General features: G+C 41.5%; 45 protein-coding genes and 2 riboswitches. Of the genes, 35 read left to right on the plus strand and 10 right to left on the minus strand.

Translation table 11 applies throughout. The features are described from left to right. Window positions 1–649 precede the first annotated feature (649 nt). From BUF11_RS13655 to BUF11_RS13690, 8 genes are all read left to right on the plus strand, one after another. Complete coding sequence (locus BUF11_RS13655; RefSeq protein ID WP_073589424.1) at window positions 650–2005, plus strand: ABC transporter substrate-binding protein; 1356 nt, start codon at window positions 650–652, stop codon at window positions 2003–2005. Between the two features lie 82 nt (window positions 2006–2087). Beyond that, window positions 2088–2966 carry a carbohydrate ABC transporter permease gene (locus tag BUF11_RS13660; protein WP_073589425.1) on the plus strand — a complete coding sequence of 293 codons (879 nt, stop codon included), beginning with the start codon at window positions 2088–2090 and terminating at the stop codon, window positions 2964–2966. A gap of 10 nt (window positions 2967–2976) precedes the next feature. Beyond that, complete coding sequence (locus tag BUF11_RS13665; protein ID WP_073589426.1) at window positions 2977–3819, plus strand: carbohydrate ABC transporter permease; 843 nt, start codon at window positions 2977–2979, stop codon at window positions 3817–3819. 50 nt (window positions 3820–3869) lie between these two features. Then, entirely contained in the window at window positions 3870–5915 is a 2046-nt protein-coding gene (locus BUF11_RS13670; RefSeq protein WP_073589427.1) for a beta-galactosidase, read from the plus strand. Next, window positions 5902–6582: a hypothetical protein gene (locus tag BUF11_RS13675; RefSeq protein WP_073589428.1), complete on the plus strand. Its 681-nt coding sequence runs from the start codon at window positions 5902–5904 to the stop codon at window positions 6580–6582. The genes BUF11_RS13670 and BUF11_RS13675 overlap by 14 nt, the downstream gene beginning before the upstream one ends. Before the next feature lie 24 nt (window positions 6583–6606). After that, entirely contained in the window at window positions 6607–8412 is a 1806-nt protein-coding gene (locus BUF11_RS13680; protein ID WP_242952375.1) for a cache domain-containing sensor histidine kinase, read from the plus strand. Then, the gene (locus tag BUF11_RS13685; RefSeq protein WP_073589429.1) at window positions 8390–9676 is read left to right on the plus strand and encodes a response regulator; all 1287 of its coding nucleotides are present in this window, start codon (window positions 8390–8392) and stop codon (window positions 9674–9676) included. Before BUF11_RS13680 ends, BUF11_RS13685 begins: the two co-directional genes overlap by 23 nt. Continuing rightward, window positions 9673–11016, plus strand: coding sequence for a glycoside hydrolase family 30 protein (locus BUF11_RS13690; RefSeq protein ID WP_073589430.1), 1344 nt, complete (start codon window positions 9673–9675; stop codon window positions 11014–11016). The genes BUF11_RS13685 and BUF11_RS13690 overlap by 4 nt, the downstream gene beginning before the upstream one ends. A 78-nt stretch (window positions 11017–11094) precedes the next feature. On the opposite strand, the gene BUF11_RS24940 is transcribed toward BUF11_RS13690, so the two are convergent. Both BUF11_RS24940 and BUF11_RS13700 read right to left on the minus strand, forming a co-directional pair. Further along, on the minus strand, window positions 11095–15294 hold the full coding sequence (locus tag BUF11_RS24940; RefSeq protein ID WP_073589431.1) for a S8 family serine peptidase: 4200 nt from the start codon (window positions 15292–15294) through the stop codon (window positions 11095–11097). Window positions 15295–15637: 343 nt separating this feature from the next. After that, window positions 15638–16180, minus strand: coding sequence for an ECF transporter S component (locus tag BUF11_RS13700; RefSeq protein WP_073589432.1), 543 nt, complete (start codon window positions 16178–16180; stop codon window positions 15638–15640). 165 nt (window positions 16181–16345) lie between these two features. On the opposite strand from BUF11_RS13700, the gene larB reads away from it, so the two are divergent. Continuing rightward, the gene (gene larB / locus BUF11_RS13705; RefSeq protein WP_073589433.1) at window positions 16346–17089 is read left to right on the plus strand and encodes a nickel pincer cofactor biosynthesis protein LarB; all 744 of its coding nucleotides are present in this window, start codon (window positions 16346–16348) and stop codon (window positions 17087–17089) included. Here the strand turns inward: larB and larC are convergent. Continuing rightward, window positions 17086–18507: a nickel pincer cofactor biosynthesis protein LarC gene (larC, locus tag BUF11_RS13710; protein WP_073589434.1), complete on the minus strand. Its 1422-nt coding sequence runs from the start codon at window positions 18505–18507 to the stop codon at window positions 17086–17088. The genes larB and larC overlap by 4 nt on opposite strands. Before the next feature lie 272 nt (window positions 18508–18779). Between larC and BUF11_RS13715 the strand changes: the two genes are divergently transcribed. The 7 genes from BUF11_RS13715 (at window position 18780) to BUF11_RS13745 (ending at window position 25840) form a co-directional block, all read left to right on the plus strand. Then, window positions 18780–20519, plus strand: coding sequence for a GGDEF domain-containing protein (locus BUF11_RS13715; protein ID WP_073589435.1), 1740 nt, complete (start codon window positions 18780–18782; stop codon window positions 20517–20519). A gap of 246 nt (window positions 20520–20765) precedes the next feature. Beyond that, window positions 20766–21062, plus strand: coding sequence for a thiamine-binding protein (locus BUF11_RS13720; protein ID WP_073589436.1), 297 nt, complete (start codon window positions 20766–20768; stop codon window positions 21060–21062). Next, on the plus strand, window positions 21031–21813 hold the full coding sequence (locus BUF11_RS13725; protein WP_073589437.1) for an ABC transporter permease: 783 nt from the start codon (window positions 21031–21033) through the stop codon (window positions 21811–21813). The genes BUF11_RS13720 and BUF11_RS13725 overlap by 32 nt, the downstream gene beginning before the upstream one ends. A gap of 31 nt (window positions 21814–21844) precedes the next feature. Next, window positions 21845–22867, plus strand: coding sequence for an ABC transporter substrate-binding protein (locus BUF11_RS13730; protein ID WP_073589438.1), 1023 nt, complete (start codon window positions 21845–21847; stop codon window positions 22865–22867). Between the two features lie 17 nt (window positions 22868–22884). Then, complete coding sequence (locus tag BUF11_RS13735; protein WP_073589439.1) at window positions 22885–23637, plus strand: ABC transporter ATP-binding protein; 753 nt, start codon at window positions 22885–22887, stop codon at window positions 23635–23637. Window positions 23638–23819: 182 nt separating this feature from the next. Next, on the plus strand, window positions 23820–24941 hold the full coding sequence (ytvI, locus tag BUF11_RS13740; protein ID WP_073589440.1) for a sporulation integral membrane protein YtvI: 1122 nt from the start codon (window positions 23820–23822) through the stop codon (window positions 24939–24941). Window positions 24942–25051: 110 nt separating this feature from the next. After that, a complete protein-coding gene (locus BUF11_RS13745) occupies window positions 25052–25840 on the plus strand; it encodes a hypothetical protein (RefSeq protein ID WP_073589441.1) in 789 nt (262 codons plus the stop codon). A 114-nt stretch (window positions 25841–25954) separates the two neighbouring features. On the opposite strand, the gene BUF11_RS13750 is transcribed toward BUF11_RS13745, so the two are convergent. After that, window positions 25955–26881 carry a DUF2156 domain-containing protein gene (locus tag BUF11_RS13750; RefSeq protein WP_073589442.1) on the minus strand — a complete coding sequence of 309 codons (927 nt, stop codon included), beginning with the start codon at window positions 26879–26881 and terminating at the stop codon, window positions 25955–25957. Window positions 26882–26927: 46 nt separating this feature from the next. Continuing rightward, window positions 26928–28766, minus strand: coding sequence for a translational GTPase TypA (gene typA, locus BUF11_RS13755; protein WP_073589443.1), 1839 nt, complete (start codon window positions 28764–28766; stop codon window positions 26928–26930). Between the two features lie 412 nt (window positions 28767–29178). Here typA and BUF11_RS13760 point away from each other — a divergent pair, with 412 nt between their 5' ends. Then, window positions 29179–29811: a single-stranded DNA-binding protein gene (locus BUF11_RS13760; RefSeq protein ID WP_073589444.1), complete on the plus strand. Its 633-nt coding sequence runs from the start codon at window positions 29179–29181 to the stop codon at window positions 29809–29811. A gap of 94 nt (window positions 29812–29905) precedes the next feature. Here BUF11_RS13760 and sugE read toward each other — a convergent pair whose 3' ends face one another. Further along, window positions 29906–30226 (minus strand): quaternary ammonium compound efflux SMR transporter SugE, encoded by a 321-nt coding sequence (gene sugE, locus BUF11_RS13765; protein ID WP_073589445.1) that lies wholly within the window; start codon window positions 30224–30226, stop codon window positions 29906–29908. Window positions 30227–30375: 149 nt separating this feature from the next. Continuing rightward, window positions 30376–30475: riboswitch (guanidine-I (ykkC/yxkD leader) on the minus strand. 176 nt (window positions 30476–30651) lie between these two features. After that, a riboswitch (Lysine riboswitch) is annotated at window positions 30652–30828 on the plus strand. 157 nt (window positions 30829–30985) lie between these two features. Between sugE and dapA the strand changes: the two genes are divergently transcribed. From dapA to BUF11_RS13800, 8 genes are all read left to right on the plus strand, one after another. Beyond that, window positions 30986–31876, plus strand: a complete 891-nt coding sequence (dapA, locus tag BUF11_RS13770; RefSeq protein ID WP_073589446.1) for a 4-hydroxy-tetrahydrodipicolinate synthase — start codon at window positions 30986–30988, stop codon at window positions 31874–31876. 143 nt (window positions 31877–32019) lie between these two features. Continuing rightward, window positions 32020–32781, plus strand: a complete 762-nt coding sequence (gene dapB / locus BUF11_RS13775; RefSeq protein WP_073589447.1) for a 4-hydroxy-tetrahydrodipicolinate reductase — start codon at window positions 32020–32022, stop codon at window positions 32779–32781. Window positions 32782–33073: 292 nt separating this feature from the next. Continuing rightward, window positions 33074–33175, plus strand: a complete 102-nt coding sequence (locus tag BUF11_RS25210) for a putative holin-like toxin (RefSeq protein ID WP_408606877.1) — start codon at window positions 33074–33076, stop codon at window positions 33173–33175. Between the two features lie 271 nt (window positions 33176–33446). Next, window positions 33447–34508, plus strand: a complete 1062-nt coding sequence (locus BUF11_RS13780) for an ABC transporter ATP-binding protein (protein WP_073589448.1) — start codon at window positions 33447–33449, stop codon at window positions 34506–34508. 1 nt (window position 34509) lies between these two features. Further along, on the plus strand, window positions 34510–35373 hold the full coding sequence (locus BUF11_RS13785; protein WP_073589449.1) for an ABC transporter permease subunit: 864 nt from the start codon (window positions 34510–34512) through the stop codon (window positions 35371–35373). 15 nt (window positions 35374–35388) lie between these two features. Beyond that, the gene (locus BUF11_RS13790) at window positions 35389–36924 is read left to right on the plus strand and encodes a GldG family protein (RefSeq protein ID WP_084558657.1); all 1536 of its coding nucleotides are present in this window, start codon (window positions 35389–35391) and stop codon (window positions 36922–36924) included. After that, window positions 36924–38399 (plus strand): DUF4340 domain-containing protein, encoded by a 1476-nt coding sequence (locus BUF11_RS13795; protein ID WP_073589450.1) that lies wholly within the window; start codon window positions 36924–36926, stop codon window positions 38397–38399. The genes BUF11_RS13790 and BUF11_RS13795 overlap by 1 nt, the downstream gene beginning before the upstream one ends. Before the next feature lie 203 nt (window positions 38400–38602). After that, window positions 38603–40993, plus strand: a complete 2391-nt coding sequence (locus tag BUF11_RS13800) for a SpoIID/LytB domain-containing protein (RefSeq protein WP_073589451.1) — start codon at window positions 38603–38605, stop codon at window positions 40991–40993. 3 nt (window positions 40994–40996) lie between these two features. On the opposite strand, the gene BUF11_RS13805 is transcribed toward BUF11_RS13800, so the two are convergent. The 4 genes from BUF11_RS13805 to BUF11_RS13820 form a co-directional block, all read right to left on the minus strand. Continuing rightward, the gene (locus BUF11_RS13805) at window positions 40997–41950 is read right to left on the minus strand and encodes a YihY/virulence factor BrkB family protein (RefSeq protein ID WP_073589452.1); all 954 of its coding nucleotides are present in this window, start codon (window positions 41948–41950) and stop codon (window positions 40997–40999) included. A 159-nt stretch (window positions 41951–42109) separates the two neighbouring features. Then, window positions 42110–42835, minus strand: coding sequence for an ABC transporter permease (locus tag BUF11_RS13810; protein WP_073589453.1), 726 nt, complete (start codon window positions 42833–42835; stop codon window positions 42110–42112). After that, the gene (locus BUF11_RS13815) at window positions 42835–43680 is read right to left on the minus strand and encodes an ABC transporter ATP-binding protein (RefSeq protein ID WP_073589454.1); all 846 of its coding nucleotides are present in this window, start codon (window positions 43678–43680) and stop codon (window positions 42835–42837) included. The genes BUF11_RS13810 and BUF11_RS13815 overlap by 1 nt, the downstream gene beginning before the upstream one ends. Window positions 43681–43826: 146 nt before the next feature. Beyond that, window positions 43827–44840 (minus strand): LytTR family transcriptional regulator DNA-binding domain-containing protein, encoded by a 1014-nt coding sequence (locus BUF11_RS13820; RefSeq protein ID WP_073589455.1) that lies wholly within the window; start codon window positions 44838–44840, stop codon window positions 43827–43829. Between the two features lie 543 nt (window positions 44841–45383). On the opposite strand from BUF11_RS13820, the gene pheS reads away from it, so the two are divergent. The 10 genes from pheS (at window position 45384) to cas2 (ending at window position 57633) form a co-directional block, all read left to right on the plus strand. Next, the gene (pheS, locus tag BUF11_RS13830) at window positions 45384–46403 is read left to right on the plus strand and encodes a phenylalanine--tRNA ligase subunit alpha (protein ID WP_073589457.1); all 1020 of its coding nucleotides are present in this window, start codon (window positions 45384–45386) and stop codon (window positions 46401–46403) included. 69 nt (window positions 46404–46472) lie between these two features. Beyond that, the gene (pheT, locus tag BUF11_RS13835; protein ID WP_073589458.1) at window positions 46473–48911 is read left to right on the plus strand and encodes a phenylalanine--tRNA ligase subunit beta; all 2439 of its coding nucleotides are present in this window, start codon (window positions 46473–46475) and stop codon (window positions 48909–48911) included. 204 nt (window positions 48912–49115) lie between these two features. Beyond that, window positions 49116–49862 carry a CRISPR-associated endoribonuclease Cas6 gene (gene cas6, locus BUF11_RS13840; RefSeq protein WP_073589459.1) on the plus strand — a complete coding sequence of 249 codons (747 nt, stop codon included), beginning with the start codon at window positions 49116–49118 and terminating at the stop codon, window positions 49860–49862. Continuing rightward, window positions 49859–51598, plus strand: a complete 1740-nt coding sequence (locus BUF11_RS13845) for a TIGR02556 family CRISPR-associated protein (protein WP_073589460.1) — start codon at window positions 49859–49861, stop codon at window positions 51596–51598. Before cas6 ends, BUF11_RS13845 begins: the two co-directional genes overlap by 4 nt. Then, window positions 51598–52557, plus strand: a complete 960-nt coding sequence (gene cas7b, locus BUF11_RS13850; protein WP_073589461.1) for a type I-B CRISPR-associated protein Cas7/Csh2 — start codon at window positions 51598–51600, stop codon at window positions 52555–52557. Before BUF11_RS13845 ends, cas7b begins: the two co-directional genes overlap by 1 nt. A gap of 11 nt (window positions 52558–52568) precedes the next feature. Continuing rightward, a complete protein-coding gene (gene cas5b / locus BUF11_RS13855) occupies window positions 52569–53303 on the plus strand; it encodes a type I-B CRISPR-associated protein Cas5b (RefSeq protein ID WP_073589462.1) in 735 nt (244 codons plus the stop codon). Window positions 53304–53409: 106 nt separating this feature from the next. Further along, window positions 53410–55800 carry a CRISPR-associated helicase/endonuclease Cas3 gene (locus BUF11_RS13860; RefSeq protein WP_073589463.1) on the plus strand — a complete coding sequence of 797 codons (2391 nt, stop codon included), beginning with the start codon at window positions 53410–53412 and terminating at the stop codon, window positions 55798–55800. A gap of 43 nt (window positions 55801–55843) precedes the next feature. Then, a complete protein-coding gene (gene cas4, locus BUF11_RS13865; RefSeq protein ID WP_073589464.1) occupies window positions 55844–56344 on the plus strand; it encodes a CRISPR-associated protein Cas4 in 501 nt (166 codons plus the stop codon). A gap of 23 nt (window positions 56345–56367) precedes the next feature. After that, a complete protein-coding gene (gene cas1b / locus BUF11_RS13870) occupies window positions 56368–57360 on the plus strand; it encodes a type I-B CRISPR-associated endonuclease Cas1b (RefSeq protein ID WP_073589465.1) in 993 nt (330 codons plus the stop codon). Between the two features lie 9 nt (window positions 57361–57369). Continuing rightward, entirely contained in the window at window positions 57370–57633 is a 264-nt protein-coding gene (gene cas2, locus BUF11_RS13875) for a CRISPR-associated endonuclease Cas2 (protein ID WP_073589657.1), read from the plus strand. Window positions 57634–57671: the final 38 nt, after the last annotated feature.

A 57671-nucleotide genomic window follows, 5' to 3' on the forward strand; every position in this document is an offset into this window, starting at 1 on the left:
AACTGCACAAACTACTTGGTCTAAAAGAAATACCTCCCGACGAGGTTTGTTTGAGACCCACGTTGCTTAAAAAATAAAGCTGTAATTTTACCATGGAATCCATGACAAGAATTTACCTCTGCACTTTTTGGCATGTGGAACTTAGTTCTGCACTTATTTTCAGATGCCTGTTTGCCATGCTTACACTTATGGAAACCCACATCTATATATGCATTATAGTCCAATTTTAGCAACTCGTAAACTGGTAAAACGTGATTTTAGTCCTGCAAAATCAAGGATTAATAAAAAACATGAATTTACCTTTTCACTTAACGTTTGTGGTGCTTCGTTGTAAAAAGAAAATTGGGCCTGTTTTGATTCTGAAAGTAACTTATTCTGTGCAGTATAAAAATAAATCGCGTATGGATAGCATACAAACTACAAATGAATAAAAGAAACATGACCGAAGTAAAGCAATAGAACAAATAAATAATCACATAATAACAGAGTAATTTTTTATAACATTTTCAATGAATTATTCGTATTTTTATTTTGTCCGTTATAACCTATAATCAGAATTGTAAAGGTTCTGTACCGATACATTAAAATGATTTGCGCAGATCATATTCCTTGTCAAGTACATGAAGTACACAAAAATAGGAGGAACGATATGAAAAAATTTAAAAAAGTTTTAGCAATGGGCTTATTTATATCCCTGTGTCTGGGAATTGTGGGGTGCTCGGCTAAAGCTCCCGATTCATCAAGTACAGAAAAGCCGGCCAATACATCGGACTCAACCGATACCTCCGGTTCAGGGAAAAAGGTTGAAATTACAATTGCAACCAACTGGGGAGAGGGAGACTCCAAGTATGATTATTTTTATCCTGCCTTCCAGAAATTCCAGGAAGAGAATAAGGATACCATGGATATCAAGCTTCAAACTTACGGCACAGAAGACTATAAGACGAAGATTAAAGTTCAGACAGCATCCGGCGACCTGCCGGACGCATTCACCTACTGGGGGGGCTCCATGATGAATGACATGATTGAGGCCGGCCTGCTGGCGAATGTGGATACTTACTTTAATGACAGTACTGCGGTTAAGCGTGATGACTTTAATCCGGCATCCTTTGCATATTATACCTCGGCAGACGGCAATACCTACGGCGTTCCAATTGAGTCCACGCGAGGCGTATTTTTGGCCAATAAGGATTTATTTGACCAATATGGTCTGCAATTTCCGAAGACTTATGAGGAGTTAAAGGAAGTGTCCAAGGTATTTAATGACAACGGCATTATCCCTATTGCAATCGGCAGCAGCGGCGGAACCCCTTCCGAGTTCTTCTTCAGCGAATTATATAACCAGTATTCCGGCGCAGCAGAGGAAATTCAGAATCTGGCCACGACGAAAAAATTCGCCACGGAAAATGCCCTTAAAGTTGCCAATAATATAAAAAATATGATTGATGACAAAATGTTCCCCGCAGATACGGTTGCAAACGGCGGATGGGCTGCCAGTCTCCAGCTGTACACGGACCGGAAGGCTGCTATGACCTATACCTATCCATGGATGTTTGAATCCATTCCCGAAGATATCCAGAATTCAAGTGAAATCATTCCGGTTCCCATGCTGCCGGATGCCAGTGTTGATCCTGCGGGTATGATGACGGGTTTCACAGTCTATGGATTTGTCATCAACAAAAAATCCTATGAAGACCAGGCGAAGCATGAGGCCATGATTAAGGTTTGCGATTTCCTTGCTTCCAATGATTTATCCGTTGAATTAACCAAGAGCGGTATGATTCCTGCAAAGAATATCGAGGTGGATTTATCAAGTCAGAAGATTATCTACCAGAAGATGATGAATTTCAGCAAGGACAAGACTCTGACACAGGTGCATTTTACGACCATGCCCAAGGCATCCGCAATTACGGCAATGGACTCCAGCCTTGATGAATTGTTTATCAGCGGTATTACGCCACAGGAGTTTATAGATAAGGTACAGGCAGAGCTGGACAGAAATTAAATTAGAATAACATCTTATTAAAAAGGCTGTCTTGAGCTTATTATCATTTGAGACAGCCTTCTCTTAAGAAAGGATCGTTACAGTGAAAAATAAATTAAGTAAATTACAGATACCGGTTTTGTTTTTGGCACCTGTGTTTCTCGTTTATACGGTATTTGTTTTTATACCGATGCTGTTGTCTTTGTATTACAGTACGACGGATTGGAACGGAGTGACAGAAAAGGTATTTATCGGGCTTCAGAATTATAGGGAATTAGTTTCAAACAAGGATTTTTGGCTTGTATTTATGAATACAATGAAGCTGGTGGTTGTCACCTTAATGATACAAATCCCCATGGGACTGATTTTAGCTTACCTGCTCTATTGCAGGACGAAGGGAATGAAAATATTCCGTACAATCTATTTTCTTCCCGTTGTAATCGCACCGGTTGCAATCGGTTTAATGTTTACTTTGTTTTATAACAGTGAAATCGGTATTTTTAATCATATTTTGAAAATAATTGGTCTGGGGAGTCTGCAAAAAAACTGGTTGTCGGATGTGAACACATTACTTTATGCGGTTATGGCACCTCAGGTTTGGCAATATATCGGTTTGTATGTCACCATTTTCTTAGGTGCGCTGCAGTCTATTCCGGAGGAGCTGATTGAGAGCGCCCAGATTGACGGGGCGGGCAGGATCAATGCATTTTTTCATGTAATCCTTCCACAGATAACGGAATTTACCTTTATCTGCATTTTGTTAAGCGTCACAGGTTCGTTAAAATCCTTTGACCACTCATGGATCATGACCGGCGGCGGACCGGGCGTACGGTCTGCCTACTTGGGGGTATTCATGTATAAAACTGCTTTTGTGAATTCTGATTTTGGTATGGGCAGTGCAATCACCATAAGCATTATTGCAGTTTCGCTGATAATAACCGTGGTATTCAACAAGCTGACGAAAATGAGAAGTGATTATTAAGGAGAACGCAATGGGAAAATTTCGCAATAAGTCATCAAAAAGTAAAGTAGCCGCAATCATAAAATATTTATTCCTGACCGCGGGGGCAGTCGTATCCTTGTATCCTTTCATCTGGGTTCTGCTATCCTCCTTGAAGGACAACAATGAAATCTACAGTAATTCCTTTGGCTTGCCGAAGATAATCCGGTGGAGCAATTATACACAGGCATGGAACGGCGCCCGGGTCGGGACCAGCTTTTTTAACAGCCTCATTGTCAGTCTAAGTTCCGTAATTCTCCTGGTGGTAATTACTGCTATGGGAAGCTATATACTGACCAGGGTTCATAAGAGTACCTTCCTGTCAGTATATCTTTCTCTGGGAATCATGATTCCCATCCACGCCATGCTGATTCCTTCCGTTATCATATTCAAGCACCTGCATCTGCAGGATAACCTCGTCAGCCTGGTGCTTGTGTATATTGCGACGAATATCTCCTTCAGCCTGTACATTATGAAGGGTTTCATGGACCGGATTCCGAGAGAGCTGGATGAAGCGGCTACCATTGACGGCTGCGGCCAGGCGGGTATCTTCTTCCGGGTCATCTTCCCGATAGCAAAACCCGGAATGGCAACCGTAGCCACGTTGGCCTTTTTAAACTGCTGGAATGATCTGCTGCTGGGACTCGTCCTCATATCGGATCCCATGAAGCGGACTCTTTCCATGGGTATCTCAGCCTTGAAGGGCTCCTATGTGACACGGTACGGCTTGCTCTGCTCCGGCTTTGTGATTTCCATCGTTCCTGTCGTGATTATGTATCTGATGTTTCAAAAACAGGTTGTCCAGGGTATGACGGCAGGTGCTGTAAAGGGCTGATTCAGGAGAATAAATAATATGCTTTAGGAAAAGAAGAGAAGGAGGAGCGGATGAAGTTTACAGATAACGGAATAGAGATAAAGGGGATGGAGAAACCTTTATATTGCGGGTCCGTCCATTATTGGAGAATTGAAAAAGAAAACTGGGGCAGGGTACTGGATGAAATCTGTGGTATGGGCTTTGAAATCATTGAGACCTATATCCCCTGGTCCGTCCATGAATATGAAGAGGGCAGATATGATTTCGGAGAGCTTGACGGTAAGAAGGACCTGGACGGTTTCCTGCACCTGTGTGAAGAAAAAGGGCTGTCCGTGATTGTAAGGCCGGGGCCCCATATTAATGCGGAGCTGACCTTATTCGGTTACCCGGAATGGATTCTTCAGGATGAACGGATTCAGGCAAAGAACCCTTGGGGCACCACCGTTGTGTACCCCTATGTAACAAAACAGTTTCCAATCCCCTCCTATGCCAGTGAAGTGCTCTATGAAAAGACGGAGGAGTACTTTAAGAAGATTGCTCCGGTATTGCATAGGCATATCGGAGGGAAGGGATGCATCATTGCGGTACAGGCAGATAATGAGACCTGTAATTTTTTCCGGGATCGGCCTTATATCATGGACTATTCGGATGCTTCTCTCAAGCTGTACCGTCAATTTCTGGAGGAAAGATATCAAACGGTAGAGATGCTGAATGAAAGCTACCGTTCCAATTATCCTGACTTTGAAGGTGTGGTTGCTCCCCGGGGCTTTCGGGGAGAGAAAAAGGAGGACCTGCCCTATTATTTTGATTGGGTGGAATATAAGGAATATCAGATTTTGTATGCATTAAAGCGTATGATCGCAATATTGAATAAGCTTGACCTGAAGCTCCCTATTTTTCATAACTGTGCCTATCAGAATTATACTCCCATATCCGTTCCGCGTGATGAAGAGATAAAGGGACTAAGTGTAGCCGGAATTGATGCCTACCAGGAGCCGAAGGACAGGGAGATGCTGCAGGAGAGAATACGGTATCTGGCCGGCAGCAGCAGGCTGCCCTTTGTTCCGGAATTTGGTTCCGGTTCCTGGTTTGACCGGAATTGCCTGCTTTCGGCAGAGGAGGAGGAATACGGCTATCTGTATTCCTTTATGAACGGATTAAAGGCAATAAGCTTCTATATGCTGGTGGAAAGAGACCGTTGGACCGGATGTCCGGTGACGGCTGACGGAAGGGTGCGGGAGAATTTCTACCGGATGTTTCAGGAGATGCTGCGGATGCTTCAGGAGGAAAAGGTCTGCCAGTACCAAAGAAGGCCAAGAATCTTAATTCTAAAGAACTATGATATGGGGAGACTCAAAGCCCTGTATTCTATCATGGATTTAAACCTGCTCTCCTCCAACTGCTTTATAACAGGGCCGGATATTCCCGCTGTGCTATTCACTCCTGATACGGATCTTGGAATTCATATGGACGGGGAGGACAGCCATTATGCAAAGGAAGTGTGGGTGGACCAGGTTGCGGAGGTATTGAACGGGCAGCATTATGAGTTCAACTATTCCGATCGGTATCTGCAGGAAGAACGATACGGGGATTATGATGTGATATTTGCTTCCTGCTACGATTTTATGGACAGGGAAACGCAGGAAAGACTGGTCCGTTTTTCAAAGAGTAATGGAAAGAAATTGTTCCTTGGGCCTTATATACCATATATGGACCGTGATTTCAGAGCGTGTACCGTTTTAGAGAAAGCATTGGCGGAAGATTTGGAGACGGCAAAGCAGAAAGTGCCGTCAAGGTGTGGCATAACCTTTCTGCCTGACCCTGACGGCCTTGATTGTGATGATCTGCAGCTAAACCGTGAATATGTCTATGAAGAGGCAGAGGTGGAGATTGCCGTACATTATCATCCTGCCGGCAGGGATCATCTTCTGTTCATGGCGAATCATTCAGACAGGGAAAAGACCGTCAGGCTTCACTATCAGGAGAACCGAAGTTTCCGAAGCGTCTGGCGGGGAAAGGGCAGCAGCAAAAACAATACACTGACAGCCGAGCTGGCACCTTATACAGTCAGTATATGGAAGGCAAAGATGGAGGAGGAAGCAGATGATAAGCAGTAGAATTCATATGGATTACTTACAGCCGGAAACATGGACTCATCTTGGTGTTATTCTTTCCTGCCTGAACCCGGAAAAGGAGGTGCTTCATATCCTAAAGACGGACACGGGAAAGTTCAGGGGGATCACCTCCCATCAACAGAGGATTGCACCGGAGGAATTTTTAAGCTCCGGTGAGCCGGAGCCCCAAAAAATATTTTCTAAATACGGAGAGATAGAAGAAATCAGAGTATATACCTTACCGGGACTGGAAAGCTACTATACCAAAGTACAGGACTCTTCCGTCTATTCCATGGATATCGATGATTACCTGATTTACCTGTATCAGATGCAGGAACAGACAGAGGGTATTCAAATTTATACCCGAAGGAACAAAACAAGGTGTTATCTGGAGTATTTGAAGCAGCTAATTGACCAGAATGTAAAGGACGGAGCATTTCTGCTATGGTTAACCAATCATGGGGAATTGTATTTTAACTGTATCCTGGAATATAAGGGAGGCAAGCTGGTCCGACTGACGACCTCAGACCGGTATCCTGATGCTTATTGTGATTATGATGAGGTATGCTTAAGGTTAAAGTCGGAGTACCCCGGTTCGGTACAATGTGTTACTATAGAATTAAGAGAATTTGCGGAGAGAATAGAGGGATTTTTCCGGAAGCAGGGTTAATATTGCAGTCAGGGAGGAAAAGAAATGTTTCTGATAAAATGGATAAAAAGTATTCGGCCAATGAAAAATAAGTCACTGAGATTTCGTTTTACCGTGGCGATTATTTTCATGTCTATTGTACCAGGGCTGATTCTGACCTTCCTTTTCTATAATAACATGGAAAAATTCTACAAGGAAAAGATTCAGATCTACCAGATAAACCTGCTGGACCAGATGACCTCCCGGATGAATAATATTATGGAGCAAAGCAAGGTGGCCTCCAGTCAGGTGCTTGGCCTGGCGGTTACCTCCGGCTCCTTTGGTGATTATACCAATATGAATCTGCATCAAAGGCTGATGTTAAAACGGGAACTGGAGGCTCAGTTAAGCAATATAAGGATTGCCAATGATTCTATCGATAATTTCTACCTGATTGGCTTTGAAAATAATTTCTATACCTCCAATTCAGAATGGAACCGGGAAAAATTCCTGAAGCTTGATTGGGTAAAAATTGACAGAAGCCAGGCAGGCGGTTCTGTGACCATACCAACCCATAAAGCCGATTACCGATATTTGAATTCCGGCAGCAGCTCTACGCTTGTTGTGAGCCTGGTGACCTATCTTAACACCGTCAATGTCAACAGTATGATCGGATTAGTGCAGATTGATATCAATTATAATACGATTAAAAAGGCGATGGACTCCATGACCATGACAGATAAGGATTTTGCCTATATTGTTGACGGAGAAGGAAATATAATCTACAGCCACGGGGAGAAACTGGCAGGAAGAAATATAAAGGACTTCTCTTCCAATTTAAATCATTACCGGGACAGCTACCAAAAAGTCATCGGTTACTCTTATGTCGAGGACCGGGACCAGACCATCCGTACTTCCGATATCAGAGGGACGGATTGGAGGATTATCCAGGTGAACAGTGAAACCATGCTTAAGGGAGAATTAGCCAAAGCTCGCAGTATCTGGTTCTTATTTGCTGTAATCTGCCTGGTTGCCGCTATCCTGCTTGCCGTAAGCTTGTCACACAGCATTACCAAGCCGGTTCTGAAAATAATTAAGAGCATGAAGAGAGTCGGCCACGGTAACTTCAATACGAAGGTGGAGAGGATCGAGGACCGGGATCTTGCGGTATTGGCGGACAGCTTTAATATTATGGTGGCTGAAGTCGACAAGCTGATGAAGGAAAATGTCCAGAAGGAAAACGAACGGATTACGATGGAGCTGACGGCACTAAATTCGCAAATCAACTCTCATTTTCTATATAACACTTTGAATACAATTAAGTGGATGGCAATCCGCCAGGGAGCCAAGGATATCGTAAGGATGATTGTAGCTCTGGTCAATATGCTGGAGTATAGCTGCAAAAATATTGATCAGCCCGTACTGATTCCGGAGGAAATCAAATTTATCGAGGACTATGTTTATATCCAGCAGGTGCGCTGTAAGAGCAATGCCAATATCAAGTTTGAACTGGACAGTGAGCTTAAGGATTGTAAAATATTAAAAATGCTTCTGCAGCCGATTGTAGAAAATGCAATGCTGCATGGCTTTGCAGACCGCAGTACCGGCAATGAAATTCTGATACGGGGAAGATTTCTGGGAACGAAAATACAGCTTCAGATCAGTGACAACGGAAAAGGATTTTGCTATGACAGTATGGATAAGTTGACGGGGGTGGGACTTCATAATATCCGGAACAGGATCAGGCTGAACTATGGTGAAGAATACAGGCTGACTCTGGAAAGTAAGATTGATGTCGGCACCTGTGTGTCTGTTGAGATACCGGTTATAGGAGGGAAGGTGGAGACGGTTGCAGAAGATACTGATTGTTGATGATGAGGCATATTCCAGGGAAGCGATTGCGGAGACAATCCCCTGGGAGGATTATGAGATTCAGGTATTATGTGCTTCCAGCGCCAGGGAGGCCATGGAGATACTGACGAGGGAACAAATCAACGTCCTGCTCACCGACATTAAAATGCCGGAAATGAACGGCCTGGAGCTGCTGGCAGAAGTCCGCCGGCTGGAAATTGACCTGGAGGTCATCATATTAAGCAGCTATAACGAATTTGAGCTTGTAAGACAGGCAATGAAGCTTGGAGCCAGTGATTATCTGTTCAAACCCACGATGCTGGAGGACGATATTATTGATTCCGTTCAAAAGGCGGCTGGGAAGCAGAAAGAAAAGGAGCTTCAAAAGAACGAAAAGGTACAGAGGAAGAGTGATTATAATAAAAGGAAGGAAAAAGAAGCATTTTTATTCGACCTGTTAAGCGGAAGGAAAATGGAAGAAGAGATTTTTGAGCGGAAAATGAAAGAATTCCAGCTTCCTTTTACCATGGAAGAAGCGGTGGTTATTGTCTTCAAGATAATGAAATCTTCCTCAAGTATGGCGGAAATATTTGAAAATGACAGCTATCTTATGAAGGCCTCCATATGCAATGTGATCAATGAAGCACTGGAGACAGTACCGGATTATGAAATCATCAGTCTTAGCTTTAACGAATATATCGTCATTGCCTGGTATAATGATAATTCGGGGGAAAAGCAATTTTTGTTCCGAATCAATCAGGCCATTGCAAAATCAACGGAATTCATGGAGGAATATTATAGGATTGATTTTGCGGTAGGGATAAGCAATCCCGGAAAGTACATGAAGGATGCATCAAAGCTGTATCGGGAGGCTTCCTTTGAAGCGGATAAGGAAGATCTGGATCAGGTCAGGGTGCACTATGCCAGTGATTTTAACCAAAGTGCTTTACTCAAGAGGGAATTATCCGTATCGATGGAGTATATCAAGGAAAATTTGGGCGATAAAAATCTCTCTTTGCAATCCGTAGCAGATTATGTCGGTGTGAGTAAAAATTATTATAGCAAGGTATTCAAGGAAGGAACAGGAGTTAATTTTATTGATTATATTACCAGATTGCGGGTGGAGAAAGCACGCAGCTTATATATCTATACGGATTTGAAAATCTATGAGATAGCAGAGAAAGTCGGTTACTCGGATTGGCACTATCTTTACAAGGTGTATAAAAGAGTCCTGGGGCATTCCATGTCCCAGGAGAAGCGGCATCAGAAGGAGAAGAACAAATGAAATTATTATTGAATACCACGACATTTGAACATAACTTGAAAAATGAATCAGAGCAGTTATTTATTTTTGAACCGGATTCCGGAATAGAAAACCATGTCGTCAATCTATATCCGGATGTCAGATATCAAACCTTTGAAGGCTTTGGGGGTGCCATAACTGACTCCGCCGGATATGTCTATTCAAAGATGAATAGTGAACAGAAAAAACAGGTGATGGATACCTATTTCGGTAAAAAGGAGCTGTGTTACGGCAAGGTTAGAATTCATCTTGACAGTTGCGATTTTTCCGTCAGCCAGTATGAGGCGGTGTCAGATCCGGAGGATACCGGGCTGCAGACCTTTGATTTATCAAGAATGAAGGAGTACCTTATTCCTTTGCTGGAAGACGCGGCAAAGACCCTGGGTAAGGTGCCGGAAATTCTGGTCAGTCCCTGGTCGCCGCCGGCCTTTATGAAGACGAACGGGGAAAGAAGCCATGGAGGGAAGCTAAAAAGTGAATATAAAAAGTTGTGGGCGGAATATATCTGCAGATATATCACAGAACTTCGCAAGCTGGGCTTTGATGTTTTAGGAATGACATTGCAGAATGAGCCCAATGCGGTGCAGACATGGGATTCCTGCATTTATGACGGAGAAGAAGAAAAAGAATTCCTGCGGGATTATATGTATCCTGCCCTTGAGAAGAACGAACTGACAGGGATTGATATCTATATCTGGGATCATAATAAGGAACGGGTTTTTGAAAGGGCATGCCAGGTGATCGATCAGGATACGGACAGGATGATTACGGGAGTAGCCTTCCATTGGTACAGTGGGGACCATTTTGAGGCATTGGACCTTCTTAGGGAAAGATTTCCCGGGAAAAAGCTTATTTTGTCCGAGGCCTGTATTGAATATTCCAAGTATGGCAGCGAAGGTTATTTGGCCAACGCCCAGAAATATGCACATGATATCATAGGAAATATAAATAATGGCATGAATGCTTTCTATGATTGGAATATCCTCCTGGACGAAACGGGCGGGCCGAATCATGCGGGTAACCTCTGCGATGCACCGTTCCTGTATAATGCAGAAAAGCAGGAGCTGATTGAGAGAAACACATTATCCTATATCAGGCATTTCAGCCATTATATTCAGCAGGGAGCCACAAGAATTGCCTATACGAAGTATACGGACCGGCTGGAGGTGACAGCCATGGCAAATCCTGATGGGAAGCTTGTGCTGGTCCTTTTGAACAGATCGGAGGAAAAGCTGCCGGTTGTGATAAGGCTGAAGGGTAAATATGTTAGCTTTGAGATGGAAAAAGAATCCATAGCAACAGGAATGATAGAACTTGAATGATATCTGGGAATACCCTGATAGTTAAGTCACAGCCTCTTTTCTGCGTCTTACTATCAGGGTATAGTTTATCCTATACTTTTATTTGATGGTTAATTTATACCGTATGCTATAATCTCCTGCTTTTGCAATGACATAAACACTACCGGCTTTTTTCGCCTTTAGCTTTCCGCTCTTTTTATTGATTGCGGCAATAGAGGTATCTGACACAGAATAGGTTACAGCCTCTGTTATGCCATAAGCTTTTGCTTTGAAGGTGAAGGTTTTTCCTGCTTTTAGGGCAGTGGTTTTCGTTGTAAAGCTGACATATGGCTTCTTTACAGTAAGTTTTAGGCTGTAGACAGAAGTGTTATCATTCACAGTTATACTTATTTTGATAGTCGCTTTACCGGGAGATACGGCAGTTATACGGCCCTTTGAAGTAATCTTTGCAATTGCCTTATCAGAGGAACTGTAGGTTATATGAACAGTATCCTTATCAGTTACTTTGTCAGACAGCTTAACGTTAACTGCAGCTGTTTCCTTCGGGAACAAGTTATTCCGGTTTAAGGTTACCTTGGCTGCCTTAGAGTAATCCGGTGCCTTTGTGGGAGCAGGTGTAACGGTAGGTGTAGGCGTAGGTGCAACTGTTGCGGTAGGAGTCGGTGCAGCTGTTGCTGTCGGCACTGGAACTGTGGGGACAGGCCCTCCGGAGACACTTGGAGAAGGAGAAGCAGGGTCTGACGGTGCAGGTTCCGTAACACTTGGAGAAGGAGAGGCAGGGTCTGACGGTGCAGGTTCCGTAACACTTGGAGAAGGAGAGGCAGGGTCTGACGGTGCAGGTTCTGTAATACTTGGAGAAGGAGAAGCGGGGCCTGACGGGGTAGGTGTTTCGGTAGCACTTGGAGAAGGGGTTACCTGATAAGCACCAAGGTCATAGCTTTCGCTGTTAAGGGCGTAGTCATACAGAGTAACTGCAAGGTCAGATAAAGGAACATTAGTGATAGAAAGAGCTTTCTTATCCAATAGGATATCGGTTTCCTTCCCCTTAGTGTCTTCATTTATTAAAAATACTCCAAGAGGGTTTACGGCATCTGACTTTTTATACAGAATGGCAGCCGCTACATACTGGTTGTCTTTTACGTAAATGTGAAAGGAGTCTTTTGCTGATGAAGAGCTAAGCAGAGCCGGCTTTTCCGTATCAATGGTGATAGGAAATACCAACTGGCTTCTCTCGTTATTCTGTCCATGGTCAGAATAGTCTAACTCTCCGCTTACTGTTAAAGTAACGACGGAATTATTGGGCAGAAGCTTTCCGGCACTGTCCAAGCCGCCATAAAGTAAGGTCAGATAAGTGGGTACAATGGCTTGTTTACTGGATATGTACTGGGTTTTTGTCTCATAGCTTAGGCTATCTGATAGAAGAAGCCCGCCGTCTTTATCGGTAAGCTGGAAACTTAAGGATTTCGCATTGCGAAGGAGGCTTAAGGCAGCGACATCCACACTGTCAAAGTTCCCGTCCCCATTCGGAGAGATGGCAATCTTATCAGTATCGGCACAAGGGGCAAGGAGCTGGTACAAACTCTCGTATTGATAAGGAGTGTAGGTACCAATTAAGGAGTAAGCATTATTATCAAAAGGATTGACACCAAGATAGCCGTAACCGTCCGGTGTTTCGGAATATAATGCATGGATGGTCTGCTGGTAGCCTTTCAGGTCGGATGCCGAACCGGCGTCAAAAAGCGGAGCTTTTGTCCAGTCTCCATAAAAGCCCATGAAGGGAATGGATAAATCTACGCCGTCTGAAACTAAGGTAAGATAGCCGTCTACAAAGGCACCGTTTTCAAAGAAGGCATCCAGGTGTTGTCGGATTTCATCCTTAAGGGTGATAGTAACCTCCACGGTCAAATCTGCTTCGGAATTTAATACAATGGCGCTTCCGGACACTACAGGAGTTCCATTTACCGTAAAGGAAACATCTGCGTAGCTGCTGATATTGGCAGCGGCTTCGTCAATGACATTCAGATTCGCTAAAGAGTCAGTGGATTCAGATAGTACTACAGCCTTGGGAACATAGGTGATGGCAGAGCCTGTGATACTTCTGATGTGGAAGGACTTTGTATACACTCCGTTTTTGGCAGGATCATCGCCTATGTTAAGCTTGGGTCTGCCGTTTGCTCCGTCTTCCTTATCCGTATACAGATACGCTCCGGCATTTACTGCATTATAGACATTTACAACACCGCTGCCCTGCTTTCTGGGAGTATAAGGAGTGCCGTCCGCTGTTTGGGAGGGTATAGCAGTACTCATAAGCAGGTCAGTGGCAATTACTGCTTTTTCAGGGGAGGTTAAGAAATATTCGGTTTTCTCGTTGAGATACTGCTTCATAAGTGCATAAGCACCGGCTATATGCGGAGCAGCCATGGAAGTACCGCTCATGGTTCCGTATTTTCCGCCCGGAAGGGTTGAGTAGATATTTCCGCCGGGGGCTGCAATTTCCGGTTTCAGTTTCAGGTCGGGAGTGATGCCCAGGGAAGAAAAGTCTGATGGGGTATTGCCGTAAGTGTCAGGGAATATACCGGGTTCTCCTGATACCGTGGCAATTTTTTCTGCCGCACTGCGAAGAAAATTCCCGTCTGCCAATGAAATGGAAATGGCAGGAATGTTATAATCTGTGATTGCCATATTAAGTGAGCCGGTTGTATTGTTGCTGACTATGATAGCAACGGCTCCGTGGTTTTTAGCATATATAAGCTTATCATTAAAGGAAATGTCGCCGCGTCTTACCAAAGCTATCTTTCCGGTGACGTCTATGCCTGCATAATCAGTATTTTTTCCTAAACCGGGTACGTCAACGTATTCGATAGCTCCGCCGGAAACTGCCGATAGGGAGGAAAAGAAAGGTTGGTTTCCTTCTGCCGGTTCGCTGTAGGTTACTTTGGTCCCTTCTACTTCAAAATAATTGGCGTGGTAATTAATATTGGCTACACTGGCAACCGAGAGGGGGGTCAGATAGGTGGAAGGGGATCCGACCACAGAGGTGTCGGGATTGGCGGATACAGCCAGACCGCTAGGGGTCAGGTTTTTAAAAGCATTTCCGTAAGTGCTGCTGTAGCTGTTGCCTGCGGATACGGCCATGGTAATTCCGGCACTTTCCACCCGGTCGTAAACAGCGGAAATGGAGTCTTCGCCTTCCTCTGTAAAACCACTGGGAGAGCCCAGGCTCATATTGATGACATCGGCACCCAGAATAACGGCATCTTCAATAGCTGCCAGAATATTTTCCGTAGAGGCACCGGTATTTCCGAGGATATCACTAAATACCTTCATAATCATTAATTGAGCTTCGGGAACGACGCCGGTGATATTATCGGAATCTCCTTCCGGAGCGGCTACTGTTCCGGCAACATGGGTACCGTGATCATTGCCATTTGCAGTGACGGATTCAGGCTCCGGTATGACATCAGGATCTTTGTCGGCATAATCGTAGGCATAGGGGACTTTGGTATTCACAAAGGTCTTCGATACATCGGTGATACCTGACTGCAGAAGGTTTCCGCTGTCTGTCAGTCTTACCTGAAGGGAAGAAGCATCGGGAAATTTCGGACGCTCCGGCATGGTCAGAAAGCCCGGATGGGTGACATCAAGGCCGGTATCAATTATGGCAACTGCTGTTTTCTGCCCCTTGTAATTCAAATCCCAAAGAGTACTGGCTCCTATTGTATTGTTACTGGTGTCCATAACGGGGTCTATTTTTTCATAGACCGGAGCCTCATAAGCAGTTTTTACACCGCTTATTTTCTTTATAGAAGGAATAGCACTGGCTTTCACCTTTATGGCAAAGCCATTCATTACATTGGTGTAATGGTACAGCACCTTTGGTGCGGTATTAAGTGTTTTTAAGTGTGATATCTGACTGATGACATTTTCCTGCTGCTTTTGAAGATCTGAGGTAATCCTGTCAGCCTCTGCTGATTTGCTGAAATCCTCGAAACTTTGAAAAAAATTGGAGCGCATAAGTGAATTATCACCTATATACTGCTCCAAAAGAGGAGTTCCCTCTAATTCCACAATTACCGCTACAGGCTTGTTCTTTCCGGAAGCATCGTTTATGCTGCCCTCATACCCCTTTAAGCCGCCGGGTATTGTTAAAGGTTTCGTGCTGCCGTTACTGTTACTGGCAGCTGCAGGATTTCCTTCGGTATCTGCTTTTACTGCATCCGGATAAGCAAAAGGATTTGCCAGGATGGAGCTTACTGTCAGCACAAGAGCTGTGAGTACCGCTGTGACTTTTTTTCTCATTTATATCCCTCTTTCTTATAATATTGTTAGGTTTCATGATGATAATCACAGCTGGTTTTATCATTTGAGAGAAGGATGTTGATTAAAAAATAAGGAACAATTAGAGCTTATGTGCATCATTTACCTGATTTATCTAGGAATACTCCCTTGTAGTTCCTAATTTTTAAAATCTTTACAATTATAACATGTACCGATTTAATTTACAATAAATGGAAATAGTAGAAAAACGACAGGGTGCAACAGAAATTATCATTTTTTCTGTTGCACCCTGTCGTAAATATAACAGTTTCAGTCAATTGTAAGATTATCATAATTGTGGTATGATAATTTTCTGGAAATAATATTAGGAGTGTCTTGCATAAAGCCTTTCTTTTATCAAAGGTACTTTATCCATTACAGGCAGCAGCAGGGAAGCACCGGCTATCCCAAAAGCCGTCTGGACCAGATTGAACGGAATATCACTTATGGCTGCCAGAAGGCCCATTCCTAAAAAGAAAGCGGAGAAAAGATAATAGCCGGTTACCACAACGATACCTCCCCCAAGTCCGCCGGCAATGGTGCCAAAGATTTTTTTCTCTTTGCGGGAGGGATGCTTCATAATAAGGTGATAAACAGTGCCGCCCACAAAAGCCGCTAATGCTTTTATTATAAGAGTTGCAGGTGCAAAGCCCATATAGCCGGAGAAAATATCTGCAAACATGGAACCGATTCCGGCAGCGAGGGTTCCGTAAACAGGACCTAAGAGGATACCGCTAAGTAAGACCATACCATCCCCAAAGTGGATATAGCCAAGGGCAGGTGTCGGGATGCGGATTATCATAGTAGCAATGCAGGTCAGCGCTGCCATTAATGCTGACAGTATCAGGTTAAGTAATTTTTCGTTCATAATGCCTCCTGGTTTCTTTATCTTTTTAGTTACTTTATTCTAAAATTGGCATTATTGAAAGTTCCAGAATACAATTAATTGATAGTGCCAGAATGTATTCTGTAGTTTTGACAGAAAATAGACAACGCACGAGTGTGCTAATAAACACGCAGATGGGAGTAGAGAATGGATATTTATAAATTTTTAGAACAGGTGAAGTCAGGGGAAATGCAGTTAGATGCGGCTGCAGAAATATTAAAAAATCTGCCTTATGAGGATCTGGATTTTGCAAAACTTGACCATCACAGGCATTTTCGAAGCGGTTTTGGAGAAGTGGTGTTTTGCCAGGGAAAGAGCATAGAGCATTTAACAGAAATCTACCGCAGATTCTACATGCATGATACCAATGTTCTTGGCACCAGAGCAAGCCGTGAGCAGTATGAAGAAGTGAAGAAGGTGGTGGATTGTGTGACCTATGACCCATTATCCAGAATACTTTCCGTTGAAAAGGAGAAACAGGAGAAAAAGGGTCTTGTAGCAGTATGTACCGGAGGTACCGCAGATCTTTTTGTAGCGGAGGAAGCAGCCAGGACGGCAGAATTCTTCGGAAGCAATGTGGTCCGGGTATATGATGTGGGAGTAGCCGGAATCCACAGGCTCTTTTCCAAGCTTGAAGATATCCGGAAGGCAAATTGTATTGTAGCGGTAGCCGGAATGGAAGGGGCACTTGGCGGTGTTCTTGCCGGTCTTGTAGACAAGCCTGTAATTGCCGTTCCCACCTCCGTCGGCTACGGTACCAGCTTTGGAGGTGTATCGGCGCTTCTAACCATGTTGAATTCCTGTGCGGAAGGTCTTGCCGTTGTTAATATTGACAACGGGTTTGGAGCCGGGTATATGGCTACCCAGATTAACAGGCTTTGTAAAGATTAGCAGGAAGCCTTTCCTGCCAGGGTCTGTACCAGGCTGTAAAGGGTGGTGTAATCAAGTCCTGATTTGTCGGCAAGGCTTCTGATACTGTCACCTTCCGGGTAATAAAAGGTCTTATTCTGGTAGGAACATACCTTCACGGTTGCCTCGCCATAGGGAGTCACAACGGTTTCAAAGGTTCTCTTAAGAGTGGTGCGTTTCATTTCCTGCCTGCGTATGCCTATGGTAGTGGTGTGGGTAAAGATTAATTCTTCCATAAACGGAAGGTCTTTTTCAGAACATATGACACCTAAGAGGTAGGCTGGCCGGTTCTTTTTCATAAAGATAGGGGTATAATATACATCTTTGGCTCCGTTCTTTAATAAGATTTCCATAGCAGCAGCAAGGGCCTCTCCTGTGCAGTCATCTATATTGGCATTAAGAACCCAGACCGTATCCGAGAGAGTGTCAGACTGTGAAGGCTGCACCTCTTCAATCAGCATGGCTCTTAAGAAGCTGGTGTGTTCATATTCTCTCTTTCCTGTACCAAGGCCGATACGCTTAATCGTAAAGTCAGAGGGGAGTTCCTCCTTTGTCCTGATAGCCGCAGCAATGGCGGCACCTGTTGGAGTAACCAGCTCACCCTTAACCTGGGTAAGGTGAAGCCTTAGGTTGTACTGGGAGGATATATTTACAACTGCCGGTACGGGGATGGGAAGAACGCCATGCTGGCAGGTAATCTGTCCTCTGCCCTCATAAAGCTCGGAAATATAGACCTCTCCGACATTTAAGTTATCCAGGCAGATAGCAGCTGCGGTAATGTCTACAATAGAATCTGTGGCTCCTACCTCGTGAAAATGAACTTCTTCTACAGGCTTTCCATGAGCTTTTGATTCCGCCTCGGCAATAATGTAAAATATCTTTTTCGCAATGTTTTTGGCGTTCCCGGTGATAGCAGAGCTGTCAATAATGGTGCAGATATCCGCTAAGGACCTGTGCTCGTGATGGCCGAAATGAAGGCCGCCATTATCCTCGTGAAGGTGGCTATGGCTGTGTCCGTCATTATGCTCATGAAGGTGGTCATGGCTGTGTTCGTCATTATGTTCATGAAGGTGGCTATGGCTGTGTTCGTCATTGTCCTCATGAAAGTGGTCATGGCTGTGTCCGCCATTGTCTTCGTGAACGTGGCCAGGTTTTTCGTGCCCGAAGAGGTAGTCCATATCATGGTCATGGTTATCCTCCTTCAGTATTACATTAAAATCACAGGCATCAATGCTGTTCTTTATTTTTCTGGTTATTTCAATTCTATATCCGTCAACAGTAAGGCTTTTTAGTCCATTTAATAAAACCTCTTTATCTGCACCAAGATCTAACAGGGCAGCTACTGCCATATCACCGCTGATTCCGGAGTAACATTCCAAGTATAAACTTTGCTTTTTCATTTATAATCCTTTCTATAGCAGCATATTCCATCAACAGAACTGCGATAGGGTTATTATAGCACGCCGGAATTAGCGGTGCAAGAAGAAGGCAAAGCTCCAAAACAATCCCCTGGTCCTCTGCCTGTCCACAATTTGGTTTCATGCGTTTGCCGTGGCAGCATGCCGGGAGTGAAAGACTTACAAGGATTTTACAGCATAATGGTTGTACGATACCGTTTAATCGGATAATGTAATATATTAGAGAAGTCTTACCTGGTTAAGGGAGCATTGTCATGGAAAATCAATTTCAAATACTGGAAAAAATACTGGAAGGCCAATATATAACGCCGGTGTATCAGCCCATCGTATCCTTAATTGACGGGCAAATTTATGGATTTGAGGCCCTTAGCAGAATATCTGCAAAAGAGCTGGAAATGAATATTGAACTGATGTTTAAAATTGCAGATACCATGAACAAATCATGGGAACTTGAAACCCTGTGCAGAAAAAAATCATTGGAGTATGCTGCTCACCTAAAGGAGGGAAAAAAGCTTTTTCTTAATGTAAATTCCAATATCATTTACGACAAGAATTTTATAGAGGGCTTTACAAAGAGCAGCCTGAATGCATACGGACTTGATTCGGATAATGTCATATTTGAAATTACGGAACGGGTTGCGATAAATGATAATAATGCATTTCTTGCATCTATTAACCACTATAAGGGGCAAGGCTACGGAATAGCTATTGATGATTTTGGGGTCGGCTATTCGGGCCTTAATGTTATAGCCAGTGCCAGGCCTGATTTCATTAAATTGGATATGAACCTTGTCCGGGACATTGACAAGGAGGAGATTAAGCAGCTGGTATGCAAGGCAATGGTTGATTTCGGCAGAAATGCGGGTATTCAGGTAATTGCGGAAGGAATTGAAACAGAAGAGGAATTAAAAGCACTTATCAAGCTGAATGTCAATCTTGGGCAGGGATATTTTCTGGGGATGCCAAAAGGGGACTTTCAGGATATAGAGTCCGAAAAGATTGAGTTAATAAAAAAGATCCGTGCTAAAGTTTATGTCGATAATATTAAAAGTTCGGCTTATCCCATAGTCGGATATTTGTCCAGGGCAGGACACACCTTTTGTTCCGATGAAATTGCAGAAGATATTTATGAAACGCTAAGGCATGACTCTTCCATCAAGGGATTTACGATAGTGGAAAACGATGTTGCCATAGGCTTTATGACAAAGATGTCCCTGAATGAAATCCTGGGCGGCAGATATGGGTTCAGTCTCTATTCCAAGAAGAAAATACAGCAGTTAATACAGGAAGGTCTTTTACGGGTAAATTACAATACGCCCGTTGACCAGGTATCCGGCCTTGCCATGCAAAGGCCCTTTGAACAGCTTTATGATCCGATTGTGGTAGAAAAGGAAGGCAAATATTTTGGCATTGTAACAATTAAGGACTTGCTGGATGCCTGTACCAAAGTGGAAGTGGATACGGCTATGCACTGCAATCCTCTTACAGGGCTGCCTGGTAACCTGTTGATAGAAAAGGAAATATTAAGCCGTGTTTTAGGAAATACACCTTATTGCATTATTTACTATGATATTGACAACTTCAAAGCTTATAATGATGCATACGGTTTTCAGAATGGGGACATGATGATCTTACTGGTGGCGGACATCTTAAAAGAATATGCTTTAAGAGATGAATTTGTCGGGCATATAGGCGGAGATGATTTTATTGTCATTTGTGATTATCATGAGGGAGAAGGATACTGTAAATCCGTTATAGACCGTTTTACATTGCAAGTTGCTTCCCTTTATCGTGATGAAGATTTGCAAAACGGATATATTGTTTCCAAGAACCGGTATGGCACGATAGAAAATTTTCCCATAGCAAGCCTTTCCATTGCAGGCGTATCCAATAAAACAAAAACTTATCAGAGTGTGGATGATTTTTCAAAGGACATTGCTCTGCTTAAGAAGAAATGTAAAAGACAGTCCGGGAATTATTTTGAAATACAATAGCTAAACTCTTGACAAACTAAACCTGCCTGTGCTACACTTGCCATGAACTAGGGGTGCCTGATGAATCAGGCTGAGAGAAAACTACCAGAATGTTTTAAACCCTGAAGCGGTGAGAGCTGCTTCGTACCTGATCCGGATAATGCCGGCGTAGGGATGTATAGGATTTTAGGCGTTTATTGGCCCTGTATACAACCTTCCCGGTAACGGGAAGGTTTTCTTTTACTAAAATAAAAAAGGAGGATCATTATGAATGCAAGCGTAGCAATACAGGTATTGCCTCATGTGAACAGTGATGAAGAAGTAATCAGGATAGTAGATGAGGTGATTGACTACATAAAGAGCACAGGCCTTAAATATTACGTAGGACCCTGTGAGACAGCAATCGAGGGTGAGTATGAAGAACTCATGGAAATCGTAAAGAACTGCCAGTATATCGCCGTCAAGGCAGGCAGCCCCAAAGTTGCGTCCTATGTAAAAATAACCTTTGCACCGGAGGGTGGTGTACTGACAATTGACCAAAAAGTTACAAAGCATCATCAATAAGATTTCTCCGGCCCTTGCAATAACTGCCATTTTACTTATCTGGCAGGTATTATCATCCGGGGGAATCATTCCAAAGTTTATGCTGCCATCGCCGAAAGAAGTAGTAAAGGCCTTTATAGGAGACTTTCCGCTCTTAATGCTTCATGCCAGGACAACTCTGTCAGAGGCTTTTCTGGGCCTGTTCTTCGGAATACTTATTGGCTTTCTTGTGGCGGTAGTGATGGACCGTTTTAAAATTGCCTATAAAGCAATTTATCCGGTATTAGTCATAACGCAGACAGTACCTACAGTGGCTATTGCGCCTCTTTTGGTTTTGTGGCTGGGCTATGGGATACTGCCTAAAATTACATTAATTATTATTACCTCGTTCTTTCCCATAACCATCGGACTTTTGGATGGTTTCCGGAATGTGGATAAGGATGCTCTGAACTTGTTAAAGGCTATGGGAGCGACGAAATTGCAGAGCTTTATCCATATTAAACTGCCAGGCTCCATACCGCATTTCTTTTCAGGACTTAGGATATCCGTATCCTATTCTATTATCGGAGCTGTGGTAGCAGAATGGCTGGGGGGATTTTCAGGACTTGGTGTTTATATGACCAGAGTAAGAAAATCTTACTCCTATGACAAAATGTTTGCCGTTATATTTTTTATCTCCTTTATCAGCCTTTTGCTGATGTTTGGAGTGACACTGCTGCAAAAAGGGATAACACCCTGGGACAGAGAAGAAAAGGATAAGGCAAAGGGGTAAAGCAGAAAATAAGCTATCAGGAGGGATTTTTATGAAAAAGAAAGTAATAGCAGTCATTTTATGCCTTGTATTGGCAGCAGGAGGGTTGACCGCCTGCAGCAGTGACAATAAAGATACAGCAGGAAAAGGCAGCACCGGTAAGGAAGACAGCCTGAAAAAAGTAAGGATTGTACTTGACTGGACACCAAACACGAATCATACGGGGCTGTATGTGGCACAGGATCAGGGATATTTTAAGGAAGAGGGACTGGATGTGGAAATCATGCAGCCCCCGGAAGGAAGCACTACCTCATTGGTTGGAGCAGGAGGAGCAGAGTTTGGTATTTCCTTTCAGGATACCCTTGCTCCCACCTATGCATCGGACAGTCCCATGCCGGTAACAGCTGTTGCGGCAATTATCCAGCATAATACCTCTGGTATTATCTCCCTTAAGAAGCTTGGCATTGATTCACCCAAGAAGATGGAAGGACATACCTATGCAACCTGGGATTCACCCATAGAGCTTGCCATTATAAAGAAGATTGTTGAGGATGACGGCGGTGATTACAGTAAAATCAAGATGATACCCAATACAGTAACAGATGTTGTAACAGCACTTAAGACGGATATTGATACGGTTTGGGTATATTATGCCTGGGACGGCATTGCAACAAAGGTGGCAGGGCTTGAAACCAATTACCTGAATTTCGCCGATTACGGAAAAGAATTGGATTACTACAGTCCGGTTATTATAGCCAATGACAGCTTCTTAAAGAAAGACCCGGATACTGCAAAGAAATTCTTAAACGCTGTCAAAAAGGGTTATGAATATGCAATTGCAGAGCCGGAAAAAGCAGCAGATATCCTGGTAAAAGCTGTACCGGAGTTAGACAGCAAGATGGTAACAGAGAGTCAGAAATGGCTGGCAGACCAGTATAAGGCAGATGTTACCAGATGGGGCTATATTGATAAGGACAGGTGGGATTCCTTCTATAAATGGCTTTATGATAACAAGCTGATTGACAAAGAGATATCTTCCGGCACCGGATTCTCCAATGACTATCTGGCAGAATAAAGTTAAGGGGAAGTGGAATGAACAAATTAACAGCAAGTAATATTAGTGTCAGCTATGGGGCGACGAAGATAATTGAGGGTATATCCATAGAGCTTAACAAGGGAGAAATCGTAAGCCTTCTTGGTGTAAGCGGTGTGGGAAAAAGCACACTTTTTAATGTACTCTCCGGTCTTTTAAGGCCTGATTCGGGAACGATAACCATGGACGAAGAGGATATCACGGGTAAAACAGGCAAGCTTAGCTATATGCTGCAAAAGGATATGCTGCTTCCTTTCAAAACCATCGTTGATAACGTAGCCCTGCCCCTGGTTATTAAGGGAAAGAAAAAAAAGGAGGCAAGAAAGACGGCTTCCTCGTATTTCGAAGAGTTTGGCCTCTCTGGTACTGAAAACAAGTATCCCAAGCAGCTTTCGGGAGGAATGAGGCAGAGGGCGGCGCTTCTTAGAACTTACTTATTTTCGGACCAGGTCGCACTTTTGGATGAACCCTTCAGTGCACTTGACACCATAACAAAAAGTAATCTGCACCAATGGTACCTTCAGGTTATGGAAAATATTAAGCTGTCCACCCTTTTTATTACCCATGATATTGATGAAGCGATTCTTCTTTCCGACAGGATATACATTATGACAGGAAAGCCCGGGCATATATCGGAAGAAATCAGGATAGATGCTAAAAAGCCCAGAGGTGAGGAATTCCTGGTGAGTGAGGAATTTATCCGCTATAAAAAACATATCGGTATGACATTAAAACAGAATGAACAGGAATAGTCTTTGACCGGCAGATATCTGATAACAGGTATCTGCCGGTAATTTTTTGCCAATTTAACACCTTAATTTGCGAAACTATATTTACAGATAAAAGAAAATAGTTATAATATAGACTATAAGCAATTGATTAAACCAATGTTGAATCCATACCTACAAGAATATGAATTATTGGAGTTGAATAAATGAAAAAAATTTTGGTCTATATAAAGATTCTGGTTAATATGCTGCTGTTTATTCTTGGGGTACTGGCGGTTATCTTTTTGGTGCCAAAGCTGCTTCGATTCTTTATGCCTTTTGTAATAGGATTTATTGTGTCTGTAATTGCAAATCCCCTTGTTAAGTTTCTGGAAAAGAGAGTTAAGATTTTGCGGAAGCACAGTTCGGCAATTATTATTGTACTGGTAATCGGTGCAGTTGTAGGCGTGATGTATGCTTTGATCAGTGTTCTGATAAATGAGTTCAGTAATTTGATACGGGATTTCCCTAATATTTACAAGAGTATGGAGACACAATTTCAAACCATATCCCTGAAGCTTTCAAGCATCTATGATAAGCTTCCTGTTGGAATTACAGTAAAGCTGGATGAGGTCGGAAACAATATAACAGAATATGCTTCCAAAATTGTGGCAGACAGCAGTAATTTTGATATCAGTGATGCGGGATATTATGCAAAGAATTTAATGGATATCATCCTGTATGCTATTGTGACCATTATGTCAGCCTATTTTTTCATTGCAGAAAGAGACAACCTGGCAGCAACTGTTCACCGCATGACGCCTGCACCTTTACTAAAGAGCTATAATTTGATTGTCTCTAATTTTAAGGCGGCAGTCGGCGGATATTTTAAAGCGCAGTTTAAGATTATGCTGGTACTCACGGTAATACTATTTGTAGGCCTTGAAATTATAGACGTTAAGTACTCCTTTTTATTTGCGCTCTTGATTGCCTTTCTTGATTTCCTTCCCTTTTTTGGGACAGGCGCAGTTATGTGGCCGTGGGCTCTGGTGGAGATATTAACGGGAAATTATTTTAAGTCAGCAATGCTTATAATTGTTTATTTGGTGTGTACCATAGTAAAGCAGGTGCTCCAGCCTAAAATGGTAGGGGACAGCATCGGTATCAGTCCTTTTTCTACCCTTGTATTTATGTTTATAGGTTACCGTCTGTTGGGGGTATTAGGAATAATCATCGGTATCCCTATCGGGATGGTGCTGGTGAATTTTTATAAGGCCGGAATGTTTGACGGAGTCATCAAGGGCTTTAAGATAATAATCCATGACATCAATGAGTTTCGAAAACTGTAGGAAAAAATGGAAAAAGACTATTGACCTAGTTTATATCTTTATATATAGTAATATTAGAACTAAATAGAGACAAAAACCTGGGATATCATTATACGAAAGGGGATAAAGCTATGTGTGAGAACAAAGTGCTTAGTCAGGAAAATATTATCGTAACCGCTAAAGAAATCCAAACGATTTTAAAAGACTTTCGCATCGGCAAGAAACCTCTGGCAAAATTATTAGGGTGGGGTGAGACCACAATAATAAGATATATAGAGGGAGATATCCCTACTGCGGAGTATTCAAACAAGCTAAAGAGCATAGTAGAAGATCCCATTTATTATTACGAACTGTTGTTGGAGAATAAGGATAACCTGACAAATGTTGCCTACCGTAAAACAATGCAGGCGGTTTTGGAGAAAATGACAGAGCGTAAAATCAACCTGATAGCCCAGTATATGATATATTACACCCAGGGGGATTTATCACCGGGGTATACTCAGTGGCTATTATATTATTCGCAGGGTTTTTCTATGGCATTGTTTGACAGGGAGCTGTTTGAGGATGATTTTAATGTAAATACGGAAAATGCTCCCTACATAAGTTTATATAACAGTATGAAAAAGCATGGGGTTAATCTATTGGAAGTCCCTATTAACCGTCTGACAGAAACGGAAAAGAATTTGATTAATAAGATTCTTGATACGTTCTGCTGGTATGGCCCTAAGACACTTAAAGCGCTTTCTGCTTTTGAGAAGTCCAATTACCGGGTTTCCAGAGATAAGGACGGCAGGAGAATTATATCAAAGGATTTAATAAAAAGCCAGTTTAAGGACATTTTAGCACTTTATGGAATAAGGGGTCTCAATGATATACATAAGTACCCCGACAGCAGATTTTTTGATTTAAGGGGAATATAGCAAAAGAAGGGATTGCTGCAGGTTTCAGGCTTTGCAGCAATCCCTTCTTTATGCAATAGGAAATTGCGTCCCATTGCGGGATTCTTTGTTCTGGACAGTGAACCTTAGAGGGTATCACAGCTTTATATTTTGTTGATAAAGATGGTATTTTGCTTCTAGACGGATAGGCTGATAAGATAATTTTGATTTTCTAAGCCCTTCCTGTCCCAGGTCATCTTCTCTGTTTACAATTTCTGCTTCCGGAAAGGAGTGTATAAGGAATTGCTGGTTAATGTAGTTATACAGGCCGGGAATATTAATATTAGCTTTTTCGATATGGATAAAGGCACATTTAATCTCAGGTGCGTAGCTTCCGATAGAATAAGCTTCCATCTTACCGTCAATATATACTCCGCCAATCTGGCAGTCTACAAAGCCGCAGTATTTGAATAGCCGGTGAATGCCGTTTTCTTCGCTTCTCATACTGCCGTGCTTATCCTCATAGTCTCTGTTATCCAGCCACCTGTCATGGAATTCCTCTATTTCAGCTACATTAGAGCAGTCCAGAGTTCTGAATTCGTATCTGCCCTCGTAGGCTTTCAGGAAAGAATTCAAATGGTTCTTCTTTTTGTGGTAGGCCTTACCGCTAAGGGTTCTTAATTTTCCGGCATCATAAATATAATCGTAATTTTCCCGGCAGTCCTCTACGGTGAATTCCTCTTCAAAGCCGGGGATGGTGCGAAGCACAGAAAGAAAGGCCTCATCTACCAGATACATGTTTAAGGGCTGGTTAAATACCTTATTCCAATGGGTTTTTATTTCTGAAAAAACGGCAGGAATATCTTCTGCCTTACAAAGGGGCATCATAGGACTAAAGACATCTTTAGCCTTAATTACACACGCCATGTAAGTATCATTCCGGTAATAGTGGGTATCATAAAATTCTTCCCAAATAAACTGGTTTACCGGCTGCCGTTCAGACATATAAACGGGTCTTAACGCAGAATAGGACTCTAAGCTAAGACAATCTGCAATTGTTAACTTTTTTAATTCGATTCCCATATCTTTTTCTCCTGTAAGGCATGACTGCCTTTTGCAGATGTGGCAGTTATTTACCTTGTGAATTACGTTTTGCTCTCATTCTAAGAGTAGGGTCTAAGATTTTCTTTCTTATTCGTAAATTTTGCGGAGTAACCTCTAAAAGTTCGTCGGTATCAATGAACTCAAGAGCCTGTTCAAGACTTAAGTTTTTAGGAGTAACTAATTTCAGGGATTCGTCAGCGTTGGAAGAACGGGTATTGGTCAATTGCTTCTTCTTGCAGACATTTACTTCAATATCCTCTGCCTTGCCATTCTGTCCGACTACCATGCCGGAGTATACCTTAACACCGGCAGATATAAAGAGAGTACCGCGTTCCTGGGCATTAAAGAGTCCATAAGTAATGGCTTCTCCTGATTCATATGCAATCAGGGAACCCTGCTTTCTGTACTGGATATCTCCCTTATACGGACCATAACCTTCAAATAATGTGTTTATGATACCGTTACCCTTGGTATCTGTTAAAAATTCGCCTCTGTAACCGATGAGTCCTCTGGAAGGAATGATAAATTCCAGTCTGGAATAACCGCCGTTGCCGTTTGACATTCCCTGCAGTTCACCTTTACGTTGGCTTAGTTTATCAATAACAGTTCCGGTAAATTCATCGGGGACATCAATAATTGCACGTTCCATAGGCTCCAGCTGATGGCCCTTTTCATCATAGCGGTAGAGTACTTCTGCCTTGCTGACAGCAAATTCATAACCTTCTCTGCGCATATTTTCAATTAAAACGGATAAATGAAGCTCACCCCTGCCGGATACCTTAAAGATTTCTGTGGTGTCGGTTTCTTCGACACGAAGGCTGACATCGGTATTTAATTCTCGGAATAAGCGGTCTCTTAAATGCCTGGAGGTTATATATTTACCCTCCTGGCCTGCCAGAGGGCTGTCATTTACAATAAAGTGCATGGCAATGGTGGGTTCTGAAATCTTCTGAAAAAGAATGGGAACGGGGTTCTCAGGGGAGCAGAGGGTATCACCGATATGAATGCCTGCAATGCCGGAAATAGCTACGATGGAACCAACGGAAGCTTCATTAATCTCAACTTTCTTAAGCCCTTCAAATTCATAGAGCTTGCTGATTTTAACCTTCTGGCATTTTTCGGGATCATGGGCGTTGAGTAAGACAACATCCTGATTTACCTTAATAACACCATTGTCAACCTTACCGACACCGATACGGCCTACATATTCGTTGTAATCAATGGTACTGATAAGCACCTGGGTGCTTTCCTCCGGATCTCCTTCCGGGGCGGGTATATAGTCTATTATTGTCTCGAAGAGAGGTTTCATATTCTCAGGAGATTCCTCAAGTTCTAAAATTGCAACACCGGATTTTGCAGAAGCAAATACAAAAGGACAATCAAGCTGATCCTCGCTGGCATCCAGTTCAATGAAGAGTTCAAGTACTTCATCAATAACTTCCTTGGGTCTGGCTTCCGGACGGTCTATTTTATTAATGCAGACAATAACCGGCAGATTAAGTTCAAGTGCTTTCTTTAATACGAATTTCGTCTGCGGCATGGGGCCTTCAAAGGCATCCACTACCAAGACTACACCATTTACCATCTTAAGAACACGTTCTACTTCGCCGCCAAAGTCTGCATGTCCGGGAGTATCGATGATGTTGATTTTTACGCCTCCATAAAAAACAGCAGTATTCTTAGAAAGAATAGTAATACCGCGTTCTCTTTCAATATCATTGGAGTCCATGACTCTTTCTTGCACTGTCTGATTGGAACGGAATACTCCGCTTTGTTTTAAAAGCTCATCAACAAGGGTAGTTTTGCCATGGTCTACGTGGGCTATGATTGCGATGTTTCTGATATCTTCTCTTTTGATACGCATATTAATCCTCTTTCCTGAATAGTAAAGCTATAGTATATTAGAAGCTGCTGATGCGGCAGAAATCAATTTTATTGTCATAATTAAAATATAATGTCAATAAAATGATATAGATTTATAAAAGTTCAATAATTTCTAAAAAACGCAAAGAACACTCTAACTTGAATATTGTATCATACTACAGAGAATTTACAAGGCCTTTCTTTTGAAGCTGTTATTTTCAGCGTTTTGCTTACCAGAAAAAAGTTTTTAATAAAAAAGTTGGAAATTTTTTTAAATTTTAGTTCTAGAGTGAATAAAATTTGCATACATATAGTAATGGAGAATAATTTTATCTTGAAGGTTAGGACAATACAATTGGGATACCAATTTAAAATTGTACAGAACACGAGTAAAGAGAAGGGAGTCATACGAAATGACAGATAAAGTATTTGATAACAATCAAGTAAGTATTGCAGGCGAGGTAATGACTGATTTTGAATTCAGTCACGATGTATTTGGGGAAGGCTTTTACGTTCTGGAGGTTTCAGTAAGCCGGTTAAGTAATTCCTATGATAACATTCCTGTTATGGTATCGGAAAGGCTGATTGATGTAAAAGCGGATTTAAAGGGCAAATATGTGGAGGTTAACGGGCAGTTCCGTTCTTATAACCGCCATGAGGACAACAAGAACAGGTTGGTTTTATCCGTATTTGCCAGGGAAATCAAGGTAAGTGATGAGGATACGGAAGGTATCCGCCCGAATTTCATTTTTTTAGACGGTTTCGTCTGCAAGCAGCCTATTTATCGAAAAACTCCCTTAGGAAGAGAAATTGCGGATATTTTACTTGCAGTTAACAGACCTTATGGAAAATCCGATTACATACCCTGCATCTGTTGGGGAAGAAATGCAAGATTTGCCGAGAACTTCGCAGTTGGCGGACATATTCAGGTATGGGGCAGAATCCAAAGCAGGGAATACCAGAAGAAATTAAATGAAAGTGATTTTGAAAAGCGTATTGCTTATGAAGTATCCGTAAGCAAGCTGGAATATTTGGAAGAATATTAAGAAGATAAGACTTTTGGACATAAATTTATGAGAGCCATGGGAGGGAGAATCGGCAGCAAGTTTTGCTGCTGATTCTCCCTCCAAGGCTTCTTTATTAGTGGGAGGATACAAGCTTCAAGCCGATAATTCCGGTTAAAATAAAACCCATACACACAATCCGTAAGATATCCACCGGTTCCTTAAACAGTAAAATGCCAAGAATTGCAGTGCCGATTGTGCCGATACCTGTCCATATGGCATAGGCAGTTCCTAAGGGCAGGGTCTTTAAAGCCAGGGACAGAAAATAAAAGCTTGCTACCATTCCGGCAATGGTTAAAAGACTTGGAAAAAGCCTTGTAAACCCGTGGGAATATTTTAGGCCCACGGCCCACCACACTTCACAGATACCTGCAATAATTAAGTATAACCATCTCATAAATTTCTCCTTTTATTACGGTTTATTTTTGACGAAAGACCGTCAGTATAGAGGGGAATAGTTTGAAAAATCAAGATTTTTCAAACACAACGTTGGAAAAGGCATGGAGGATAGGGTAAAAGAAAAAGCCCGGGATGATATTAAAAAATATCTCCCAGGCTTTTATCCTTCCGTGAACGCAGTTACCTGCGCGTTTTATCTTGGACCAGGCCAATACTGCCGTATTGCGGAACCCTATAAAACTTAAACTATATATTTTACCTGAATCTATGATACAAAAGAATCGGAGCAAAGTCAAGACCGGCATTTATAGTGGATTAAGATTTCCTGTGTTTGCTGCAAACTTTAGTAAAATGTAATTGACATTAAAAAACCATAATGTTAATATAGGGGTGTGTCAAATATAACATATAATAACATAACGTGATTTTGGTAGAGGCGCATTTTTTAAGAGTACATAGCAGGATATGGCAGAACATAAAGGAATGCTGTGGAAAGGAAAGAATGCCGAAATAAAGAGAAATTTTGCTTTTTCTTTATTGGGCATACAGTTAAGAGCTGTATGACTGTCATCAGGAATTTGATGGAGTGCTGCCTGAAGAATGATAGTTTGTTTCTCCAGTGTTGGAGGAATTTTTCGGGATTCTTTGGTGTCGGCTCACGGGCCGGCTTTTTTTTATTTCACTTACACATTTCTTTGCCAAAAGAAAAATGCGTTAGTCTTAAGGTCCGAAAGGACAAAAATTAGGAGGTGCCTGCATGGCAATATTTAAAGGAGCGGGAGTTGCGATTGTAACACCCTTTGATGAAAATTTGAATGTGAATTACGAAAAGTTAGGCGGACTGATTGATTACCAGATTGAGAACGGTACGGACAGTATTATTATCTGCGGAACTACCGGAGAATCTTCTACCCTTACGGAAAAAGAACATATGGAATGCATCCGTTATACGGTGGATAAGGTGGCAAAGAGAGTTCCGGTTATAGCCGGTACCGGTTCCAACTGTACCCAGACTGCCATAGAGCTTTCAGAGGATGCGTTAAAGGCAGGAGCAGACGGGCTTCTTTTAGTAACACCTTATTATAATAAGGCGACGCAGAAAGGTTTGATACAGCATTTTACCATGATAGCAAAGGCGGTAGATTTGCCGGTTATTCTCTATAATGTACCCGGCAGGACAGGCTGCAATCTTTTGCCGGCTACGGCAGCACAGCTGTATAAGGATGTGGATAACATTGTGGGAATTAAGGAAGCCAGTGGAAATATCTCGCAGGTGGTGGAATTAATGCACTGCACCCAGGGAGACATTGACCTTTATTCCGGAAATGATGACCAGGTGGTACCGCTGCTTTCCTTAGGAGGCATTGGAGTTATCTCGGTTTTATCTAATATTCTTCCCAGAGAAACCCATAATATTGTTGCTGATTTCTTAATGGGAGATGTTAAGAAAAGCCTGCGGGAACAGTTAAGGCTGATACCTTTGATTGACGCACTTTTTTGTGAGGTAAATCCCATACCGGTTAAGAAGGCCATGAATCTTATGGGTTTTGAAGTAGGCGGTTTAAGAAGTCCTTTAACAGAGATGGAAGAAGCGAATACCGAAAGGCTTATTAAGGCTATGAAGGACTTGAAAATTACACTGGTGTGATTCCGTCTTGGAAAATATGGTAATAAGGATAGCAAACAGCGGCAATTTATTATATAATTAAGATAAGTATATCTTGTTATCCTGTTTTACCGGATGGGAACAGGAGAGAGAAATATAAGGTACGTGAAAGAAAAGAGGTTAAAATGGTTCGTATAATTTTGCGCGGCTGTAATGGCCGCATGGGTCAGGAAATCACAAGGCTCTGTAAGAGTGATGGAGAAATAGAAATCATTGCGGGGACTGACTTAAGCAGCCGCTTTGAAAATCCTTATCCTGTGTATGATTCCTTTTTAAAGATAGAAGAAAAAGGGGATGTGGTTGTAGACTTCTCTTCCCCGGCTGGATTAAAGGAAATGCTTGATTACTGCATCAGTACTAAAACTCCCCTTGTATTATGCACAACAGGTCTTTCAGAGGAGGATATCAGCCTGGTAAAGAAAGCGTCAGAGAACATTGCTATTCTTCGTTCAGCGAATATGTCCATGGGAATCAATACTATGATTAAGCTGATAAAAGAGGCAGCTAAGATGCTTGGCGAAAGCGGTTTTGATATTGAGATTGTAGAAAAGCATCATAACCAGAAGGTGGATGCGCCCTCCGGAACAGCACTCTTACTGGCAGATTCCATGAATGAAGTGTTAGGCGGAGAATATGATTATGTATATGACCGTTCAGCGGTAAGGGAAAAACGAAATGAAAAGGAAATCGGAATATCTGCAGTCAGGGGCGGCAGCATTGTAGGAGACCATGAAGTAATATTTGCCGGTCTTGATGAGGTGATTGAGATAAAGCACATTGCGTATTCCCGGGCTATTTTAGCCAAGGGTGCCATATCAGCTGCTAAATTTATTAAGGAGAGGGAACCCGGACTATACAATATGCAGGATGTTCTTGCTTCGAACTAAAAAAAGATGTCTAAATTATATTCCTATAAGCGGGATATCAGAGGAGAGTGTGCTGGTATCCCGCTTATGCGTGCTTTTGGTACGCGCAGCCCATATGATAGAATAGACAAAAAACATGTAGAATAGGCATGAACTATTGTAAAAAATATCCAACCTGATATAATGTAACTGTAACAATAAATACTATCTTTGAGGTATTCTTTTGAAAGGGGGAGTTTCATGAAAAGCATGAAACAAGTTTCTGACGACGAGCAGATGGAAAAGACAAAAAAGAAAGAAGGGTGGTGAGTAAATGGTCACCTACGATTCCTTGTTTCTGATGATTCAATTTAGCATGCTGCTGATTGCTATGTTTGGCTTCATGCAGAACAAAAGCAACCGAAAAAAACACTAGGAGAATAACTACGAGAATATAACAGGAGGCATATGAACCTTACAAATCCCGCACATAATCATTAGAGAGCATCCGTCTTTTATAGAATGGATGCTCTCTTTTATTTAAAAATGCAAGATATTAAAAATTTTCCATAAAATGATGAAAAAGTTCACAAATTTTTCGCAAACTAATAGTAACATGTTCTTGTTGGTCTGCATCGGAAAAGGCTGTACCTTTGCGGACATATCCAAGGAAAGAAAAAAAGCTTTCATATAAGGAGGAGAAAAGGTTGATTGAAGTTAAACATCTGGTGAAAAAGTATGGGGAACATCTTGCAGTAGATGACTTAAGCTTTACTCTCGAAAAAGGACAGATATTAGGATTCTTAGGTCCTAACGGTGCAGGAAAATCTACTACAATGAATATTCTCACAGGGTATATATCAGCGACGGAAGGAATCGTTACGATAAACGGTCATGATATTTTTGATGAACCGGAGGAAGCTAAGAAATGTATCGGCTATCTCCCGGAGCTTCCGCCCTTGTATCAGGATATGACAGTGAGGGAGTATTTAAACTTTGTAGCTGATATTAAGTCTGTAAAAAAGAACGAAAAGAGAAAAATGATCGACAGGATTATGAGGATGACCAAGATTACAGATGTATCCGAGCGTTTGATTAAGCAGCTGTCAAAAGGATACAAGCAAAGGGTGGGTCTTGCCCAGGCGATTATCGGCTTCCCGGAGGTTATTATCTTAGATGAGCCTACGGTAGGGCTTGATCCCATGCAGATTATTGAAATCAGGGATCTGATCAAGGAACTTAGCAAGGACCACACGATTATCCTTAGCTCCCACATCCTTTCCGAGGTTAGTGCAATCTGCGATAAGGTTATGATTATTAATAAGGGAAGGCTGATCGTATCCGATACGCCGGATAATCTCTCCAAGCATATCGGTGGTTCCCAGGGTCTTCATCTGGAAGTAAAGGGTGAGCAGGCAGATATTAAAAAGGCTCTTGAGAGCATACCTGAAATCACCAAGCTTGAATTTGAAAAGAGTTCAAAGGGCGGTATTGTGAAGCTTTCTGCTTACAGCGCAGAAGAGAGCGATATCAGAGAAGCGGTATTTTATGCCTTAAGTGATGCAAAGTGTCCTATCTATGACATGCATTCCACAAAGATGTCCCTTGAAGATATCTTCCTTGAACTGACACAGGAAAAAGAGAATGTGCATGTTTCTAAAAATTCAAACAGGCTTTTCCGCAGAAGTAAGCAAAAGAACGAGGAAGAGCTTGCAGCTTTGGGCGAAGAAATAAATAATCAGGAATCTGAACATAAGGAGGAGAATTAGGATGCTGGCTATTTTTAAGAAAGAACTGAAATCCTATTTTACATCTATGACAGGATATGTGTTTATTGCATTTTTCCTGATTATCGTAGGTATTTATTATGCAGTATATAACTTGATGAACCGTGTAGCGAACTTTGAATATGTGCTTTCCGGAGTATCCTTTATCTTTATTTTGCTGGTACCGATTTTGACCATGAGACTGATGGCAGAAGATAGGAAACAAAAGACTGACCAGTTATTGTTTACTTCACCGGTATCCATTGGTAAAATTATTTCCGGTAAATATTTTGCAGTACTTACCGTATTCTTAATTGCAATGGTTATCATTTGCTTTTATCCGTTGATTTTATTGCAGTTTGGAAGTGTGCCTTTAAAGACCGCCTATGGTACTATTTTGGGATTTACTCTTTTAGGTGCAGCTTATATTTCAATCGGTTTATTCATATCCTCTCTGACAGAAAGCCAGCTGGTATCCGCAGTTGTAAGCTTTGTGGTTATCCTGATTACAGCACTTATGGACAGTCTTGTAAATTTTCTGCCGGCTGACAACCGTACCTGCTATATTGCTTTCTTTATCGTGGTTTTATTAATCTGCTGGCTTTTGTACAGTATGATGCACAATATGACAGTTGCTCTGACGGCAGGTGTTATCGGAGAGGCAGCCCTCACCGTTATTTATGTTATCAAGCCTGGTTTGTATGACGGACTTCTTACCAAGGTATTAGGATGGTTCTCTGTAATTGCAAGATTTGATACTTTTACAAGCGGATTGTTGGATTTATCCTCCGTTGTTTATTATATCAGCGTCGTGTTTATTTTCCTGTTTTTAACTGTCCAGGCAATTAAGAAACATAGATGGAATTAAGGAGGAGATGAGTAAATGAGTGAGCAAAAAGAAAATAATACAAACATTGAAAACAATGCAGATACAGAACAAAATCAGAATACAGAGCTGAATTTGCAGGAAGAGAACAATAAAACCCCGGGAATTAAGGACAAAATCGCAGCTTCCTTCTCTTCCAGAAAATTTAGAGGCGGGGCCTATGCAACAGCAGTATCTGCGGTTGTAATTGTTATCGTAATTATATTAAATGTTATTATCTCGCAGTTAGATCTTAAGATTGATGTTACCAATGACAACAAATATACCTTAACCAGTGTTACAAAAGATTATGTGAAGAAGATTAAGGATGATATTACTATCTACTATCTGGTACAGACAGGCCAGGAGAATAAGACAACACAGCAGATAGTTGAAAAATATCCCGGGATATCCAGTCATATTAAGGTAGAATATAAAGATCCTCTTCTTTATCCTAACTTTGCATCAAAATACGTAGACGATAAAGTTACCAATGACAGTGTACTGGTTGTTAACAACACCAATAAGCGTGTAAAATACGTAGATTCCAGCAGCATGGTTGTCAGCCAGATTGATTACCAGACCTACCAGTCCTACCAGACAGGAATTGATGTGGAGGGTCAGGTAACCTCTGCCATCCAGTATGTAACAACAGATAATCTGCCCATTATGTATACGGTAACCGGACATGGAGAGGCCGATCTTTCAAGCACGATAACGACTGCTCTTGGAAAGATTAATGTAACCCAGAAATCTTTAAATACCCTTACCACAGAAAGTATACCGGAGGATTGTTCCGTTCTTCTGATCAATGTACCTCAAAAGGACTACTCACCTGATGAGGTTACTTTGATAAAGAACTATCTGTCAAATGGCGGTCATGCAATTATATATACAGATTATCAGGCAACCAGCCTTGACAATTTCAGCAGTCTTTTAAATTACTACGGAGTAAGCGTGGTACCGGGATTTGTAGTAGAAGGCAGCAGGGATCATTACATGGGGCAATATATTAATTGGATTGTACCAAACATCGAATCCCATGATATTACTTCTTCCTTAAAATCAGCTAACATATATATTGTAGCACCCTATTCTTCAGGACTTCAGGAAGCGGATTCTGTAAGAAGCACGATTGAAACAACACCGTTACTTATCACTTCCGATGAAGCATACTCAAAGACAGATGTCAACTCAAGCAACGCGGGGAAGGAAAAAGGCGACATTGAAGGACCTTTCAATATTGGACTTGCAATTACAGAGAAATACAATGAGAAAGAAACCAAGCTGATTGTATACGGTTCTTCCGCATTAATTGATGAAAGTATGGTTGCCACCTCCTCTCTTGGAAACCTGGATTTATTCTTAAATACCGTAAACTATGTTACGGATAAAAAGGATACTCTGGCAGTAAGAACGGTAAGTACAGAACAGCAGTATCTGAATGTAACAGCGGCAAAAGCAAACCTGTGGTCAATCTTAATCGTAGTTGTACTGCCCGTCCTTGTTCTTGTATCCGGCGGATATGTAGTACTTAGAAGGAGGAAGAAATAATGGCTGGCAGTAAGCGCAAAAAGAATATAGGGTTATTGCTGCTGCTCATTGTAATGATTCTTTTGCTAGGTGTATATTTCTGGATGACTAAGTATAACAGTGACAAGAAAGATTCAAAGAATGACACAGCAGATAAGAACGAAGCAATTGTTACACTGGATAAGGATTCCATTAAGACAATCTATTTTAAAAACAAAGACCTTGAAATGACCTTAAACCTAAATGGCAAAGGAGTATGGGAAGACAAGGACGACCCTGCTTTTCCGGTTAACCAGACATATGCTAACAACATGCAGGGACTCTTTACCGATATAACGCCAACGAATACCCTGACAGAAGGTATTGATGATTTATCAGCCTATGGACTTAGTGACCCGGCGATTACCGCAACCGCAACCACAACTGACGGTAAGGAGATTACGATAACAGTTGGTAACGAAACTCCCCTGGGCGGTGAATATTACGCTGCAATAAAGGGAAATAATGCAGTTTATGTTGTCAGTGCTTCCTATAACAGCTATTTTTCATATACCAGTTCACAGATGATTACGGTGGAAACACTTCCGGCTATTACTGCTGCAAACATTACCCGTCTGGCTGTAGCACCAAAGGACGGCAAAGAATTTGAAGTGGCATATGAACCGGATTCACCCTATGATTATGCCGGTTTTAGCGACTATATTATCAAGAAACCATATGCAACACCGGTAGCAGCCGATAGTGACAGCATGACCACTTTGTTTGGCAACTATGCAGCTTTAACCTTTGATTCCTGTGTGGATTACAAGGCGGCTGACTTAGGCAAATACGGCCTGGATAAACCTGCTTATACCTTATCCATTGATTATTATGAAGAGCAGGCATCCGATGCAAGTACAGACAGCACGGATACAACCAAGGCCACCAAGGTCAGCAAGAGTTTGACTTTGCTAATCGGAGGAACCAATGATGACGGCGATTATTATGTAAAGACACCGGATTCTGCTGCCGTAAATGTTATGAGCAAATCCAATGTGGAAAAGATCGTTAAAGTAGATGCCTACAGCAATACCTATAAGTATACAAATCTTATCAATATTGATAATGTCAACAGTATAGATATTGTTTCCGGAGGTACTGCACACACTCTTTCTCTTAAGCGGGAAACAAAGAAAGAGAATGATAAAGATACCACAACGGTAACTTACTATGTGGACAATAAAGAAGTTGATGAAGATGCTTTCAAAGCGATATATTCCGTAGTGATTACCCCCAAGACCGAAAGAGAAATTCCGGAGGCTGACTTAGGAAAGGGTAAGAACGAAACACCGGATATCACTATGACCTTCCATCTTAATACCACAGATACGCCTTTTGCCGTACAATTCAAGCCCTATGATGAGAACTATGCCATTGCAGATATCAATGGAACAGAGCTTTTTCTGGTAGATGCAAGAGATATAAAGTCTATTATGGATTCGTTTAATACAAAGTAATATCACTTAAAGAAAGGGAGCTGCAAAATGCAGCTCCTTTTTTTACGAAAGTACTATTGTTAAGATACTATTACTGGGTTACAATTGTATCGTTACTTAAAAACAATTAAGAGTTTGACATAATCCTGTCCAACCTGTATATAATGTAATACAAGCTTGCTTGGAACGAGACAAGCGATAACAACACAGGAATGGGGTAAGACATGAAAAAGAAGCTGTGGCTGTTAGGCATATGCTTAGCTGCCTTGATTATCATATTTGCAGGCAGTGTAATAAAGAAGTTGGGAACGGATAATAAAATAGTTCAGGTTGATACACCTTCAAGAGAGGGAGAAGTTATAAGGGAAGAGGAGGCTGTCAGACTTCTTGCCTATCTGGGAATCGAGGAGGACAAACTCTCTGGTAAAGAGGAGGCAGCAAAGAAAGTTACTTTCGGAAAAGCCCGCTCCTATCTTGAAGCTATTACAAAGACGCTGGATATTAAGGAAAAGGATATAACGGATAAGCTGTCCTTTCCGCTGCTTACACAAGATTCGGACAAAGATATGCTTACCCTGGAGTTCTTAAATCTTTACAATGCCGTACTGGACAGCTTGCCAAAGGATACTGTACCGGTAAAGGAGCAGGATTTATACATATTGGCAAATAAAGAGGAAGACGGCAAAGAAATCCTGGTTACGGATCAGGGAGATATTACCTGTAAGGATGCCGTAAGCTATCAGGAATTTTATCAGGACGGCAAGCTGGAGGAGAAAAAAGAAGCGGCCTCACAGTCCTTTAAGGCAGAGGATTATATGGATACCAGAGTTACGGCTCTGGTGAAGGGGAATGAGATTGTATATATCAAGGATATTTCAGATAAAGAAACAGTTCTTTCAAATCTTTGGATCATCGAGGGAAAAGCTACCTCGGTAAAGGCCTTCATTAACGGAATAACCAAGGAGTTTCAAACAGAGTATCCTCTATCCGAGGAAATGGGAAAAGCTGTCTGTGACATAACGGTAAAAGACAAAAAGATTATAAAAATCACTATGAAGCCGGATACCATTACCGGAAAAGTGCTTTCCGCCGGGAAGAATACCATTGAAATTCAGGGTTATGGAAAGGTATCTTTGGAGGATAATTACCGGATCTATAAGATTTATGACGAGCTTGCCATGGAGATAACAAACAGCATCCTGGTAGGCTACAGCACTACAGAATTTGTAGTGGCAAACGGAAAGATAGCGGCGGCTTTAATCACAGCACCTATCAAGGCGGAAAACATAAGGGTATTGATTAAGACGAATAATTACAGCGGTATCTTTCATGATAAAGTGGTGCTGACGGCGAATAAGGAATTTACTGTAACTGCCGGTAAAACAGTGAAAAAACATAAAGCAGGAGATAAGGTTACGATAAAGGTAAGCAACCAATTGTTTAAGGAAGGCAGAATACGGGTAGAGACCAAGGGGGAGAATGGGAAGATAACCCTGCTGTCCGTCCTTCGTTCCGGAGCAAATCCCAAATATAGAGGGTCGATTGAGGTAGCGAAGGAAGAAACTGGACTTACCATTGTGAACGAACTGTCTTTAGAGGAATATCTCTATGCAGTGGTTCCAAGTGAGATGCCAACCTCCTACAATATGGAGGCACTAAAGGCCCAGGCGGTCTGTGCCAGAAGCTATGCCTATAATCAACTCATGGCAGGGGGATTAAGTGAGTATGGAGCCCATGTGGACGACAGTGTAAGTTACCAGGTATATAATAATCTGCCGGAAAATGAACAGTCCATCCTGGCAGTAAAAGATACCTATGGAAAAGTCCTGAAATATGAAGGAAATGTGGTTAACACCTACTATTTTTCCACTTCCTGGGGTTACACGGCTTCCTTAAACGATGTATGGGCAGGGGAAACTTCCGCTCCTTATCTTGCAGGAAAGGCCCAGGCAGTATATGACCTGGTGAATCAAAAGGCAGTGTATGCTTCTTCTTTTCATCCGGATACAGTTGATTATTCTGCAGAAACGGCGTTCAGAAGCTTCTTAGAGAAACCGGATTACAGTACCTACGACAGTGAATTTCCATGGTACCGCTGGAACGTTACTGTGTCAAAGAAGGAACTTACTGCGTCAATTAACCAAAGTCTTAGGAACCGTTATACGGCAAATCCTTCCTTTATACTTACCCTGACAGGAGGAAGTCTGTCAGATAATCCGGTTTTTGAAAGCAGGGACATTAGCTCTATCGGAGAGCTGAAGGACATAAAAATAGCCGCCAGGGAAAAGAGCGGCATTGTTTCAAAGCTGTATCTGATCGGTACGAAGGCAACCATATCCGTACGGAACGAATACAATATACGAAGCCTCTTAGCACCGGTGTCCTCGGAAATCAAGAGGGCAGACGGCAGCACAGTGAAAGATTTAAACCTTCTGCCCAGTGCCTATATCTGTTTCAATAAAGGGGAAAACAGTATTACCATCAAAGGCGGCGGCTATGGTCATGGAGTAGGAATGAGCCAGAATGGTGCCAAGGCAATGGCGGATTCCGGGAAAACCTTTGACATTATTCTAAAGCATTATTATACGGGGATAAACATTGGGTTTATTTATTAAGTATTATTTTTTTATGGTCTTGTCAGTGGGAAGCTTCTTTTTTAAATGCTCCTGGGTATATATCTGATTTGTTGTTTTAGATTCTGCCTTTAACTCTTTCCTGTGCTTGAGCAGGTACCGCATATAGTAAACCAAATCGCCGGAGGACAATACTACATTGATTTCTCCTCCGATAAAGAGAATATGCATAATAAAGTAAAACCACAGCATAAAAAGTACGATAGCGGTGAGGCTTCCATAGGTTCTGGAATAATTGCTCATATTGTCAATATAAAAGGAATACAGGTAGGAAAAGCCCATCCAGCCTGCGGCTGCAAGCAGGGCACCGGGGAATTCTTTGTATATTTTCGTGGTGCGGTTAGGAATCACCATATAAACCATAAGGAAGAAAGAAGTCAGAATTAAAAGACCTGCTATGGTACGGATACTGATAATAACCAGAGCTAAATGGGAAAGCACAGGAATCTTTGCTATAACCCAGTGATAGAGCTGATTACCGAATACCAGTATGAAAATACTGACAATCAGGATAACGGAAAATGCAAGGGTATAGAAGGCGGAAATGATACGGAGCAGGAAGTTATTTCTGCTCTCCCGTATTCCATATACCGCATTCAGCCCTTTGACAATACCAAGGACTCCTCTGGAAGCTGCCCAAAGAGCGGATACGGCAGCCGTAACAGAGATAATTGTGCCGGAATCATTTGTATAGATTTCATTTACCATACCAATAACCATATCGTCAATGCTGTCGGGAAATAAATGGTCTATGGCATTTAAAAATACATTCTGGTCTATGGAGAGGTGCTGTATCAAAGTTAAAAAAAGCATAAAGAAAGGAAAGAAGGAGATAATTACGAAAAAAGCCGCCTGAGCTGAGAAAGCGGCTACATTATCCTCCTTCACCTTCCGTCCGAAAGCACGTATAATTTTATAAATGGATATAATGATATTCATCTGTTACCTCGTGTTTAGCTGCCTCAAAGAAGGTACTGTATGTACAGTTTATTATATGTCCATTCCAGGCAAAATAATACTTTTATACAAAAGTCATGCCCATTATACCACTTCCTGGAAGGAAAGGAAAGTAAAGGAGTAAATTGACACAGCGAAAGGTCATTTATCAATGCCGATTTTGCTGTAGGTAAATGCAAAGAGGATGGCTGTAAGCACTATCCAGACGGCGATGGTTGCAAGGGCGGGCAGGTCCGCTGAGGATAAAGCCTCTCCTTTGAATGTCTGCTTTAATAAGAGATTCATGTTGTAATTGGGTGTAAATTTAGCGACTTTTTTAAGATTGTCGTTATACTCTGCCAGCATGGGTATGAGAAGAAACAGCATAATAACAGGGAGTCCGATTACTCCGGTGGACATCTGGCTTGGAGAAATCATACCGATAATGGCTCCAATGATTATCATACTGATAATTACCAAAAGGGAGAAGAATAAAAACCATCCCAGATACTGTGTTTCCATACCGGTAATAAAGAACATAATAATATTTGTTATTACGGTTATAAGCAGCGTTACCGTTACCTTGCCGGTCAGGAATTCCATAGAGGAAACGCCGGATAAGAGCAGGGTGCGCAGAGTGTTTTTTTCTTTTTCTTCCGCAATTAGCATACCGATAACAAAGCTGGCTACCATGGAAAGATTCATATTCAGGCATAACATGAATATATCGGTTTTGGGGACATCTTCTGCTTTTCCGCCATAGATATAGGTATAAAGGATACTGAATAGGATAGGCAGCAGGCTCATAAGCAGTACATTTGAATTCTTGGTAAAGCTTTTAAATTCTTTAATAGTCAGTGCTCTTACTCTTTTTATTGAAAAACTCATTATAATTCCCTCCCTGTTAGCATAAGAAATATTTTTTCCAAAGACGGCTCCATGGTGTGAACTGACAGCAGGCTGCCGTTATTCATCCAATCCATTAGTTTTCTTCCGGTTTCCGGAGAATTCTTCAGATGGATTTTTTCATTGTTTCCTTTCAGGATAACGGTAATATCATCTGTTATATACTTTAGTTTAAGCTCGGCGGAATTACCTGTTTCAACAATCTCACCGTCATTTAAGAAGGCGACCCGGTGGCAGAGCTTATCTGCTTCCTCCATATTGTGAGTAGTCAGAAAGATGGTGGTTCCCTCTTTGTTTAACTTAAGAAGAAGTTTGTGTATCTCAAGGGCGGTTCCGGGGTCCAGAGCAGCCGTGGGCTCATCCAGAAAGAGAAGCCTTGGGCGGTGAAGGACTGCCCGGGCAAGCATCAGACGCTGTTTCATACCCTTTGATAATTTTCTTGCCTCGGTCTTTTGGCTTTCAGTCAGGCCAACCTTATCTAAAATCTCTGTTATCCTGCTGTCAGGAATTTCAAAAAGTCTGGCATACAGGGCTAAATTATCCCATACGGACAGTCTGTCATAGAGACCGCTGTTGTCACTTAGGACACCTATCTGTTGATAAAGGGACTTCTTATTGGAGTATACCTCTTTCCCAAATACTTTAACGCTGCCGGCAGAGGGGAGAAGCTGGGAGGTGAGTAATTTAATAGTAGTAGTCTTACCTGCTCCGCTGGGACCTAAGAATCCGAAGATTTCACCTTCCGCTACTTTTGCATTCAGATTCTTTAGCGCGGTTTTTTTCTGAAAATTCTTTTGGACATTTTCCAAATCAATTATATAGCTCATTTTATTTGCTCCTTTCGTTTCGCATGGTCGTATTATGCCTCACAAAAGGAGGAGCTGCCATATTTCAGGGTTAAAAGGAGCGCGAAAACACCGAAAGGAGCATTTTAATACCTGAAACCTGCAAAATTTACTCTGAAAGGAGCGGTTTACAGCTTTAAAATATCCTTTAGTTCCTCCAGTCTTCCCTTGGATAAGGGGATGGAACTCCTGGGTTTGTCATCCAGATTCAGGCTGTAGCTGTTTCTGCTCCAGGTTATTACTTCCCGGACTCTTTGGAGATTTACAAGATAAGAACGGTGGCTGCGGAAAAAACCAAAGTATTTTAAACGTTCCTCCAGTTCGGTCATGGAAAGACTGCTGGGGAACTTCTCGCCGCGTACAAAGAGGCAGGAGAAACCGTCTTCACTCTCTATGTAATCAATTTCCATGGGATCAAAGAGAAGGATTTTATCCTCGATTTTGGCGGGGATTTTTTCAATGGTATAGGTCTTTTTATCTTCGTCTGCGGTTATCCTGCCACTTATGGGCAGTTCGTTGTTATTGATTTCAACACAGCCGTCTTCATCCAGACGGTAAGCCTTGTCACCGACTAAAATAGCATCTTTTAAATGCAGGGAAGTCAGCAGGAAGGTGGTGCCTTTGGTGCAGAGCTCTTTGATGCTTTCAATGATCAGCCGTGCGCCGTCTCTGTCCATATTTAAAATAGGTTCCTGGAAGATAAAAAGCACCGGATTCTTTAAGATTTCCCTTGCAAGGCTGATTCTTCTTTTCTGGGAATAACTTAGGTTTTTAATCATAACAGTACCAAGATCTAACAGGGCAAGCTTTTGCATTACGTCCCTGTAATCCATATCAGAATTGAAAAGCTTATAGAAAAAGCTTAAATATCCTTCCACAGTCATTTTTTCATAAAGCGGATCTTCCTTAAATATGACGCCGATAGTGCCGGGGTGCCTGCGGCAGTAATCTTTTGGCGTAAGGGAATCTATGAGTACCTCACCTCTTGCAGGCAGTTCTTTCCCAAGTATAATATCTGCCAGTAATGCACTTGTTTCGTTGCTGCACTCCAAACTGATGGAGCTGCCCTTCTCTGCCTGAAAGGTCAGGCCTTTTAAGGATTGGTTCATTTTATCCTTATATAAATCTTTGATTGTAAGCATGTGCTTGTCCTTCCTGCCTTTTTAAAACAACCTTTTAATTGTTTATTATAGCATAAAGTAAAAAGATAAAAAATAGTATTGACATTTTTGCAGACTTTTACGAAGCTCCGGATTAAACTCAGAATCAGCCTTGACAAGAAAGAAAATTGTGCTAATATATATAACATATATACGCAAAGGCTATGAAGGTGACAGGAGATAATCCTGACCAGATAGTTATTTTCTTTCAGAGAGAGGAAGTCACCGGCTGAAAGCTTCCTTAAGTTCAGATAATTATTGATATTCGCACCGGAGCCGCATCCTTGAAATTTAGTAGGGGATGACGTTTTGTGCACGTTACGCATTACTTAAAGCGCCTGATATTAAAATTACTCTGTAATTAAAAAGATAATTACTTTGTAATTCAAATACGGGAATTAGGGTGGTACCGCGGAAGGTTCCAATTTTAAGGTAAAGCTTAAAATTAAGATATAACTCCGTCCCTTGTGGGATGGGGTTTTTTTGCGTCCGTGTAAGTTTAAGAAAATGGAAAGGAGACAGGATATGCAGGAGAAATTAAAGGCAATCGTAAATGAAGCACTGGAAAAGATGAAGTCAGCAGAGAAGCTTGACAGCTTGAATGATATCAAGGTAGCTTATCTGGGCAAAAAGGGAGAACTTACAGAGATATTAAAATCCATGAAGGAGGTAGCTCCCGAAGACAGACCCAAGGTGGGTCAGATGGTGAATGATGCAAGAACTGTTTTGGAAGAAAAATTAGAAGAAGCAAGGCAAGGCTTTGTACAGAAAATAAAGGAAGAGCAGATAAAAAGAGAAACCATAGACGTTACTCTTCCTGCCAGAAAGAAATTTATGGGGCACCGCCATCCAAATAACATTGCCCTGGAAGAAGTAGAGAGAATCTTCGTAGGTATGGGCTATGAGGTAGTGGAAGGACCGGAAATAGAGTATGACTACTACAACTTTGAAGCTTTAAATATCCCCGCGAACCATCCGGCCAAGGATGAGCAGGATACCTTCTATGTAAACAGCAACCTCCTTCTTAGAACCCAGACCTCTCCCGTACAGGTAAGAGTAATGGAACAGGGAAATCTTCCTATCCGTATGATTGCACCAGGCAGAGTATTCCGTTCCGATGAAGTGGATGCGACCCATTCACCCTGCTTTAACCAGATAGAAGGACTTGTAATTGATAAGAATATTACCTTTGCTGACCTTAAGGGAACTCTTGCGGAGTTTGCAAAACAGCTCTTTGGAGAAGAAACCAAAGTAAAGTTCAGACCCCATCATTTCCCCTTCACAGAGCCAAGTGCCGAAGTGGACGTAACCTGCTTTAAATGCGGCGGTAAGGGCTGCCGTTTCTGTAAAGGCTCCGGCTGGATTGAAATCTTAGGCTGTGGTATGGTTCATCCTAATGTTCTTAAAATGAGCGGAATTGATCCTGATGAGTACACAGGCTTTGCCTTTGGTGTGGGATTAGAGCGTATCACACTCTTAAAATATGAAATAGATGATATGAGGCTCTTGTATGAAAATGATATCCGCTTCTTAAAGCAGTTCTAAGGAAAAGGTATGGAAGAATACATTAGCTGGCAGTTGATAGATAAAGTAAAATGATAGGAGGAAAATAAAGTGAATACGCCATTGTCATGGATTAAAGCATATGTTCCCGGACTTACGGTTACACCACAGGAATATACCGATAGAATGACCTTAACCGGTACCAAAGTAGAGGGCTATGAAGAACTGGATAAAGATCTGGAGAAAATCGTAGCAGGTAAAATATTAAAAATAGAAAGACATCCTGATGCAGATAAACTGATTGTATGTCAGGTGCAGATTACGGAAGAAGGAGAAACCGTACAGATTGTAACCGGCGCTCCCAATGTATCCGAAGGGGATATTGTTCCTGTCGTATTAGACGGCGGAAGAGTGGCCGGAGGGCATGACGGAAACAAAACTCCCGGCGGTATCAAGATTAAGAAAGGAAAGCTTAGGGGAATAGAATCCTGCGGTATGATGTGCTCTATTGAAGAACTGGGTTCCAGCAAGGAAATGTATCCCGATGCTCCCGATAACGGAATCTATATTTTCAGCAACAACGAAGCCTATAAGGATATCAGGATTGGTTCCTGTGCCATAGAAGCACTTGGCCTTAAGGATGTGGTATTTGAATACGAAATCACCTCCAACCGCGTGGACTGCTTTGGCGTTTTAGGAATTGCACGGGAAGCCGCGGCAACCTTTAATAAGGAATTCGTACCTCCTGCCATTAAGGAGACCGGTAACAGTGAAAAGACCTCTGATTATATCAAGGTAGCAATTGAAGACAGCGACCTCTGCTCCCGGTATGTAGCAAGAGTTGTAAAGAATATTAAGATTGCCCCCTCGCCGGAGTGGATGCAAAGAAGGCTTGCAGCCTGCGGTATCCGTCCCATCAATAATATTGTAGACATTACCAATTATGTCATGGAAGAATACGCACAGCCCATGCATGCCTATGATTTGGGACAGATTGCAGGGAAGCAGATTATTGTCCGCAGAGGAAAGGACGGGGAGGAATTTACTACCCTGGACGGACAGGTAAGAAAGATAGACTCCTCCATCCTCATGATTTGTGACGGTGAGAAGCCCGTTGGAATTGCCGGTATCATGGGTGGTGAGGACTCTAAGATTACCGATGAAGCCACAACTCTTTTATTTGAAGCAGCCTGCTTTAACGGCACCAATATCCGTTTATCCGGCAAGAAGCTTGGGCTTCGTACCGATGCAGCAGCCAAGTTTGAGAAGGGCTTAGACCCTAATACTGCCATGGAAGCCATAGACAGGGCCTGCCAGCTGATAGAAGAGCTTGGAGCCGGTGAAGTGGTAGGAGGGGCAGCCGATGTTTATCCCGTACCAAGGAAAGAAACCAGAGTTCCTTTTGATTATAACAGAACCAATAAGGTGCTTGGAACGGACCTTTCCAAGGAAACTATGATATCCTATTTTAAGAAGATTGACTTAGGCTATGATGAAGCCGCAAATGAAGTGATTGTTCCAAGCTGGAGACAGGATGTAAATCTGCAGGCGGACTTAGATGAAGAGGTTGCCAGATTCTTTGGCTATGATAACATCCCCACAACACTTCCTACCGGCGAAGCAACCACCGGAAAGCTGCCTTTTAAACTTCGCATTGAAAATGTGGCAAGAATCGTAGCAGAGCAGTGCGGATTTTCAGAGGCTATGAGCTATTCCTTCGAAAGTCCCAGGGTATTTGATAAGCTGCTGCTTCCGAAAGAGGACGTAAAGCGCCAGGCAATTGCCATTGCCAATCCTCTCGGTGAAGACTATTCACTTATGAGAACCCTGCCTTTAAATGGTATGCTTCTTTCCCTTTCCACGAACTATAACCGCAGGAATAAGAATGTGCGCCTTTATGAGCTTTGCAACACTTACCAGCCAAAAGCCCTTCCATTAACAGAGCTTCCTGACGAGAGGGTACAGCTTGTGTTAGGCTTTTACGGAGAAGGAGATTTCTTCGAACTAAAAGGAGTGCTGGAAGAAATCCTTACAAAGGTAGGCTTAAAAGAAAGAGTAAACTATAACCCCGGCAATGGGAAGTCTTATCTGCATCCGGGAAGACAGGCGGAAATAATCTATGACAAAACCGTTATCGGCTATCTTGGTGAGGTTCACCCGGATGTCTTAGAAAACTACGAAATCGGGGAAAAGACATATATAGGAATCCTTGATATGCCGGAAATCGTAGCCCGTGCTTCCTTTGATATCAAATATCAGGGCATTGCAAAGTACCCTGCTGTAACCAGAGATTTAAGTATGCTGGTAAAGAAAGAAATTATGGCAGGAGAAGTAGAGTCAGTCATCAGAAAGAACGGCGGAAATATATTAGAAGCCTGTGAGCTTTTCGATATTTATGAAGGAACTCAGGTAAAAGAAGGTCATAAGTCCATGGCATATTCCCTGACTTTCCGTGCAAAGGACAGAACACTGGAGGAAAAGGATATTACCGAGGCAATGAATAAGATTCTTAAGAATTTGGGTAATATGGGAATTGAATTGAGGCAGTAGGATTAACGGAAGAAAAAGTTTTTGGCTTTTTATATGCTTGCTTAACAGGTCTTGCTTAGTAGCACCTGTTAAGCAGGCATTCTTTTTATTAACCCAATTTTTCTAATTTGGGTATTGATTTCCAGAAACAAATGACTATAATTATAAACAAATGACATTTTTGGGAATATTTTGATAAAATCAATAAAATAAAGGGGAAATAGGATGAGAGTGGAAATCTTCTTTGACGAGAGTCATCCGTTGGCAATTCCTATACAATACAATCATTATGTGCAAGCTATGATATTTTCCTGGATAAAAGATAAGGAATACAGCACTTTTATTCATGACAAGGGTTATCAGATTGCAGATAAAAAGTACAAGCTCTTTACATTTTCACGAATGAACGGTCTTTATCAATTGGATAAGGAAAACGGCAAAATTATTTTCTTAAAAGACATCAGTCTTACAGTATCTTCTATGTCCGATGAATTCATGGGATATCTTCTAAACAGTGTATTATTGCAACACCGTGAATTACACATCGGAGACTCAAAAGCTATTATCAACCGCATTGAATTAAAAGAAACACCAATTTTTTCAGATACAACTTTCGTTCATACCCTTTCTCCCTGCACCGTTTATACAACCTTAGAGAATAAAAAAACAAGATATTACAGCCCTTTCGAAGAGGAATATAACGAATCTGTCAGACAGAACCTGATACATAAATATACCGCTTATTATGGAAAAGTTCCAAAAGATTCGGAATTTAAGATTGTGCCCATGGGAAGAGTGAAGCAGGCAAAGGTGAATTATAAGAATTTTCATATTATAGCTTATGATTACAGTATGAAGCTGGAGGGAAGTGAAGAACTAAAAAGGGTTGCCTATAATGCAGGACTGGGCGCCAAGAATTCACAAGGTTTTGGGTGTATAGAGATACTTAATGAACAGGGGGTGAACAGATGATATATGATGTTTACAGGGTCGGGAAAGCTGTCAGCGGCTATGAGGAAGAGATGGAACCGCTGTTAAAGCCGGATATGCCAAGGAACATAACCCATGTAATTTGGGTTAATATTAAACAGCTTGAAAATGATATGAGTTTTGACGGCATTGAGCTACTGGAATATTCCGAGAATACGCCAACACTTAGTCTTTTGCGAAAGGCTTCTTCCAATGGAACTAATTACGGTCCCAGTGCCCAGGTGACGGAAATAGGGAAAACCTTTACAAAGAAAATAGTTCCATGGTTTCAGGAGGCGGCGAAGGATTCGGAAGTTGAAGAGGAACAAAGGAATCTGTCATTGATTTATGATCTGCTGATTCAAAACCAAGAAGATGTTATCTGTAAAATCAATGAAAAAGCACCAAAGGCAAAGGGCGTAAGCTATATGATATCTGTCAGGCTTGATGAAGCAGTGCCTTATAAGGTACCCATGTTCTACCGCTATTATGAAAAGAAAATCAGAAAAAAAGTAGTGGGAGAAGATAACTACACGGGGACCTGCTGCCTGTGCGGTAAAAAAGACGTGAGCCTTGTGCCAAAGCTGGATGTATTTAAATTCTATACCTTGGACAAGCCGGGATTTATCAGCGGAGGCTTTCAGGAAGAGGATATATGGAGGAACTGTCCGGTATGTACTTCCTGCGAACCTGTACTAAGAGAAGGAAAGAAATATGTCTTGAATAATCTCCATTTCAAATTTGTCGGTTTGGATTATTATCTGATACCTTCTTCTACCTGCGGGGAAATGAGACTGGATTATTTGCTTTACAGATTGCGGGATATTACGGAGAAGAGTTTTTCCTTTAAGGAAGCCAAAGAGAATGAGTTTCAAACCCTAAGCGGAGATATTTTTGAAGGACTGTCGGAGCAGGAAGATATTAATTCTTATCGCATTCTGTTCTTTCGCAAGGACAATTCTGCCGAGAGGATTTTGCTTGATATAAAGGATGTCTTCCCTTCCAGATTTTCTGTTTTATATGCGGCGAAGCATAAGCTCGAAGCCATTTATGAAGAACTTACCGGTGAGAAGTTCACCTTCCGGTATTTCAGAAATTATTTGTCAAAATCCGAACCAAGCAGCAAGGTCTATGATTTGGATAATAACTTTCTGGAGCTTACCCGGGCAATCTTTAAGCAGGAAAAGGTCAGGCTGCAAGGGCTGATGCCTTTTTATATGAATAATATCAGAAGAGCCTTTTTAAATGATGAATATTTTTTCCATACAACCCTGCGTGCCTGGATTGGAATACAGTATTTACAGGCAATAGGATGTATGGATTATAAGGAGGGAGAAGGGAAAATGGATGCTAGATTGGAAGCAGTGCTGGAACCATATAACATCGGACTGGATACGGATATTAAGAAAGCACTTGTTTTGACGGGAGTTCTTGTACAGAAGGTAATGAACATACAGGCAATGAACCTGGAGGGTTCAACTCCGTTCTTTAACCGGCTTAAAGGTCTTAAGATGAGAGAAGCAGATGTAAAAGGGGTATTAAAAGAGGCTCTTAAATTAATGCAGGAATACAAAAATTTTTCCAATGCTTCAAAAATGATAGCGGAAGCAGTAATGGAACTTATTTTTATTACCCCGGCGGATAAATGGGGATTGTCAACGGATGAATTAAACTTTTATGTGGCAGGCGGTATGACGCTAAGTAAAAAAATATATGATCAATTAAAGGAGGAGCAATAATGTCAACAGCAAAAAGAAGTGAGATTCTGTTCTTATATGACATAACCTGGGGAAATCCTAATGGCGACCCCAATGATGCCAATAAACCAAGAATTGATGAAGAAACCGGGTTTAATATTGTAACAGATGTCCGTTTAAAAAGGACAATCAGGGATGAACTGATTGCAAGGGGGCATGAGGTGCTGGTAAGAGATACCATAACGGAAGGTGGTTTCCTTGCAGATGCAAAGCATAGAGGAATCGATTTTCTTCCTGAATCCGCCAGGGCAAAAGCAAGTAAGAAGAATGAAAAGGAGAAGCTTACGGGGGAAGAACTGGAAGAGTTCAAAAAGAATGTAAAGAGTTGTGCAGATATCCGTATGTTTGGCTGTGTATTGCCAAGTGATCTAAAGAACGCCAGTCTTCAATTTACCGGTCCGGTTCAGTTTAAGATGGGAACCTCCCTGCATCCGGTGAAGCTGGAATTCATAAAGGGTACAGGCGCCTTTGCCGGTGCAGATGAGAAGAATCAGAAGACCTTCCGCCAGGAGTACCTGCTTCCTTATAGTCTGATTAATTTCTATGGGCTTGTAAATGACAGGGCCGCAGAGATAACAGGGCTGACAGAGGAAGATGTATCCCTTATGCTGAATGCTATGTGGGATGGTACAAAGAATCTGATTACAAGAACGAAAGCCGGTCAGGTACCGAGAGTACTGATTCAGGTTTCTTATAAAACAAAAGATTTCTATATCGGAAGTCTGGATAAGAAAATCGAATTTTCTCATAATATGAGCGGAGAAGCAGTCAGAGCAATAAGTGATGGAAAACTCCAATTAGAAAAGCTAAAAGATTGCCTGGTTTCCAACAAAGAACACATTGACAAGGTTGTTATCAGGATTGACTCAGAGGTAAGTGCAGATATTAATATCAAAGAAGAATTGGAAAAAGCAGGTGTAACAGTTGAAGTTATGGCCTAAGAGGAGTGCCTATGAAGTGTATATGCTTTAAACTAAAAGGAGATTACGGGCATTTCAAACCCTATTATACGACCAGTTCGCCGACTACATATTCTTTAATGCCGCCGACAGCCCTGTATGGCTTGATTGGAGCTGTTTTGGGATTTCCCAAAGAAGATAACCTTTATTACAGCAAATTAGAGGAAGCGGGGCTAAAGGTGGGAATAGGGCTTCTTACTCCCTTGCGGAAGACCTCTATGAGCACAAATCTTGTAAATACAAAGGGAAACTTCTGGGTACCGACAGGCAGAAATACCAATGGTGTAAGGACGCCTACCAGGTATGAATATGTGGTAGGACAGGAATACTTGATATTTGTTTCCATGACGGATGAAATCCTGTTAGAAAAACTGGCGGACAGGCTGAAAGAGCATCGGTTTGCTTACAGTATTTCTATGGGGCTTGCCGGCTTGCTGGCAGAAGTGGAGCTGATTGCCTATGAAGAGGCATATCAGCTTAATCAGAAGGATTATATCGAGCTGGATACAGCTGTTTCTATTGAAGAATTGACAGGAGAAAATTCAATAGGAATAAACGGAGAAATACAATATTGCAGGGAACGTTATGTCAAGAGGTTTTCTGATAACCGTATTCCGGCGGAATACGTGGATGCTCTGTTTGCTACCAATGGTAAGAAGATTAAGGTAAAATGCAAAAAAGCTTATTCTATGAAAGAGTATACCTTTGCTTTTTTGAATGATGATTGATAAGAGGCTCTTCTTTTGCATCTGTTTCAATTCTTCCGCGGAAGATAGAACAGTGGCAGGAGAGGAGCTTTCCAATATGTCTTTATACATGGGAGGAGTGGTTTAAATGGGGCTGTTATCACATCCCGATAAAAAGCTCGAAGATCATCTGAAAGAGGTGAAGGAGTGGGGAAACTTTTATAAAAGCATTAACCCACAGGTTTTAAAAGAAATAGATGCTGATATTATTGACAGCTATCTTTTATTCCATGATATGGGAAAAGGAACTCTTTATTTTCAGAAATATATCCGGAAAGAACCGGTGGAAGAAAAACTTAAAAGTCATGCAGCTATATCGGCTATGCTCTTCCTGTATTACCATATCCAGAAAGGGACAGTTAAAGAAAGGGAAGAAATAATTGTGTCCATGGCGTATGCAATATTAAAACATCACGGAGATATGGAAAGCTACAGTGATATTGATAATTACCTTTCCAATGAAACAAATAACGGATTATTACAACAGCAATATGCAGCTTTTGATTATCAGGCAATGATGGATATGGGTGTCCGGGTGGGGCTGGAAGAGGAGGTATTAAGAAAGATTTTTAATGGAGATGCAGAAGAATTCCTCCGGACTGTTTCAAGGTTTTTAAAAGACAGGAGATACAAAATTTTTCAGCAGAAATCCCAATATAGAAAGATGAAGACTTCCAATCAGGGCAGCTTCAAGGAGTATTACCGCTTGCAGCTATTGTATTCAATACTATTGGATTCCGATAAAAGCCAGGTTACGATTGGAACTCGAAAGCTGGCTGAAAGGGCGGAGCTTTATGCTGATGTAAACGGGTATATTGATAAGAAAGATACTACAGAAACAGCTTTAAATGTTTTAAGAAGTCAGGCCTTTAAGGAAGTGGAAAGTAATATAGACCTTGATAAAGATATCTTCACTTTGACACTGCCTACCGGCATGGGCAAGACATTGAATTCATTTAACTTTGCTTTTAAGTTAAGAGAGAAACTTTTTCAGGAAAAAGGGATACCATACCGGATCATCTATGTACTTCCCTTTATGAGTATCATTGACCAGAATGCCAGGGTGATAGAAGATGTTCTGGAAAAAAGCGGGCAGAAAGTAACCAGCAGGGTGCTATGCAAGCATCACCATTTAACAGAGATTACCTGGAAGACGGACGAAAATACTTTATTAAACAATGCAAATGCAGAGATTCTTTTAGAAGGCTGGAACAGTGAGGTGATTATAACCACCTTTCAGCAGTTCTTTAGCACACTGTTTGGTCATAAAAATTCCATTCAAAGAAAGTTTAATAAGATGTGTCATTCTATTGTAATAATTGATGAAATACAGGCTTTGCCGGTAAAGTATTATAACTTTGCCGGAAAGATGCTTTCTGAATTTACAACGGCTTTGGACAGTAAAGTAATAGCTATGACAGCTACTCAGCCAAGAATCTTTCCGCAGGAAATTGCAAAGTCTCTGTGTGACTATAAGAAATATTACAGGCAATTATTTCGGACAGTTATTTATAATGAACTGGATAAACCAAGAACTATAGAAGAGTTCGTGGAGGAAATTGTGGTAGAGGAAGATAGGAGCTATCTATTCATACTGAATACCATAGAGAGTGCAAAGTTAATGTACACGCTGTTAAAGAATAAGTACAACGAGGTGCCAATTACTTATTTGAGTACGCTTATTCCTCCCAAAGAGCGTCTTGTCCGTATTGATGAAATTAAAAAGAAAAAATATAGAATAGTGGTGAGCACTCAATTAGTAGAAGCCGGAGTAGATATAGACTTTCAGGTGGTATACCGCGATCTTGCTCCTCTGCCTTCCCTGTTTCAGAGCGCCGGAAGGGGAAACAGAGAAGGGGGTGAATTAAAAGGAGAGATTCACCTGATCAAATTAAAAGGCGGAAATGGTTACTATGCCAATATGGTTTATCGAGAAGCAAAAACAGATGTTGATGTAACAGAGAGGATACTAAGTAACTATAAAGTCTTGGAGGAACCGGATTTTATGGCTGTTATAGAAGCGTATTTTGAAAAAATATCGGATGATACGGTAAAATCACAAGATATTTCAAAATATCTTCTGGAGGGAGCAAGCAATAAAAGGTTCTATGGAGAAAAAGAATCCGCCCAGCTCAATCAGGGAATTTTACCCCTGAATTATTTCGAATTAATTGAGCCGGAGTCAGAAAAGTATCCGGTATTTATTGAATTAGATGGGGATGCAGCTGACTTATGGCAGGAATATATACAGATATTAAAGGAAAAAGAAGAGCCGTGGGAGCATAAGCGTAAGTTAAAAGCAATTCAAAGGGAAATGGCGGAATATGTTGTTGACGTAAGAGCATTTACAAGAGCGAAATATAACAAGCCACAAAAGGGAGAGAATGAGCTCTACTATTATGTTTCCTATTCAGAACTGGATAAATACTATGATGAAACGACGGGGTACGGTGTGGAGTCTTCCGTGTATTACTATTAAAACAGGCGGGTTATACTTAGGCGGCACAGAAGTGAGGTGAAGTATGGAAGATTTTAAAGTTACGGGTACATTTATCTGGTATTACTGTATATGCAAACGGGAGGTATGGCTTCTTGCTCATGGCATGGAAGCAGATCAGCAGGATGAAAATATGCAGATGGGAAATGCCATACATGAGACAAGTTATAAAAGGGATAGTAAAGAAGTTGAATTTGCCGGTTCTAAATTTGATGTGATATCGAAGGAAAATGGCAAGCTGATTGTAGGAGAAATTAAGAAATCTTCAAAATATCTGGAGAGTGCTAAAATGCAGCTTCTTTTTTATCTAATGGAGTTGGAGGAGTCAGGTATTTATGCAGAAGGTGAGTTATTATTCCCGGAAGAAAAGAAAAAAGAAACAGTAATTTTGACAGAGGATACCAGAAAGCAGCTAAAGCAAGTAATTGAAGATATTAAGAGAATTGCAGTTATGCCTCTTCCTATGATGGCAAATCGGATAAAATATTGTAAGAACTGTGCTTATAGTGAATTTTGCTGGTCATAAGAAAAAGATAAGGAGGTCTATACTTGAAAAAAACAATTTACATATTTAATGAAGGTGAATTGCACCGTAAAGATAATACCATCTATTTTGAAAGTGAAGGAGGGAAAAAGTTCCTTCCTGTTGAAGATATCGGTGAAATCTGTATAATGGGAGAAGTAGGAACCAGCAAGAAGTTTCTGGAATTTTGTACATCGCATCAGATTGTACTGCATTATTTTAATTATTATGAATATTATGTGGGGAGTTATTATCCGCGTGAACACTACAATTCGGGTTATATGATATTAAAACAGGCGGAACATTACCTGGATATGCAGAAGAGAAAAGAGTTAGCTTTAACTTTTATAGCAGGAAGCGGCAAAAACATTCTGGAAGTATTGAAATATTATCTAAACAGAGGAAAGTCTGTTCAAGAACAGATAGATAAGATCCTTGAGTTAGAAAGTAAGTTAAATGGGGATATGGCTATAGAACAAATGATGGCGATTGAAGGAAATGTCCGGGAAGTTTATTACAGTGCTTTTGATGCGATATTAGAAGATAAAAATTTTGCTTTTGAGACCAGAACCAGAAGGCCTCCGCAGAATAAATTAAATTCCATGATAAGCTTTGGAAATTCACTTATGTATACAACAACTTTGAGTGAAATTTATAACACCCATCTTGATCCAAGAATTGGATACCTTCATTCTACAAATAACAGAGGCTTTACTTTGAACTTGGATGTATCGGAAATCTTTAAACCACTGCTGGTTGACAGAGTAATATTTACGCTGGTATCAAAGCGTATGATTCAGTCAAAGCATTTTGATAAGAAAATTGACTCCATCCTTTTAAATGAAGAAGGAAGAAAGTTGTTTATTTCACAGTATGAAGAAAAACTTCAGTCTACCTTTATGCACAGAGAACTGGGACGGAATGTTTCATACCGCCGCTTAATCAGAATGGAACTTTATAAATTGGAGAAGCATCTGATAGGAGAGCAAAATTATACTCCCTTTGTGAGTAGATGGTAGGTGATGCCCGTGTTTACAATATTGGTTTATGATGTGGGAGAAAAAAGGGTTGCCAGGGTATTAAAGACAGCCAGGAAATATCTTCATTGGGTACAAAACTCTGTATTAGAGGGCGAGATAACCGATGCAAATTTAAAAAGATTAAAGGAAGAATTAAAAAAGATATCAAAAGAGGAAGAGGATTCATTTATATTCTATACCTTCCGCACAGAAAGATATTATTCACGTGAGATATATGGGATAAAAAAAGGTGGCCATGATATGTTTTTGTAGTCGTCGACCTCCTATGCTGTAAAAACCCCGGGAGACCG

It is taken from the genome of Anaerocolumna xylanovorans DSM 12503, assembly GCF_900143645.1.
Lineage (GTDB): Bacteria > Bacillota > Clostridia > Lachnospirales > Lachnospiraceae > Anaerocolumna > Anaerocolumna xylanovorans.

Coding starts and splice junctions, on each gene's coding strand:
- BUF11_RS13720 (WP_073589436.1), top strand. CDS start 20,766: ATGAATGCAAGCGTAGCAATACAGGTATTGCCTCATGTGAACAGTGAT.
- BUF11_RS13750 (WP_073589442.1), bottom strand. CDS start 26,881: ATGGGAATCGAATTAAAAAAGTTAACAATTGCAGATTGTCTTAGCTTA.
- BUF11_RS13745 (WP_073589441.1), top strand. CDS start 25,052: ATGTGTGAGAACAAAGTGCTTAGTCAGGAAAATATTATCGTAACCGCT.
- larC (WP_073589434.1), bottom strand. CDS start 18,507: ATGAAAAAGCAAAGTTTATACTTGGAATGTTACTCCGGAATCAGCGGT.
- BUF11_RS13795 (WP_073589450.1), top strand. CDS start 36,924: ATGGCTGGCAGTAAGCGCAAAAAGAATATAGGGTTATTGCTGCTGCTC.
- BUF11_RS13665 (WP_073589426.1), top strand. CDS start 2,977: ATGGGAAAATTTCGCAATAAGTCATCAAAAAGTAAAGTAGCCGCAATC.
- BUF11_RS13735 (WP_073589439.1), top strand. CDS start 22,885: ATGAACAAATTAACAGCAAGTAATATTAGTGTCAGCTATGGGGCGACG.
- BUF11_RS13800 (WP_073589451.1), top strand. CDS start 38,603: ATGAAAAAGAAGCTGTGGCTGTTAGGCATATGCTTAGCTGCCTTGATT.
- BUF11_RS13815 (WP_073589454.1), bottom strand. CDS start 43,680: ATGAGCTATATAATTGATTTGGAAAATGTCCAAAAGAATTTTCAGAAA.
- BUF11_RS13845 (WP_073589460.1), top strand. CDS start 49,859: ATGATATATGATGTTTACAGGGTCGGGAAAGCTGTCAGCGGCTATGAG.
- cas5b (WP_073589462.1), top strand. CDS start 52,569: ATGAAGTGTATATGCTTTAAACTAAAAGGAGATTACGGGCATTTCAAA.
- BUF11_RS13810 (WP_073589453.1), bottom strand. CDS start 42,835: ATGAGTTTTTCAATAAAAAGAGTAAGAGCACTGACTATTAAAGAATTT.
- BUF11_RS13730 (WP_073589438.1), top strand. CDS start 21,845: ATGAAAAAGAAAGTAATAGCAGTCATTTTATGCCTTGTATTGGCAGCA.
- cas4 (WP_073589464.1), top strand. CDS start 55,844: ATGGAAGATTTTAAAGTTACGGGTACATTTATCTGGTATTACTGTATA.
- BUF11_RS13820 (WP_073589455.1), bottom strand. CDS start 44,840: ATGCTTACAATCAAAGATTTATATAAGGATAAAATGAACCAATCCTTA.
- BUF11_RS25210 (WP_408606877.1), top strand. CDS start 33,074: ATGGTCACCTACGATTCCTTGTTTCTGATGATTCAATTTAGCATGCTG.
- BUF11_RS13680 (WP_242952375.1), top strand. CDS start 6,607: ATGTTTCTGATAAAATGGATAAAAAGTATTCGGCCAATGAAAAATAAG.
- BUF11_RS13790 (WP_084558657.1), top strand. CDS start 35,389: ATGAGTGAGCAAAAAGAAAATAATACAAACATTGAAAACAATGCAGAT.
- dapB (WP_073589447.1), top strand. CDS start 32,020: ATGGTTCGTATAATTTTGCGCGGCTGTAATGGCCGCATGGGTCAGGAA.
- cas7b (WP_073589461.1), top strand. CDS start 51,598: ATGTCAACAGCAAAAAGAAGTGAGATTCTGTTCTTATATGACATAACC.
- BUF11_RS13700 (WP_073589432.1), bottom strand. CDS start 16,180: ATGAACGAAAAATTACTTAACCTGATACTGTCAGCATTAATGGCAGCG.
- BUF11_RS13670 (WP_073589427.1), top strand. CDS start 3,870: ATGAAGTTTACAGATAACGGAATAGAGATAAAGGGGATGGAGAAACCT.
- BUF11_RS13860 (WP_073589463.1), top strand. CDS start 53,410: ATGGGGCTGTTATCACATCCCGATAAAAAGCTCGAAGATCATCTGAAA.
- ytvI (WP_073589440.1), top strand. CDS start 23,820: ATGAAAAAAATTTTGGTCTATATAAAGATTCTGGTTAATATGCTGCTG.
- BUF11_RS13690 (WP_073589430.1), top strand. CDS start 9,673: ATGAAATTATTATTGAATACCACGACATTTGAACATAACTTGAAAAAT.
- BUF11_RS13760 (WP_073589444.1), top strand. CDS start 29,179: ATGACAGATAAAGTATTTGATAACAATCAAGTAAGTATTGCAGGCGAG.
- BUF11_RS13715 (WP_073589435.1), top strand. CDS start 18,780: ATGGAAAATCAATTTCAAATACTGGAAAAAATACTGGAAGGCCAATAT.
- cas6 (WP_073589459.1), top strand. CDS start 49,116: ATGAGAGTGGAAATCTTCTTTGACGAGAGTCATCCGTTGGCAATTCCT.
- BUF11_RS13655 (WP_073589424.1), top strand. CDS start 650: ATGAAAAAATTTAAAAAAGTTTTAGCAATGGGCTTATTTATATCCCTG.
- BUF11_RS13805 (WP_073589452.1), bottom strand. CDS start 41,950: ATGAATATCATTATATCCATTTATAAAATTATACGTGCTTTCGGACGG.
- larB (WP_073589433.1), top strand. CDS start 16,346: ATGGATATTTATAAATTTTTAGAACAGGTGAAGTCAGGGGAAATGCAG.
- pheS (WP_073589457.1), top strand. CDS start 45,384: ATGCAGGAGAAATTAAAGGCAATCGTAAATGAAGCACTGGAAAAGATG.
- dapA (WP_073589446.1), top strand. CDS start 30,986: ATGGCAATATTTAAAGGAGCGGGAGTTGCGATTGTAACACCCTTTGAT.
- BUF11_RS24940 (WP_073589431.1), bottom strand. CDS start 15,294: ATGAGAAAAAAAGTCACAGCGGTACTCACAGCTCTTGTGCTGACAGTA.
- BUF11_RS13675 (WP_073589428.1), top strand. CDS start 5,902: ATGATAAGCAGTAGAATTCATATGGATTACTTACAGCCGGAAACATGG.
- typA (WP_073589443.1), bottom strand. CDS start 28,766: ATGCGTATCAAAAGAGAAGATATCAGAAACATCGCAATCATAGCCCAC.
- sugE (WP_073589445.1), bottom strand. CDS start 30,226: ATGAGATGGTTATACTTAATTATTGCAGGTATCTGTGAAGTGTGGTGG.
- BUF11_RS13785 (WP_073589449.1), top strand. CDS start 34,510: ATGCTGGCTATTTTTAAGAAAGAACTGAAATCCTATTTTACATCTATG.